Origin of the sequence: Sellimonas caecigallum (genome assembly GCF_019754295.1) — a bacterium.
In the GTDB taxonomy this organism is placed as follows: Bacteria; Bacillota; Clostridia; order Lachnospirales; family Lachnospiraceae; genus Sellimonas; species Sellimonas caecigallum.
Genome location: NZ_VIRV01000006.1, coordinates 1 through 57,671, shown reverse-complemented (window position 1 = coordinate 57,671; position 57,671 = coordinate 1). Strand labels below are relative to the sequence as shown.

The 57,671-nt window shown below is 47.6% G+C and carries 54 protein-coding genes and 1 pseudogene (1 of these 55 running past the window's edge); 54 read left to right on the top strand and 1 reads right to left on the bottom strand.

Going from position 1 to position 57,671, the window contains the following annotated elements:
• The 17 genes from spoIIP to FLB61_RS05750 form a co-directional block, all read left to right on the top strand.
• Positions 1-823: the 3' portion of a stage II sporulation protein P gene (spoIIP, locus tag FLB61_RS05830; protein ID WP_221919673.1), read on the top strand. It extends 347 nt beyond the left edge of the window; only the last 823 of its 1,170 coding nucleotides appear in the window; its start codon lies beyond the left edge, outside the window; the stop codon is at positions 821-823.
• A 91-nt stretch (positions 824-914) separates the two neighbouring features.
• Positions 915-2,837, top strand: a complete 1,923-nt coding sequence (locus tag FLB61_RS05825; RefSeq protein ID WP_221919642.1) for a DNA gyrase/topoisomerase IV subunit B — start codon at positions 915-917, stop codon at positions 2,835-2,837.
• Positions 2,838-2,868: 31 nt separating this feature from the next.
• Complete coding sequence (locus FLB61_RS05820) at positions 2,869-5,118, top strand: DNA gyrase/topoisomerase IV subunit A (RefSeq protein WP_087199036.1); 2,250 nt, start codon at positions 2,869-2,871, stop codon at positions 5,116-5,118.
• 247 nt (positions 5,119-5,365) lie between these two features.
• Positions 5,366-8,977 (top strand): extracellular solute-binding protein, encoded by a 3,612-nt coding sequence (locus FLB61_RS05815; RefSeq protein WP_221919641.1) that lies wholly within the window; start codon positions 5,366-5,368, stop codon positions 8,975-8,977.
• 1 nt (position 8,978) lies between these two features.
• Positions 8,979-9,755: a phosphonoacetaldehyde hydrolase gene (gene phnX, locus FLB61_RS05810; RefSeq protein ID WP_221919640.1), complete on the top strand. Its 777-nt coding sequence runs from the start codon at positions 8,979-8,981 to the stop codon at positions 9,753-9,755.
• A 136-nt stretch (positions 9,756-9,891) separates the two neighbouring features.
• On the top strand, positions 9,892-10,359 hold the full coding sequence (locus FLB61_RS05805; RefSeq protein ID WP_087199257.1) for a ribosome maturation factor RimP: 468 nt from the start codon (positions 9,892-9,894) through the stop codon (positions 10,357-10,359).
• A 20-nt stretch (positions 10,360-10,379) separates the two neighbouring features.
• The gene (nusA, locus tag FLB61_RS05800) at positions 10,380-11,504 is read left to right on the top strand and encodes a transcription termination factor NusA (RefSeq protein ID WP_087199043.1); all 1,125 of its coding nucleotides are present in this window, start codon (positions 10,380-10,382) and stop codon (positions 11,502-11,504) included.
• Positions 11,494-11,769, top strand: coding sequence for an RNase P modulator RnpM (gene rnpM, locus FLB61_RS05795; RefSeq protein ID WP_087199045.1), 276 nt, complete (start codon positions 11,494-11,496; stop codon positions 11,767-11,769). Before nusA ends, rnpM begins: the two co-directional genes overlap by 11 nt.
• A complete protein-coding gene (locus tag FLB61_RS05790) occupies positions 11,756-12,088 on the top strand; it encodes a L7Ae/L30e/S12e/Gadd45 family ribosomal protein (RefSeq protein WP_087199047.1) in 333 nt (110 codons plus the stop codon). The genes rnpM and FLB61_RS05790 overlap by 14 nt, the downstream gene beginning before the upstream one ends.
• A gap of 4 nt (positions 12,089-12,092) precedes the next feature.
• Positions 12,093-14,738: a translation initiation factor IF-2 gene (gene infB, locus FLB61_RS05785; RefSeq protein WP_221919639.1), complete on the top strand. Its 2,646-nt coding sequence runs from the start codon at positions 12,093-12,095 to the stop codon at positions 14,736-14,738.
• A 10-nt stretch (positions 14,739-14,748) separates the two neighbouring features.
• Positions 14,749-15,120, top strand: coding sequence for a 30S ribosome-binding factor RbfA (gene rbfA / locus FLB61_RS05780; protein WP_221919638.1), 372 nt, complete (start codon positions 14,749-14,751; stop codon positions 15,118-15,120).
• Between the two features lies 1 nt (position 15,121).
• Positions 15,122-16,084, top strand: a complete 963-nt coding sequence (locus FLB61_RS05775) for a DHH family phosphoesterase (RefSeq protein WP_330625513.1) — start codon at positions 15,122-15,124, stop codon at positions 16,082-16,084.
• Positions 16,081-16,995 (top strand): tRNA pseudouridine(55) synthase TruB, encoded by a 915-nt coding sequence (gene truB, locus FLB61_RS05770; protein WP_087211385.1) that lies wholly within the window; start codon positions 16,081-16,083, stop codon positions 16,993-16,995. Before FLB61_RS05775 ends, truB begins: the two co-directional genes overlap by 4 nt.
• Positions 16,996-17,025: 30 nt before the next feature.
• Complete coding sequence (gene ribF / locus FLB61_RS05765) at positions 17,026-17,976, top strand: riboflavin biosynthesis protein RibF (RefSeq protein ID WP_221919636.1); 951 nt, start codon at positions 17,026-17,028, stop codon at positions 17,974-17,976.
• 130 nt (positions 17,977-18,106) lie between these two features.
• Complete coding sequence (gene rpsO, locus FLB61_RS05760; protein WP_087199059.1) at positions 18,107-18,373, top strand: 30S ribosomal protein S15; 267 nt, start codon at positions 18,107-18,109, stop codon at positions 18,371-18,373.
• Between the two features lie 205 nt (positions 18,374-18,578).
• Positions 18,579-20,675, top strand: coding sequence for a polyribonucleotide nucleotidyltransferase (locus FLB61_RS05755; protein WP_087199060.1), 2,097 nt, complete (start codon positions 18,579-18,581; stop codon positions 20,673-20,675).
• Between the two features lie 119 nt (positions 20,676-20,794).
• A complete protein-coding gene (locus FLB61_RS05750; protein WP_087211408.1) occupies positions 20,795-21,448 on the top strand; it encodes a DUF1847 domain-containing protein in 654 nt (217 codons plus the stop codon).
• A gap of 64 nt (positions 21,449-21,512) precedes the next feature.
• Here FLB61_RS05750 and FLB61_RS05745 read toward each other — a convergent pair whose 3' ends face one another.
• Positions 21,513-22,004 carry a GNAT family N-acetyltransferase gene (locus FLB61_RS05745; RefSeq protein ID WP_221919635.1) on the bottom strand — a complete coding sequence of 164 codons (492 nt, stop codon included), beginning with the start codon at positions 22,002-22,004 and terminating at the stop codon, positions 21,513-21,515.
• 168 nt (positions 22,005-22,172) lie between these two features.
• Between FLB61_RS05745 and spoIIIAA the strand changes: the two genes are divergently transcribed.
• From spoIIIAA to FLB61_RS05560, 37 genes and pseudogenes are all read left to right on the top strand, one after another.
• Positions 22,173-23,081 (top strand): stage III sporulation protein AA, encoded by a 909-nt coding sequence (gene spoIIIAA / locus FLB61_RS05740; RefSeq protein ID WP_087211379.1) that lies wholly within the window; start codon positions 22,173-22,175, stop codon positions 23,079-23,081.
• A complete protein-coding gene (locus tag FLB61_RS05735; protein ID WP_221919634.1) occupies positions 23,072-23,605 on the top strand; it encodes a stage III sporulation protein AB in 534 nt (177 codons plus the stop codon). The genes spoIIIAA and FLB61_RS05735 overlap by 10 nt, the downstream gene beginning before the upstream one ends.
• 24 nt (positions 23,606-23,629) lie before the next feature.
• On the top strand, positions 23,630-23,824 hold the full coding sequence (spoIIIAC, locus tag FLB61_RS05730) for a stage III sporulation protein AC (protein ID WP_087199067.1): 195 nt from the start codon (positions 23,630-23,632) through the stop codon (positions 23,822-23,824).
• Positions 23,825-23,843: 19 nt separating this feature from the next.
• Positions 23,844-24,230, top strand: coding sequence for a SpoIIIAC/SpoIIIAD family protein (locus tag FLB61_RS05725; protein ID WP_087199070.1), 387 nt, complete (start codon positions 23,844-23,846; stop codon positions 24,228-24,230).
• Positions 24,230-25,390 carry a stage III sporulation protein AE gene (locus FLB61_RS05720; protein WP_221919633.1) on the top strand — a complete coding sequence of 387 codons (1,161 nt, stop codon included), beginning with the start codon at positions 24,230-24,232 and terminating at the stop codon, positions 25,388-25,390. The genes FLB61_RS05725 and FLB61_RS05720 overlap by 1 nt, the downstream gene beginning before the upstream one ends.
• A gap of 8 nt (positions 25,391-25,398) precedes the next feature.
• Positions 25,399-25,737, top strand: a complete 339-nt coding sequence (locus tag FLB61_RS05715; RefSeq protein ID WP_087199075.1) for a stage III sporulation protein AF — start codon at positions 25,399-25,401, stop codon at positions 25,735-25,737.
• Complete coding sequence (locus FLB61_RS05710) at positions 25,673-26,218, top strand: stage III sporulation protein AG (RefSeq protein ID WP_246599129.1); 546 nt, start codon at positions 25,673-25,675, stop codon at positions 26,216-26,218. Before FLB61_RS05715 ends, FLB61_RS05710 begins: the two co-directional genes overlap by 65 nt.
• 17 nt (positions 26,219-26,235) lie before the next feature.
• The gene (locus FLB61_RS05705; protein WP_221919632.1) at positions 26,236-26,919 is read left to right on the top strand and encodes a SpoIIIAH-like family protein; all 684 of its coding nucleotides are present in this window, start codon (positions 26,236-26,238) and stop codon (positions 26,917-26,919) included.
• 97 nt (positions 26,920-27,016) lie between these two features.
• Positions 27,017-28,609, top strand: a complete 1,593-nt coding sequence (locus FLB61_RS05700; RefSeq protein WP_087199083.1) for a peptide chain release factor 3 — start codon at positions 27,017-27,019, stop codon at positions 28,607-28,609.
• Positions 28,610-28,745: 136 nt separating this feature from the next.
• Positions 28,746-29,126 (top strand): Asp23/Gls24 family envelope stress response protein, encoded by a 381-nt coding sequence (locus tag FLB61_RS05695; protein ID WP_087199086.1) that lies wholly within the window; start codon positions 28,746-28,748, stop codon positions 29,124-29,126.
• A gap of 187 nt (positions 29,127-29,313) precedes the next feature.
• Positions 29,314-29,721, top strand: coding sequence for a transcription antitermination factor NusB (nusB, locus tag FLB61_RS05690; RefSeq protein ID WP_087199088.1), 408 nt, complete (start codon positions 29,314-29,316; stop codon positions 29,719-29,721).
• Between the two features lie 4 nt (positions 29,722-29,725).
• Complete coding sequence (gene xseA, locus FLB61_RS05685; RefSeq protein WP_087211366.1) at positions 29,726-30,940, top strand: exodeoxyribonuclease VII large subunit; 1,215 nt, start codon at positions 29,726-29,728, stop codon at positions 30,938-30,940.
• Positions 30,927-31,124: an exodeoxyribonuclease VII small subunit gene (gene xseB, locus FLB61_RS05680; RefSeq protein WP_087199092.1), complete on the top strand. Its 198-nt coding sequence runs from the start codon at positions 30,927-30,929 to the stop codon at positions 31,122-31,124. The genes xseA and xseB overlap by 14 nt, the downstream gene beginning before the upstream one ends.
• On the top strand, positions 31,111-32,001 hold the full coding sequence (locus FLB61_RS05675) for a polyprenyl synthetase family protein (RefSeq protein WP_221919631.1): 891 nt from the start codon (positions 31,111-31,113) through the stop codon (positions 31,999-32,001). Before xseB ends, FLB61_RS05675 begins: the two co-directional genes overlap by 14 nt.
• Before the next feature lie 12 nt (positions 32,002-32,013).
• Positions 32,014-33,903, top strand: coding sequence for a 1-deoxy-D-xylulose-5-phosphate synthase (gene dxs / locus FLB61_RS05670; protein ID WP_221919630.1), 1,890 nt, complete (start codon positions 32,014-32,016; stop codon positions 33,901-33,903).
• A gap of 9 nt (positions 33,904-33,912) precedes the next feature.
• Positions 33,913-34,725 carry a TlyA family RNA methyltransferase gene (locus tag FLB61_RS05665; RefSeq protein WP_221919629.1) on the top strand — a complete coding sequence of 271 codons (813 nt, stop codon included), beginning with the start codon at positions 33,913-33,915 and terminating at the stop codon, positions 34,723-34,725.
• A gap of 10 nt (positions 34,726-34,735) precedes the next feature.
• Entirely contained in the window at positions 34,736-35,545 is an 810-nt protein-coding gene (locus tag FLB61_RS05660; protein WP_221919628.1) for an NAD(+)/NADH kinase, read from the top strand.
• A gap of 4 nt (positions 35,546-35,549) precedes the next feature.
• Positions 35,550-35,999, top strand: a complete 450-nt coding sequence (argR, locus tag FLB61_RS05655; protein ID WP_087199104.1) for an arginine repressor — start codon at positions 35,550-35,552, stop codon at positions 35,997-35,999.
• 10 nt (positions 36,000-36,009) lie between these two features.
• Positions 36,010-37,695 carry a DNA repair protein RecN gene (gene recN, locus FLB61_RS05650; protein ID WP_221919627.1) on the top strand — a complete coding sequence of 562 codons (1,686 nt, stop codon included), beginning with the start codon at positions 36,010-36,012 and terminating at the stop codon, positions 37,693-37,695.
• 85 nt (positions 37,696-37,780) lie between these two features.
• Complete coding sequence (locus FLB61_RS05645; protein WP_287449103.1) at positions 37,781-38,842, top strand: SpoIVB peptidase S55 domain-containing protein; 1,062 nt, start codon at positions 37,781-37,783, stop codon at positions 38,840-38,842.
• 128 nt (positions 38,843-38,970) lie between these two features.
• Positions 38,971-39,759, top strand: a complete 789-nt coding sequence (gene spo0A / locus FLB61_RS05640) for a sporulation transcription factor Spo0A (protein WP_221919626.1) — start codon at positions 38,971-38,973, stop codon at positions 39,757-39,759.
• 66 nt (positions 39,760-39,825) lie between these two features.
• Complete coding sequence (glgA, locus tag FLB61_RS05635; protein ID WP_087211352.1) at positions 39,826-41,262, top strand: glycogen synthase GlgA; 1,437 nt, start codon at positions 39,826-39,828, stop codon at positions 41,260-41,262.
• Positions 41,263-41,296: 34 nt separating this feature from the next.
• On the top strand, positions 41,297-42,166 hold the full coding sequence (gene metF, locus FLB61_RS05630; RefSeq protein ID WP_221919625.1) for a methylenetetrahydrofolate reductase [NAD(P)H]: 870 nt from the start codon (positions 41,297-41,299) through the stop codon (positions 42,164-42,166).
• Positions 42,159-42,809 (top strand): vitamin B12 dependent-methionine synthase activation domain-containing protein, encoded by a 651-nt coding sequence (locus FLB61_RS05625; RefSeq protein WP_087211349.1) that lies wholly within the window; start codon positions 42,159-42,161, stop codon positions 42,807-42,809. Before metF ends, FLB61_RS05625 begins: the two co-directional genes overlap by 8 nt.
• 14 nt (positions 42,810-42,823) lie before the next feature.
• A complete protein-coding gene (locus FLB61_RS05620) occupies positions 42,824-45,220 on the top strand; it encodes a homocysteine S-methyltransferase family protein (protein WP_221919670.1) in 2,397 nt (798 codons plus the stop codon).
• 76 nt (positions 45,221-45,296) lie between these two features.
• Entirely contained in the window at positions 45,297-46,808 is a 1,512-nt protein-coding gene (locus FLB61_RS05615) for a 4Fe-4S dicluster domain-containing protein (protein WP_087199115.1), read from the top strand.
• Between the two features lie 27 nt (positions 46,809-46,835).
• Positions 46,836-49,481, top strand: a complete 2,646-nt coding sequence (gene alaS / locus FLB61_RS05610) for an alanine--tRNA ligase (protein ID WP_087211346.1) — start codon at positions 46,836-46,838, stop codon at positions 49,479-49,481.
• A gap of 167 nt (positions 49,482-49,648) precedes the next feature.
• Positions 49,649-49,825 carry a 30S ribosomal protein S21 gene (rpsU, locus tag FLB61_RS05605; RefSeq protein WP_004054229.1) on the top strand — a complete coding sequence of 59 codons (177 nt, stop codon included), beginning with the start codon at positions 49,649-49,651 and terminating at the stop codon, positions 49,823-49,825.
• Between the two features lie 124 nt (positions 49,826-49,949).
• Complete coding sequence (locus FLB61_RS05600) at positions 49,950-50,537, top strand: putative ABC transporter permease (RefSeq protein ID WP_221919624.1); 588 nt, start codon at positions 49,950-49,952, stop codon at positions 50,535-50,537.
• A gap of 42 nt (positions 50,538-50,579) precedes the next feature.
• Positions 50,580-51,150: pseudogene (locus FLB61_RS13445) on the top strand (response regulator transcription factor); the annotation flags it as partial.
• 33 nt (positions 51,151-51,183) lie between these two features.
• Positions 51,184-52,083 (top strand): sensor histidine kinase, encoded by a 900-nt coding sequence (locus FLB61_RS05590; RefSeq protein ID WP_087199127.1) that lies wholly within the window; start codon positions 51,184-51,186, stop codon positions 52,081-52,083.
• 112 nt (positions 52,084-52,195) lie between these two features.
• Positions 52,196-53,356 carry a D-alanyl-D-alanine carboxypeptidase family protein gene (locus FLB61_RS05585; RefSeq protein WP_330625509.1) on the top strand — a complete coding sequence of 387 codons (1,161 nt, stop codon included), beginning with the start codon at positions 52,196-52,198 and terminating at the stop codon, positions 53,354-53,356.
• A gap of 45 nt (positions 53,357-53,401) precedes the next feature.
• The gene (locus FLB61_RS05580; protein WP_087211335.1) at positions 53,402-54,217 is read left to right on the top strand and encodes an HAD-IIA family hydrolase; all 816 of its coding nucleotides are present in this window, start codon (positions 53,402-53,404) and stop codon (positions 54,215-54,217) included.
• Entirely contained in the window at positions 54,214-55,131 is a 918-nt protein-coding gene (locus tag FLB61_RS05575; protein ID WP_221919622.1) for a metallophosphoesterase, read from the top strand. The genes FLB61_RS05580 and FLB61_RS05575 overlap by 4 nt, the downstream gene beginning before the upstream one ends.
• Before the next feature lie 111 nt (positions 55,132-55,242).
• Entirely contained in the window at positions 55,243-56,028 is a 786-nt protein-coding gene (locus FLB61_RS05570) for a segregation and condensation protein A (RefSeq protein ID WP_221919621.1), read from the top strand.
• Positions 56,012-56,566 (top strand): SMC-Scp complex subunit ScpB, encoded by a 555-nt coding sequence (scpB, locus tag FLB61_RS05565; RefSeq protein ID WP_204244137.1) that lies wholly within the window; start codon positions 56,012-56,014, stop codon positions 56,564-56,566. Before FLB61_RS05570 ends, scpB begins: the two co-directional genes overlap by 17 nt.
• 86 nt (positions 56,567-56,652) lie before the next feature.
• On the top strand, positions 56,653-57,671 hold a 1,019-nt coding region (locus FLB61_RS05560; protein WP_221919620.1), incomplete at its 3' end, for a 3-deoxy-7-phosphoheptulonate synthase.

Sequence of the window (57,671 nt, the reverse complement as noted above, 5' to 3'; positions counted from 1 at the left end):
GATCGAGAAAAATCAGGAGACTACAGAGGAGCAGCCCAAGGAGACGAGTCAGCAAGCCAAAGTGGACAGGGAAAAGCTGAATGACTATGAATATCTGACGAGCCACTACTATACGATCGACAGTACAACGATGACAAGCCCCGAGGAGCTTAATGCGAAAAATCTTCTGGCAAAAGACATGAAGTTTCAAAAAGGGATGGATGGACCGAAAATTCTCATCTACCACACACATTCCCAGGAAACATTCGTGGACTCTGTAAAGGGGGATGACTCTACTTCCATCGTGGGGATAGGGGATTACCTGGCAAAGCTTCTGAATGAAAAGTATAAGATAGGGACGATACATGACAGAGGCGTCTACGACATCATCGACGGAAAGCTGGATCGAAGCCAGGCGTACGAATTGTCCGGAGCTGCGGCGGAGAAAATCCTCAAAGAAAATCCTACTATTGAAGTAGTCATCGATTTACATAGAGATGGGGTAAATGAAAATACGCATCTGGTAACAGAAGTAAATGGTAAACCGACGGCAAAGATTATGTATTTCAATGGCCTTTGCAGAACACGTGCCAACGGAAATATACAGTATTTTTCCAACCCGTATATCCAGGATAATCTGGCATTTTCTCTTCAGATGAAGCTGGATGCCGACGAGCATTATCCGGGCTTTACGCGAAATATCTATCTCAAAGGTTATCGGTACAACATGCAGCTTGTGCCGAAGATGCTTCTTGTGGAGGCTGGTGCCCAGACAAACACCGTGCAGGAGATGAAAAATGCCATGGAACCTCTGGCGGAATCTCTTGCCAGAGTACTCACATAAGGGGAAAAGAGGCACAAATCTTTTGCCTTGAATCGAATGTCTGTTTGTGATACACTGGTAAAAGTATGAAAAAATGGAAAGGGAGAATACAATGGCAAATCATGTGACATATGATGCAGACAGCATAACGATACTGGAAGGTCTGGAAGCAGTTCGGAAAAGACCGGGAATGTACATCGGAAGTGTCGGGACAAAAGGGCTCAACCATCTTGTGTACGAGATCGTTGACAATGCAGTGGATGAGCATCTTGCAGGTTACGGCGACCGGATCGAAGTGACGCTGGAAAAAGACGGGTCTGCCACTGTCTCTGACAATGGACGGGGAGTGCCGGTCGGTATGCATCAAAAAGGAGTATCCGCTGCCCGCATCGTGTACACGACGCTGCATGCGGGCGGGAAATTTGACGATGCTGCGTATAAGACAAGCGGAGGGCTTCATGGGGTTGGTTCCTCCGTCGTCAATGCGCTTTCCGAATATATGGATGTCAAGATCAGCCGTGACGGAGCGATCCACCATGACCGGTATGAAAGAGGAGTGCCGGTGGTTGAGCTTTCGGATGGACTTCTTCCTGTTGTCGGGAAGACAAAAAAGACCGGGACAACAGTAAATTTCCTGCCGGATGCGGAGATTTTTGAAAAGACAAGGTTTCGGGAAGAAGAAATCAAAAGCAGGCTTCACGAGACGGCGTACTTAAATCCTGCCCTCACGATCGTTTTCAGGGACAAACGGAAAGATCCCGAGGAATGTATCGCTTACCATGAGCCGGACGGGCTGATCGGTTTTATAAAAGATCTGAATAAAAAAAGTGAAGCAGTTCACGATCCCGTCTATTTTAAAGGAGAGGCAGAAGGGATTGAGGTGGAAGTTGTGTTCCAGTATGTCACGGAGTTTCATGAGAATATTCTGGGCTTCTGCAACAATATTTATAATGCCGAGGGAGGAACTCATCTTACCGGATTTAAATCCACTTTTACCACGATCATGAACCAGTATGCGCGAGAGATCGGAGTGTTGAAAGAGAAGGATGACAAGTTTACCGGAACAGATATCCGAAACGGGATGACGGCCATTGTCTCGGTAAAACATCCGGATCCACGGTTTGAAGGACAGACAAAAACAAAGCTTGACAACCAGGATGCGTCGAGAGCTGTTGGAAAAGTGACAGGCGAAGAGATCGTTCGGTATTTTGACAGGAATCTTGAAGTGCTGAAGAATGTTCTGGCCTGCGCGGAGAAAGCGGCTAAGATCCGGAAGACGGAAGAACGGGCAAAGACGAATCTTCTGACCCGTCAAAAGTATTCTTTCGACAGCAATGGGAAACTTGCAAACTGCGAGAGCAGAGACGCAAAAAAATGTGAGATATTCATTGTGGAAGGGGATTCTGCCGGCGGATCCGCAAAGACTGCCAGAGACCGCATGTACCAGGCCATCCTCCCGATCCGGGGAAAGATACTCAATGTGGAGAAGGCAAGTATCGACAAAGTCCTTGCCAATGCTGAGATCAAGACGATGATCAATGCCTTTGGCTGTGGGTTTTCCGAAGGGTACGGAAACGACTTTGACATTACAAAACTCCGGTATGACAAGATCATCATCATGGCTGATGCAGATGTAGACGGAGCGCATATTTCCACCCTTCTGCTGACTCTTTTTTACCGCTTTATGCCGGAACTGATCTACGAGGGCCATGTATATATTGCCATGCCGCCTCTTTACAAGGCTATGCCAAAGAAGGGGAAAGAAGAGTATCTGTATGACGACAAAGCGCTGGAGAGGTACCGGAAACGTCAGACCGGACCGTTTACTCTCCAGAGATACAAAGGGCTCGGGGAGATGGATGCCCAGCAGCTTTGGGAGACGACGCTGGATCCGAAGACAAGGATCTTAAAGCGGGTAGAGATCGAGGACGCAAGGATGGCGTCCAGCGTGACGGAGATGCTGATGGGAACAGAAGTACCCCCGAGACGGACTTTTATCTATGAAAACGCCCGCGAGGCGGAGCTGGATATATAACTGTTATAGAAAGAAGAAGTGAGGAAGATACATGAGCCAGAGTGAAAGAGAACAGATCATTCGGACGGAATATTCGGATGTCATGAAAAAATCGTATATCGACTACGCCATGAGCGTGATCATCTCAAGGGCGCTCCCGGATGTGAGGGACGGCCTGAAACCGGTACAGAGAAGAACGCTCTACGATATGTATGAACTTGGGATCCGTTACGACAGGCCATACCGGAAATGTGCCCGTATCGTCGGGGATACGATGGGTAAATATCATCCTCACGGGGACAGCTCCATCTACGATGCCCTTGTTGTCATGGCACAGGAATTTAAAAAAGGGATGGTACTTGTGGACGGACACGGAAATTTCGGATCCATCGAGGGCGACGGCGCAGCTGCCATGCGATATACGGAGGCAAGGCTTGCCAAGATTTCCCAGGAAGCGTTTCTTTCCGATCTGGACAAGGATATTGTAAATTTTGTGCCGAACTTTGACGAGACGGAGAAAGAGCCGGAAGTACTGCCAGTGCGTTTTCCGAATCTTCTCGTAAACGGTGCGGAGGGGATCGCAGTTGGAATGGCCACCAGTATTCCTACACACAACCTGGGTGAAGTGATCGATGCTGTCAAGGCCTATATGAAAAACAATGCCATCACGACAAAGCAGCTGATGAAATATATCAAAGGACCGGACTTCCCTACAGGGGGGATCGTTGTCAATCAGGACGACCTTCTTGGAATCTACGAGACCGGAACAGGAAAGATCAAGATCCGCGGGAAAGTAGAGACAGAGGAAGGAAAAGGAGGACGCAAGCGTCTTGTGATCTCCGAGATCCCATATACGATGATCGGAAGCGGAATCGGGAAATTTTTAAACGATGTGTGTGCCCTTGTGGAAACAAAGAAGACGTCGGACATTGTCGATATTTCCAACCAGTCCTCCAAAGAAGGCATCAGGATCGTCATCGATGTTAAGAAAGACGCGGATGTGGAAAATCTGAAAAATATGCTTTACAAAAAGACGAAGCTGGAGGACACATTTGGCGTCAATATGCTCGCAGTGGCAGACGGGCGTCCGGAGACGATGGGACTTCGCAGGATCATAGAGCATCATGTGGATTTCCAGTTTGAGATTGCCACACGGAAATATCAGACCCTGCTCAGGAAAGAGCAGGAGAAGCGGGAAGTTCAGGAAGGACTTATAAAAGCCTGTGATGTGATCGATCTGATCATCGAAATCTTAAGAGGAAGCCGCTCCGTAAAAGATGCCAAGGCTTGTCTTATGTACGGCATTACCGATTCAATCCATTTTAAGACCAAAGTGTCCGAAAAGATGGCAAAGCTCCTTTCCTTTACAGAGCGCCAGGCGACAGCAATCCTGGAGATGCGTCTTTATAAGCTGATCGGGCTGGAGATGGAAGCGCTTGTAAAAGAGCATGAGGAGACAGTGGAAAAGATTGCCAGATACGAGAAAATCCTGAATGATTACGATGAGATGTCGTCTGTCATCATCGAAGATCTGAATCGGCTGAAAAAAGAATATGCCGTAAAACGAAAGACTTCCCTGGAAAATGCTGAGGAGATCGTTTTAAAGGAAAAGAAGATCGAAGAGCAGGAAGTTGTTTTTTTGATGGACCGCTTTGGTTACGCGAAGACGGTAGACGCTTCGGTTTACGAAAGAAACAAGGAAGCAGCAGATGCGGAGAACAGGTATGTGATCCGCTGTATGAATACCGGAAAGATCTGCCTATTTACCGGACAGGGGCGGATGCACCAGATCAAGGTTATGGATCTCCCGCACGGACGATTTCGGGATAAAGGACAGCCGGTGGACAATGTGAGCAACTTTGACAGTACGAAGGAGGACATCGTCTTTCTCGTGCAGGAAGATCTGCTTGGAGAAGAAAAGCTCCTTTTTGTCACGAAGGACGGTATGATCAAACTGGTGGACGGAAAAGAATTTATTGTCTCTAAACGAACTACCGCAGCTACAAAGCTGCAGGATGAGGACGAGCTCCGGACAGTCTGTCCGGTGCAGGGAGCAGACTATGTAGTTCTCCAGACTGTAAACGGATATTTCCTCCGGTTCCCGGCAGGGGAAGTGTCTGAAAAGAAAAAAGGAGCCATCGGGGTCCGTGGAATTCGGCTGCAGAAAAAAGATGAGGTGGAGGCTGCCTTCGTATTTTCCGAAGGAGAGGATATAAGGGCAGTGTACAAAGAAAAAGAAGTGGTCCTGAACCGTCTGCGCATCGGAAAGAGAGACACTCAGGGAGTAAAGCAGCGAACATAAATGATACAAACATAATAGCGAATGTAAAAAGCAATGTCTGAACAGAAAGGGCATTGCTTTTATTTTTCCCGCCTTGTAAAGAAAACTTAACAATATGGATTGAAAGCGTTACGAAGGTTTTACACAAGATTTACCCGGCTGTGATAGAAGGAATATTTATTATAAAAGGACTTGAGAAAAACATCTTGGAAAAACAAGATCAACTAGCAGCGAAATAAAAGAACATATACGGAAAGGGGCATATCACATGCTGGAATTGAAACATATCAAAAAATCGTTTGACGGCGTACCGGTTTTAAGGGATATCAACCTGGAGATCGACAGCGGGGAAATCGTGTCTATCCTCGGACCGTCAGGATGCGGTAAGACAACACTTTTGAACATCATACTTGGGCTTACACAGGCAGATGCAGGAGAAATGCGGTTTGATGAAGAAGACATCTTACATGTACCAATGGAGGAACGGGGGTTTAATATCGTATTTCAGGATTATGCTCTGTTCCCGAATTTGAATGTGCAGCAGAATGTTACATATGGACTGCGCAACAAAAAGGACATTGCGACAGCCAAGGAAGTGTCCGGCCTGATCGAACTTCTCGGTCTGAAAGAGCATCTTGGGAAAAAGATTGAACAGCTCTCCGGCGGACAGAAACAGAGAGTTGCCCTTGCAAGGACCATGGTCATGAAGCCGAAGATCCTTCTTTTGGACGAGCCGCTGAGTGCTCTCGACGGTGTGATCAAGGAATCCATCAAAAGCAAGATCAAGGAAATCGCAAGAGAGTACCATCTCACGACGATCATCGTCACACACGATCCGGAAGAGGCGCTGACACTCTCCGACAAAGTCTGCATCATGAACCAGGGAACTATCGCTCAATACGGAAGACCGGAAGATATCATCAACGCGCCGGAAGAAGAATTTGTAAAAACATTTATCCTGAAGCAGCTTGAGATAAAGGGAATATATATTGTCGCCCTCATCGTCTTTCTGGCGTTTCTGTTCGTGCCGCTGGTCGTGCTGTTTCGTCAGGCCTTGGAAGGAGACGGAGGAGTGACGCTGGCGAATTTCGGCGAGATGCTTTCACAGAAGGGATTTGGAACGGCTGTGGCAAACAGTATGTCGGTTTCTGTCACAAGTGCAGTTGCAGCCACGCTTTTGGCATTCCTTTTGGCGTACACGATCCATTACACAAATGCACCGCGTCCGTACAAGAAATTCATCCGATTGGCCGCACAGCTCCCAATGCTCCTGCCGACCATCACATACGGGTTTGCGATCATCTATTCTTTTGGAAAACAGGGGCTTTTGACAAGACTTTTTGGAAGACAGTTGTTTGACATATACGGATTCAACGGACTTGTGATAGGATATGTCATCTACACACTCCCGGTATCTTTTATGCTTCTGTCCAACACAATGGAATACATTGACAAAAAGTTTATCGTAGTATCAAGAATCATGGGCGACAGCCCGGCAAAGACGTTCCTTCAGACGATCATAAGACCGCTTCTTGGAACATTTGCGGCATCTTTCGTACAGTGTTTTTTCCTTTGCTTTACGGATTACGGTATCCCGGAATCGGTAGGAGGAAAATTCGAAGTTGTGGCGACAGTGCTGTACAACGAAATGCTGGGAAGTATTCCGAACTTCAGCAACGGGGCGGTCGTGGCGATCATCATGCTGATCCCGTCGGTTGTCAGCATCGCTCTTTTGAAATTCCTGGAACGGTACAATATCCGGTACAACAAGATTTCTGTTGTGGAATTAAAAGAAAACAAAGTCAGGGACATCCTCTGTCCTGTGGCGACAGGAATTGTTTTCCTCTGCGTGTTTGCAGTGTTTGCGGTAATCTTCATTATGCCGTTCATCGAAGAATGGCCGTACCGGGCAGTGTTCACACTGGAGCATTTCCAGTCGGTATTCCAGGACAATACCTTGACGGCAGTATATAAAAACTCACTGTTTGTGGCGTTTATGACAGCGGTGGTAGGACTTCTTCTTACATATGGATGTGCCCTTGCATCTGCCAGAAGCAATCTGAAAGGGCGCACAAAACAGGTTATTGAAAGCACCGCTCTTGTGACAAACACAGTGCCGGGGATGGTCATCGGTATCGCGTACATGCTCGTATTTTCAGGGACTTCTCTTCAGAATACGTTCATTCTGATCATCATCTGTAATACGATCCACTACTTCTCGACACCGTATTTGATGATCAAAAATGCGCTGATGAAACTGAATACATCATGGGAAGCGACGGCAAAACTGCTTGGAGATTCCTGGAGCAAGACACTTATCCGCATCATCACGCCGAATATGACATCCACACTTCTTGAAGTGTTCGGATATTATTTCGTAAATGCGATGGTAACAGTCAGTGCGGTTATCTTTATCGCAGGGGCAAAAACCATGGTCATTACGACAAAGATCAAAGAGCTGCAGTACTTCATGAAATTCAATGAGATTTTCGTACTGTCTATCTTGATCCTCTTAACAAACCTCTGTATGAAAGGGGTGCTTTACCTCCTGACAAGCAGGAAGAAAGCAGATATCAAAGTGAAAAAGGAGAAAAAAATAATGAAAATGAAAAGTGTGACAGCAATGTTTATGGCATGTATGCTTGCCGGTTCCGTTTTTCTTGGAGGATGTGCAGGCGGAAATGCAGCAGCGGGGGACAGCGACGATAAAGTCATCATCTATTCCAATGCAGACGAAGAAGCAGTGGATGCGATGAAAAAAACGCTGGATGAAAATGGATATGAAAATGAGTATGTATTCCAGACATTCGGTACTTCTGAGCTTGGCGGGAAGCTGATCGCGGAAGGAAAAAACCTGGAAGCAGACATGGTAACGATGAGTTCCTTCTATCTGGACAGCGCACAGGAACAGAACGAAATGTTCAAAGACCTGACATTTGATTACTCTGTGCTGAGTGAGAACGACAGTTCTTCTTTCTATGCACCGATCACAAAGCAGGAAGGAGCTATCATTGTCAACACAGAACTTTTGAAAGAAAACGGACTTGACACTCCGACATGTATCAAAGATCTTGCGGATCCGCAGTACAAAGGTATGCTGTCTGTGACAGATGTAAAAGCGTCATCCACAGCATGGCTTTTGATCCAGGCCATCGTAAGTGAGTACGGCGAAGATGGAGCGAAAGAAGTTCTGAAAGGAATCTACGACAATGCAGGGGACAATATCGAAGACTCCGGATCTGCACCGCTTAAAAAAGTACGTGCAGGGGAAGTGGCAGTAGGATTTGGACTTCGCCATCAGGCTGTTGCGGACAAAGAGGAAGGACTTCCGATCGACTACGTAGATCCTACAGAAGGAAACTTCTCCCTGACAGAATCTGTGGCTGTACTTGACAAAGAAGACAGCAAAAAAGCAGACAAAGCAATGGAGATGGCACAGTGCATCATTGAAAACGGAAGAACAGAACTTCAGAAAACATACCCGCTTGCGATTTACGAGGGAGAAGAAAATGCATCCAACCAGTCCGCATATCCGAAGGTATATCCAGAAAAACTGACAGCCGACCTTCTCGAAAAGCGTCATGAACGTTATGCAAAGAACAACAAGATCCTGATCGAAAACCTGGCAGAGCTTGGAATCCGTCCATATGTAGGCGCCGACGTACAGGGACCGATCATCACGACATTCTATTATCCGGAACATCATCATTTTTCCTTCCAGGAGATGTATGATTACATCAAAGAACGCGGATATGCGATCTACCCGGGAAAAGTTACGGATGCAGATACTTTCCGTATCGGAAATATCGGGGAGATCTATCCGGAAGACATGGTAAAACTTACCGCCATCATTTCAGAATTTTTAAAGGAGACAAACTAAGATGAAATACGAAGCAGTTATCTTTGACTGGGCAGGCACGACGGTAGATTACGGTTGTTTCGCACCAGTACAGGCATTTATCGATGCATTTAAAGCGTTCGGTATCGAACCGACAGTAGAAGAAGTAAGAGGACCGATGGGGATGCTCAAGATCGACCATATCCGGACCATGTTGAAGGGAGAAAGGATCGCCGGACTGTGGAGAGAAAAGTATGGAAAAGACTGGACCGAGGAAGACGTCCATGCAGTCTATGAACTCAGCGAAAAGAAAATCTTCGAGATTCTGCCAAACTTTGCGGATCCGAAGCCGTACGTTGTGGAGACAGTAGAAAAACTCAGAGAAATGGGACTGAAGATCGGTTCTACCACCGGCTACACGGATGATATGATGACCATTGTTGTGCCAAAGGCGGCAGAGAATGGCTATGCGCCGGACTGCTGGTTCAGCCCGAACTCCACAGGAAATACCGGAAGGCCATATCCATATATGATTTTCCGCAACATGGAAGAGCTGAAACTTTCCGATGTACGTAAGGTCATCAAAGTCGGAGATACTGTTTCCGATATCAAAGAAGGAAAACAGGCAGGTATGGAATCTGTCGGAGTTCTGGAAGGAAGTTCTGTCCTTGGACTTTCACAAAAGGAATACGAAGCACTTTCTGACGCTGAAAAAGAAGAGAAACTCAAAGAGGCGGAGAAGACATTTATGGAAGCAGGCGCAGACTATGTGATCCGTGATATCCGTGGTTTGCTTGACATTCTTTGCAAAAATGCTTGATTTTGGCGTAAAAGAGTGTTATAGTACATATAGTTACATAAGAAATCGGCAGAAGAGTGGACGTTTCGTTCACTCTTCTTTAGTGCATGGGAAAGTTTTCAGACATGCCGGGAAAACAAGAGAAAGGATGTTGGGATTGTCAAAAAGAGAACACTATGAACAGAGAACAGAAGAGCTGCTGATACCTATCCTCGAGACTCATGGATTTGAACTGGTGGATGTGGAGTACGTCAAAGAGGGAAGTACATGGTATCTGAGAGCGTACATCGATAAACCGGGCGGGATCGCCATCAATGACTGCGAGGTGGTAAGCCGCTCGCTTTCAGATGTATTAGATGAAAAAGATTTTATAGAAGACAGCTATATTCTGGAGGTTAGTTCTCCGGGACTTGGAAGACCTCTGAAAAAGGAACGGGATTTTGAGAGAAGCCTTGGAAAAGAGGTGGATATCCGGACATACCGGATGATCGACCGCCAGAAGGATTTTACAGGAACGCTGGAGAGCTATGACAAAGATTCGGTTACGATCCGGTGCGAGGACGAATCCAGCATGACCTTTGATAAAAAAGACATTGCCCTGATAAGACTGGCATTTGATTTTTAAGTTTAGGAGGAAACGAAAAAATGAGTACAGAATTAATGGAAGCACTGACAATACTCGAGCAGGAAAAAGATATCAGCAAAGAGACAATGCTGGACGCCATTGAAAATTCTCTGATGAATGCCTGCAAGAACCATTTTAAGAAAGCGGACAACATCAAAGTCGTGATGAACCGGGAGACCTGCGATTTCGCCGTCTATGCGGAAAAGACTGTAGTGGAGGAAGTGGAAGATCCGGAAGAAGAGATCAGCCTTGTAAACGCGAAGATGATGGATTCCAAATATGCGCTTGGCGATATCGTGCAGGTGCCGATCGATTCCAAATCTTTTGGCCGGATCGCGACGCAAAATGCGAAAAATCTCATCCTCCAAAAGATAAGGGAAGAAGAACGTAAAGTCGTTTACGATCAGTATTTTGAAAAAGAGAAGGATATTGTGACAGGTATCGTACAGCGGTATGTCGGCAAAAATATCAGCATCGATCTCGGGAAGGCCGATGCGATGCTCACAGAAAACGAGCAGGTAAAAGGCGAAGTGTTCCGGCCGACAGAGAGGATCAAACTGTATGTAGTGGAAGTAAAAAATACGACAAAAGGGCCAAAGATCCTTGTTTCCCGTACCCATCCGGAACTTGTAAAACGACTCTTTGAAGCAGAAGTGACGGAAGTAAAAGACGGAACAGTAGAGATCAAGAGCATCGCAAGGGAGGCAGGTTCCCGTACAAAGATCGCTGTCTGGTCCAATGATCCGGACGTAGATCCGGTGGGCGCGTGCGTCGGAATGAACGGACAGAGGGTCAACGCCGTAGTAAACGAACTGCGCGGAGAAAAGATCGACATCATCAACTGGAGCGACAACCCGGCGATCCTTATCGAAAATGCGCTGAGTCCGGCCAAAGTTATTTCAGTTGCTGCAGATCCGGATGAGAAGACAGCAAGCGTCATCGTGCCGGACTACCAGCTTTCCCTAGCCATCGGAAAAGAAGGGCAGAACGCGAGACTTGCGGCAAGACTGACAGGATATAAGATCGATATCAAGAGCGAGACACAGGCCATCGAATCCGGGGAACTTCCGGAAAACTACATGGATCTCCCGATGGAAGAGGGCGTGTACGAAGAAGATATTTACGAGGATGAGTATGATGAATAAAAAGATCCCAATGCGCAAATGTGTCGGATGCGGGGAGATGAAAAATAAAAAAGAACTTCTGCGTGTCATCCACACGAAAGAAGGGGAATTTCTCATCGATACGACAGGGAGAAAGAACGGAAGAGGAGCCTATCTGTGCTTCTCAAAAGAATGTTTTCACAAGGCAGTCAAGAGCAAAGGACTTGAGCGCTCCTTTAAACAGGCGATACCAAAGGAGGTATACGAGGAGCTGGAAAAGGAGATGGAACAGATTGAAACAAGATAAGATCCTGTCTCTGTTAAGTCTTGCCACAAAAGCCGGAAGGACAAAGAGCGGCGGGTTTCAGACAGAGCAGGCAGTAAAAACAGGGACAGCGTTCCTGGTCATTGTGACAGAAGATGCATCGGAGAATACAAAGAAAAAATTCCGGAATATGTGCAGCTTCTACGAAGTGCCAATCTATTTTTATGGAGATAAAGATACCTTGGGGCATGCAATGGGAAAAGAATTCCGCACCTGCACGGCGGTTATCGACGCCGGGTTTGCGGACGGACTGAGAAAACAGCTTGAAACGAAAGAAAAAGAAATTGCATATAGGAGGTAGATTGATGTCAAAAGTGCGAGTACATGAATTAGCAAAAGAAATAGATAAAACGAGCAAGGAAATAATGGATTACCTGAAAGCGGGCGGGGCTGATATCAAAAGTCATATGAGTTTTCTGACCGAAGGACAGGTAGAAGATGTAAAGAAAAAATTTGCATCCGGAAGCCGTCAGGCAGAAGCACCAAAGAAGAAAACCATTGTGCAGGTGTTCCGACCACAGAACACACAGGGGGGACAGAGACGCCAGGGTGGCAGAAATGCCCAGAGAACCAATGGAGTTGCACAGGCAGGGAAGACAGGAATGGAGAAAGAGACAGGAAAGAAAGAGATGAATGCTCAGGAGAGAGGACGTGACGGAAGCCGTCAGGGAAGAGATTTCCGCAATGACCGAAACCGTTCCGACAGAAGAGAACAAAGAGGAGAAGGACGTGACGGAGGCCGTGGAGGAAGAGATTTCCGCGGGGAAGGAAACCGTCCGGACAGAAGAGAACAAAGAGGAGAAGGACGTGACGGAGGCCGTGGAGGAAGAGATTTCCGCGGAGAAGGAAACCGTCCGGACAGAAGAGAGCAAAGAGGAGAAGGACGTGACGGAAGCCGCCAGGGAAGAGATTTCCGCGGGGAAGGAAACCGTTCTGAAAGAAGAGGGGACAGACGCGACGGAGGCCGCCAGGGAAGAGGAGACCGCGACGGAAGAAACAACGGACCGTCCATTCCGGCACCGATGGTGGTAGAACAGAAGCCGCAGAGAAAGGCATCAAAAGACAATTACAAAAAGAAAGAATATGACCGTGACGAAGAGCGGGAAGGAAAGATGAGCCAGAAGCCGGGCAGAGGCAAGAAAAACAACATGCCGGTAATGGAAAAACCGCAGCCGAAACAGGAAAAACAGGAAGAACAGATCAAGCAGATCACGATCCCTAAGATGCTGACGATCAAAGAACTGGCGGACGCCATGAAGATCCAGCCATCAGCTATCGTGAAGAAACTGTTCCTTCAGGGCAAGATCGTGACAGTAAACCAGGAGATCGATTTCGCCACAGCAGAAGAGATCGCAATGGAATTTGACGTGCTGTGCGAACAGGAAGAAGAAATCGATGTGATCGAAGAGCTCTTAAAAGAGGAAGAAGAGGACGAAAAGAAGATGAAGAAACGTCCGCCGGTAGTCTGTGTCATGGGACACGTAGACCACGGAAAAACTTCCCTTTTGGATGCGATTCGTGACACGAATGTGACGGACAGGGAAGCTGGAGGAATTACCCAGCATATCGGTGCGTCAGTTGTCAATATTAATGGAGAAAGCATCACATTCCTTGATACGCCTGGTCACGAAGCATTCACAGCCATGCGTCTGAGAGGAGCATGCTCCACAGATATCGCAGTTCTTGTCGTGGCTGCCGACGATGGTGTCATGCCGCAGACAGTGGAAGCCATCAATCACGCGAAGGCAGCGGGTGTAGAGATCGTCGTTGCCATCAACAAGATCGACAAGCCAAGCGCCAATATAGAACGTGTAAAACAGGAACTCACAGAATATGAGCTGATTCCGGAAGACTGGGGCGGAAGCACTATCTTTGTTCCGGTATCTGCCCACACAAAAGAAGGAATTTCAGAACTTCTGGAAATGATCCTTCTCACAGCAGAAATGATGGAGCTCAGAGCAAATCCAAACAGGAGAGCGAGAGGTCTTGTCATCGAAGCGCAGCTTGACAAAGGAAAAGGACCGGTGGCTACTGTTCTCGTACAGAAAGGAACGCTCCGGATCGGAGATTCCATTGCTGCAGGATCTGCATACGGAAAAGTCCGTGCCATGATGGATGACAAGGGAAGACGTGTCAAAGAAGCAGGACCGTCCACGCCGGTAGAGATCCTCGGATTCAGCGATGTACCGAATGCAGGCGAAGTCTTTGTGGGATGCAAAAATGAAAAAGAAGCGAGAAACTTTGCAGAGACATTCATCTCTCAGAACCGTGTGAAGATGCTGGAAGAGACAAAGTCCAGAATGTCTCTGGACGATCTGTTCAGCCAGATCCAGGAAGGAAACTTAAAGGAACTCAACATTGTGGTAAAAGCCGATGTTCAGGGATCCGTGGAGGCGATGAAGCAGAGTCTTCTGAAACTTTCCAACGAGGAAGTGGTTGTGAAGATCATTCACGGCGGAGTAGGAGCCATCAACGAATCAGACGTGATGCTTGCATCCGCATCCAACGCCATCATCATCGGATTCAACGTCCGCCCGGATGCGGCGGCAAAAGAGTCCGCAGAACGGGAAAATGTGGATGTACGTCTCTACCGTGTCATCTACAATGCGATCGAGGATGTAGAAGCGGCCATGAAGGGTATGCTGGATCCGGTATTCGAAGAGAAGGTACTCGGACACGCAGAAGTTCGCCAGACATTCAAGGCGTCAGGAGTCGGAACCATTGCAGGATCTTATGTGCTTGACGGCGTGTTTGAGAGAGACTGTTCTGCACGTATTGTCCGCGACGGCATCGTGATCTTTGAAGGAAAACTGGCGTCTCTGAAACGTTTTAAAGATGACGTCAAGGAAGTAAAAGCAGGATACGAATGTGGTTTCGTATTTGAGAAATTCAATGATATCAAGGAAGGCGACCAGGTAGAAGCCTTCAAGATGGTAGAAAAACCAAGATAGGAAGAGGAATATGAGAAAAAACAGTATTAAAAATACAAGGATCAATTCCGAAGTCCAGCATGAACTTTCCAACATTCTGCGCAGGGGTCTTAAGGATCCCCGGATTGCGGAATTTACATCCGTCGTTGCGGTGGAAGTGGCGCCGGATCTGAAGACATGTAAGGCGTATATCAGCGTTCTCGGGGACGAGGAGGCACAAAAAGATACGCTGAAAGGACTGAAAAATGCGGAAGGCTACATCCGCAGGGAGCTGGCCAGGACACTGAATCTGCGAAATACGCCGGAGATCCGTTTTATCCTGGATCAGTCCATCGAGTACGGTGTAGCCATGTCAAAAATGATCGATGATGTAACAAGAGGTCAGAATCAAGAGGATGAATAAAATGCTGAATTTGGATGAAATACTGGCAGGTGCAAAGACCGTCGGTATCGCAGGACATGTGCGGCCGGACGGTGACTGCTGCGGATCCTGCCTTGCACTTTGTCAATATATCTGCAGCTATTATCCGCAGATCAAAGCGGATGTGTATCTGGAAGAGATACCAAATTCGTTCCGGTTCCTGAAAGGAGCTGACTGTATCCGGCACGAGGCTTCCGAAGATCAGACATACGATGTGTTTTTTGCGCTGGACTGCGGAGATGCAAAACGGCTTGGGTTTGCTGAATGCCTGTTTGAACATGCAGGACAGACAGTATGTATTGATCACCATGTGAGCAATCAGATGTTTGCTGATCACAATGATATCGAGCCGGACGCAAGTTCCACATCGGAACTTGTCTACAACCTGATGGAAAAGGAACGCATCACGAAAGAGATCGCAGAAGCACTCTATCTCGGAATCGTCCATGATACCGGAGTGTTCCAGTATTCCTGCACAAAGCCTTCCACCATGGAAGCGGCGGCAGAACTTCTGAGAAAAGGAATCCATGCATCCGAGATCGTGGAAAAAACGTTTTATGAAAAAACATACGAGCAGAATCAGGTACTCGGAAAAGCTCTCCTTGAGAGTATCCGTCTTATGGACGGCCAGGTTATCTTTTCTTATATTACGAAGGCCAGCATGGAATTTTTTGGGGTAAAGGCAAAAGATCTGGAAGGGATCGTAAGCCAGCTTCGGCTCACGAAAGGCGTGGAAGTGGCAGTCTTTCTCTATGAGCTCCAGAAAGGCGAATTTAAAGTCAGCCTTCGTTCCAAACAGAAGGTAGACGTGAGCAAAGTGGCACAGTATTTTGGAGGCGGCGGCCATGTCAGGGCAGCAGGTCTGACGATGCGTGGGACAGCACATGATGTGATCAACAATGTCATGCGTCTGATCGCTCCGCAGCTGGAGGATGAGACAGCATGATCGACGGTATCATCAATGTAAGAAAAGAAAAAGGATTTACTTCCCACGATGTGGTAGCGAAACTTCGCGGGATCACACGCCAGAAAAAGATCGGCCATACAGGGACGCTTGATCCGGATGCCACAGGTGTCCTTCCGGTGTGTTTTGGAAAAGCTACGAAGCTGTGCGACATGCTCACGGAGAAAGAAAAAGCGTACGAGGCAGTGCTGCTTTTGGGAAAGACGACAGATACCCAGGACATCTCGGGAGAAGTGAAAAAAGAGTGCTCTGTGGAGGGAATCACGCAAGATCAGGTCCGGGAGACAATTCTCTCCTTTGTCGGGGAGTACGACCAGATCCCTCCGATGTACTCTGCGCTCAAAGTCAATGGGAAAAAACTCTACGAACTGGCGAGGGAGGGCGTGGAGATTGAGAGAAAACCGAGAAAAATCCAGATCCACCGTATTGAGATCCGTGAAATCAACCTTCCGGAAGTACGGTTTGAAGTCTGGTGCTCCAAGGGGACATATATACGGACCCTCTGTAATGATATCGGAGAGAAGCTCGGATGCGGGGGATGTATGTCCTCACTCATCCGGACAAAATCCGGAATTTTTACCCTGGAAGAGAGCAAAAGCCTTGATGAGATCGAGACATGCGTACGGGAAGGAAGGATTGAAGAAATTCTAGTACCGATAGACGCGATGTTCCCGGATGTGCCAAAGGTATTTGTAAAAGAAGGGGAGGAAAAAAGCGTATACAACGGAAACGCATTGACGAAAAGACAGCTGGAAGAAAACACAATGCCTCAGAGCCAGGAGCGGATCCGTGTATACCAAAAAGACGGCCTGTTTCTTGCGCTGTACCGCTATGACAGCAAAGAAAACAGATACAAGGTAGAAAAAATGTTTTACAGTCCCAGACAGCAATAGGACAGCGGGGCATGGAAATGAGGAAAGAACATGCAATATATTACAGGATTGGAACAGTACAAAGAAAAAGCCGGATCCGCCGTCACACTCGGGAAGTTTGACGGGCTTCACCGCGGACACAGAAAACTTGTGGAACGGGTTATGGAACATGTGGAAGAGGAGACGGATCTAAAAAGTGTTGTTTGTTTTTTCGATATGACGGAATTTAAAGCGAGAATGCATCTGGATGGGAAAAAGCTGATGACGAATGCGGAAAGGGCGTTTCGCCTGGAAAACAGAGTGGACTATCTGGTAGAATGTCCCTTCCTTTCCGTCAAGGAGATGGAGGCAGAGCAATTTATTGAGCAGATTTTATGCGGGGTCTTCCATGCAAAATATATCGTGGTTGGAGAGAATTTCCGTTTTGGACATGAGCGGCGCGGCGATACGGAGATGCTGAAGAAGTATGCAAAAAGGTACGGCTATACGATCGAAGTGATGGAAAATGAGATGTACGGTTCCCGCGTTGTGAGCAGTACATATGTGAGGGAAGTGATGAAGACAGGGGACATGTATCTTGTCAACCGTCTTTTGAGTTACCCGTATACGATTGCCGGCACTGTTGTAAAAGGGGATCAGCAAGGCAGGGAGATGGGCAGCCCGACGATGGATATCATCCCGTGTGAAGAAAAGATCCTGCCGCCAAAAGGCACATATATCTGTAAGATCCGAAGCGGCGGCGACTGGTATCAGGGCGTGTGCAATATCGGGACCAAACCGACGGTTGCTCAGAATGAGGAGCGCACGCTTTCCGCCCATCTTTTCTGCTATGAAGAGAAAGAAGAAGTATATGGGCGGGAGATCATCGTTCAGCTTTACCAATATCTGCGCCCGGAGAGAAAATTTGCGGATGTCCATGCATTGAAAAACCAGATACAGGACGATATCCGGGAGGGAAAACGATATTTTTTCCAGGTTGCCAACAGGGGAAGAAACCGGTAAGAAAAGAATTGACAATAGCAGGGTACTTTGCTATAATGGCTAAGTGTGAGTAAGCCGATATCCAGTGGATGGAAGACTCCGACCACCGCCTGATATCCGGCGTTTGAAATAAAAGAAGGAGGATACAAACATGATTTGTAAAGACAAGAAAGCAGCGATCATCGCTGAATACGGAAGATGCGAAGGAGATACAGGATCTCCGGAAGTACAGGTAGCACTGTTGACAGCAAGAATCAATGAATTAACAGAACATTTCAAAGCTAATCCAAAGGATCATCACTCCAGAAGAGGTCTTTTGAAAATGGTAGGTCAGAGACGTGGTCTTCTTGCATATTTAAAGAAAAAAGATATCGAAAGATACCGTTCTTTGATTGAAAGATTAGGACTTAGAAAATAGTCACTGTGAGAAAGAGGACGGAAAAAACTCCGTCCTCATTTTTTTCTGCGGTTCATGGGTAACCGGGAAAAAACGGTATAAAAAGGGGAAGAAACACCGAGACCACTGAAAAGCAAATCAGGAAGGCGCTGACTGGTTTTTCAGTAGTTTCGGGATTCTCCGTATATGCCGGACAGAACAAAAAGAAAGGAAAAGGAGAATCAGAATGTACAAGACATTTGAAATGGAACTCGCCGGACGTACTCTCAGAGTCGATATCGGACGAGTGGCAAAACAGGCAAATGGTGCAGCGTTTATGCACTATGGCGAGACGACCGTATTATCCACAGCTACGGCTTCTGAAAAGCCGAGAGAAGGGATTGATTTCTTCCCGCTCAACGTGGAATACAATGAAAAACTTTACGCAGTAGGAAAGATTCCTGGCGGGTTCAATAAGAGAGAAGGAAAAGCGTCTGAAAATGCGATCCTGACAGACCGCGTGATCGACAGACCGATGCGTCCGCTTTTCCCGAAAGATTACAGAAATGATGTGACACTGGAAAACCTCGTGCTCTCTGTAGACCAGGACTGCAGCCCGGAACTTACGGCAATGCTTGGTTCCGCCATCGCTGTGGCGATCTCAGATATCCCGTTTGATGGTCCGACTGCATCCACTCAGGTAGGGCTTGTGGACGGAGAACTCGTGTTCAACCCGACTGCAGCACAGAAAGCAGCTTCTGATATGCAGCTCACTGTCGCTTCCACAAGAGAAAAAGTTATCATGATCGAAGCGGGAGCAAACGAAGTTCCGGAAGATAAGATGCTGGAAGCGATCTTTGCCGCTCACGAAGTGAACCAGAAGATCATAGCTTTTATCGATACTATCGTGGCAGAATGCGGAAAACCGAAGCATGAATACGAAAGCTTTGCAGTGCCGGAAGAACTGTTCCAGGCCATCAAAGAGATCGTTCCTCCGGAAGAGATGGAAGAAGCTGTATTTACAGATGATAAACAGACAAGAGAAGAAAATATCCGCAAGATCCAGGACAGACTGGAAGAAGTATTTGCAGAAAACGAAGAGTGGCTGCCGCGTATCGGGGAAGCACTCTATCAGTATCAGAAAAAGACTGTGCGCAAAATGATCCTGAAAGATCACAAACGTCCAGATGGAAGAGCTATCGATCAGATCCGCCCGCTGGCAGCAGAAGTAGATCTGATTCCTAGAGTGCATGGTTCTGCTATGTTCACAAGAGGACAGACTCAGATTTGCAACATTACCACACTGGCTCCGCTTTCTGAGGCACAGAAGGTGGACGGGCTGGATGAAGCAGAAACGTCCAAACGTTATATGCATCACTACAATTTCCCGTCCTACTCTGTAGGAGAGACAAAACCGTCCAGAGGACCAGGACGCCGTGAGATCGGACATGGAGCGCTTGCAGAGCGTGCGCTTGTGCCGGTACTGCCGACAGAGGAAGAATTCCCGTATGCGATCCGTACGGTTTCCGAGACATTTGAGTCCAACGGATCTACTTCTCAGGCCAGCGTCTGCGCATCCAGTATGTCACTTATGGCGGCTGGTGTTCCGATCAAGAGTGCTGTTGCCGGAATTTCCTGCGGTCTTGTGACAGGAGATACAGATGATGACTATATCGTGCTCACAGACATCCAGGGACTGGAAGACTTCTTTGGGGATATGGACTTCAAGGTAGCAGGAACACACAAAGGTATCACTGCGATCCAGATGGATATCAAGATTCACGGACTGACAAAACCGATCATCGAGGAAGCCATCGCCCGCACACGTAAGGCGAGACTTTACATCATCGATGAAGTTATGAACAAAGCCATCTCCGAGCCGAGACCGGAAGTGGGCAAATATGCGCCGAAGATCATTCAGATGAACATTGATCCGCAGAAGATCGGCGATGTGGTAGGCCAGAGAGGAAAGACGATCAACGCTATCATCGAGAAGACAGGCGTGAAGATCGATATTACCGATGATGGAAGCGTATCCATCTGCGGAACAGATAAAGAGATGATGGATGAAGCAAAACGCCTCATCACGATCATCGTCACGGACTTCGAAGCAGGACAGGTACTGGAAGGAACAGTCGTGAGCATTAAAGATTTTGGCGCGTTCCTCGAGTTTGCACCTGGAAAAGAAGGAATGGTTCACATTTCAAAAATCTGCAAACGCCGCATCGAACACGTTGAAGAGGTTCTGACGCTGGGAGACAGAGTAAAGGCAGTGTGCCTTGGGAAAGACAAGATGGGAAGAATCAGTTTCAGCATCAAAGACGTGGCAGAAGAGAATAAATAATCATAAAGATACGGCGCGGAATATCTCCGCGCCGTTTTTTGAACCGTTTTGCCTGTAAATCGGGAGTACCATGATTCTTTATATAAAGTAAAATGAAAAAAGGAGAGGAGAAAAGAGAGATGGGAGAACAGATCAGAAGATCCTGTGTTGATTGTGCAGTGACCGAATGTGAGAGAAAAACGGCGAAATATCCGTCGTTTTGCATGACATCTTCCCTGGATGAGGAAGTCTTAAAAGAGGCCATGGCATGCTATGAAGAGCCGGAGAATAAAAAGGCGGCCATCGCGGCGGCACAGGTGGAATACGAAGGGTACCTGAAGAAGACCCGTGTGGAAGAGATCGTGGAATTTGCACGGAAAATGAAGGTAAAAAAGATAGGGATCGCTACCTGTGTGGGACTGATTCGGGAGAGCAGGACACTGGCAAAAATTTTGAGAAGCCATGGATTTGAAGTGGTAGGCGTGGCCTGCAAAACCGGAGCCGTGGATAAAGTCTCTGTCGGCATACCGAAAGAATGTGAAGCCATCGGCTGCCACATGTGCAATCCGATCCTTCAGGCCAAAGTACTGAATCACGAAAAGACGGATCTGAACGTTGTCGTGGGACTCTGTGTGGGACACGACAGTTTGTTTTACAAATACTCTGAAGCGCTTACGACAACGGCAGTCACAAAAGACCGCGTGACTGGACATAACCCGGCGGCAGTTCTCTACACGGCGGAGTCTTATTACAAAAGACTCTGGCAGGATACAGAACAGAAAGAAACAGAATAAGACAGCAGCTGCCAGGGAACATGGTTTTGCCAGCCCTGGCAGCCGCTGTCTTTATGCATATCTGCTACAATATCCGGTAGTATGGGCAGATGTCTTCGTAATGCCCGTCTTTCATTCGAAATCCTCCAGGAATGACGCCAAGAGGTACGAAGCCGACGCGCTCGTACAGATGACGGGCATGGATATTGGATGAAACGACGGCATTAAACTGCATGACCCGAAAGCCGCGCCGCTTCCCCTGTTCCAGAGAGTGGAGGACCAGCTTCTCCCCGATATGGAGTCCGCGGAACCTGGAATCGACAGCATAACTTGCATTGCACAAATGTCCGCACCTGCCTATGTTATTAGGATGCAGAATGTACATACCGCAGATTTCTCCCGTATCCACATCCTCCGCTACGCCGCAGTCGGTCTGTTCAAGGAAGAAGGCCGGTCCGGTCTCCTCTGTCAGAAAGTCCTCCTGTGGAAAGGCAACGCCGTCTTCCACCACTTCATTCCAGATCCGGATCATTTCCAGTATGTCTTTTTCATGATACGTACGTACTTTAATTGTCATAATATGTTCCTTTCTCGCTATAAGAGTCTGAAATTTTGCATTTTCTGTATTCATTATAATCCAGCACCGCAGAATCCGGCAAGTAGTATCATTCGGTTTTCAACATGAAAAGGACAGGAATATTTCCTCATGGTTCACATACAATGATGTAAAAGGTGGTGGACAAACATGACAAAAAAAGAAGAGATCTACGGCATCCTGCCATGCGGTATCCGGGATGCTCTTGAAAAAGAAAATCTTGATTTCGGCGCTGTGACGGAAATCTGTATCCGTGCAGGAAAACCGATCTATGTGAACGCAGGAGGGCGGGAGATTCGGACAGGCTATCTGCCCGGGAAGGAGGAGCTAAAAGATATATTGAATTATATGAGTCGTTATTCTCCCTATGCTTTTGAAGAAGAAATGCGAAAAGGCTTTCTGACCATCGAAGGAGGACACAGAGTAGGAATTGCGGGTAAGGCGATCACAGAGAAAGACAAAGTAAAAAATATCCGGTACATATCCTCCGTTCACATAAGAGTTGCACATGAAGTAAAAGGCTGTGCAGACACAGTGCTTCCGCGGATCGCAAGGCAGAAGGAACTTTGCCACACACTGATCATCTCCCCGCCCGGCTGCGGAAAAACGACGCTTTTGCGGGATGTGATCAGACAGATATCAGATGGGAATCATGTGATCCGGGGATGTACAGTAGGGGTTGTGGATGAACGGTCTGAAATCGCGGGATGTTATATGGGTATCCCGCAGAACGATATCGGCCTTCGGACCGATGTGCTGGACGCCTGCCCGAAAGCAGAAGGGATGATCATGATGATCCGGTCCATGGCTCCTCGGGTAGTGGCTGCAGATGAGATCGGAACGACAGAGGATGTAAGGGCTATCGAATATGCAATGCACTGCGGATGCCGGATACTGGCCACGGCTCATGGAAGTTCTTTTGAGGAGGTAAGGTGCAAACCGGAGATCGGAAGACTTCTCCGGGACGAACGGTTTGAACGCTACGTTGTACTCAAAAAAGAAGAGACGCCAGGGCAGATAGCCGGTGTGTATGACAGGCAGGGCAAACCATGTATGTAAAAATCGTCGGGGCTTCACTGATCCTTGTATCGTCCGCAGCAATGGGGATGAATTACGGGAGAAATCTGAGAATTCATCTGGAAGAACTCAGATATTTAAGACAGATTTTTCTGATGCTTGCAGGGCAGTTAAAATACACAAAAGAACCTCTTCCGGATGTGTTCTTGGAGACTGCGGTAAGAGTAAAACAGCCGTATGCAGGATTTTTCCGTGAAGTATACAAGGCATTCGACCGTCAGAGGACGGTAAATTTTCCGGCGTGGTTTCAGGAGGAGGCAAAAAAGTGCCTTGAAAGCTACCGAAAAGAAAAGCGGCTCACAGAAGAAGAGTGGGACCTTTTTCTTTCCCTTGGAGAGCAGACCGGATATATGGATGTGGAGATGCAGATTGGGATGCTGCTATCCGGAGTCGAAGACTGGGACAGAAAGATCCGAAAAACAGAAGAAGAGATCGGGCCCAAACAGCGGATCGGGAATTGCCTGGGTGTACTCCTGGGCGTGTTTCTGACCGTTTTATTTTTCTGACAGAAGAAAGGGAAGGAAGTGCGTATGAGTGTCAGTTTGATTTTTAAGATTGCGGCTGTGGGTATATTGGTATCCGTCCTGAGCCAGGTGCTCAAACACAGTGGACGGGAAGAGCAGGCGTTTTTGACAAGCCTTGCAGGGCTGATCCTTGTTTTGATCTGGATTGTACCGTATATATATGATCTTTTTGAAACGATGCGGAATCTGTTTTCCCTGTGACGGCAGAAAGGAGGAGCCTATGACGATGATGCAGGCAGCGGCAGCAGCGGTATGTGCCGCACTGCTGGCGATGCAGTTTAAAGGACAAAAGGGCGAATATGGGATCTATATCAGTATTGCGGCCGGGATGGTCATCTGCTTTGGTATCCTTTCGAAACTTTCCTCCATCCTGGATACGATCCGTGAGATCGGTTCGATGATCCGGATCGAGGGTTCCTATCTGGCCATTTTGCTCAAGATGCTGGGGATCACGTACGCGGCGGAGTTTGCCTCCAATATCTGCCGGGACTGCGGAAACCAGACGCTGGCGGTTCAGATCGAGCTGTTTGGGAAACTTGCCGTGCTTGTCCTGAGCATGCCTATCCTTCTCGCGCTGCTAAAGACGGTCCAGGCATTTCTGACATAATGAGAAAAAAGAGATGGTTTCTTCTTGCAGTTATCTGCTTTTTTGTATGGGCGGGGGCAATCCACACGGAGGCGGCGCCGCAAGAAGAAACGACGACAAAGCAAGAAGAGGCGGCAAGTGAGGAGATTCTAAAAGAATTTGACTTTGACGAAGTGGACAGGATGCTTTCGGATATTTTTCCTGAGGAGTCGGTTTCTTTCGAGGATCTTGTAAAGACGCTGACAGACGGAGATTTTTCCGGGTTTGTCCATCTGATCTTTTCAGGGATCCGTACAGGTACATTTTCCGTTCTGAGGGACAACCGGGAGGCCATCGTACATATCCTCGTGATCGCGATGATCGCGGCTGTATTTGTAAATTTTTCTCATATCTTTACAAACCGACAGGTGGCAGAGACCGGATTTTTGATATTGTATCTTCTGCTCATCACGATTCTTTTGAAATCCTTTGGGATCATGATCGACTCCATCGACGGGAGCCTCAAAGTCCTGAAAGATTTCATGAAAGTGCTGTGTCCGCTCTATTTTCTGGCCACGGCATTTTCTACCGGAAGTACGACGTCAGTACTATTTTACAATCTGATGCTCATTCTCATCTATCTGGTTGAGACGGTAATTCTTCATATCATCCTGCCGATGATCCATGTGTATATGATGATCCGGATTTTGGACCATCTTTCTCCGGAACCATATCTGACAAGGTTCGGGGAGCTGCTGGATATGATCGTACGGTGGATACTCAAGACGATGCTGATCTGTGTCGCCGGAATCAATGTCATGCAGGGCCTCATCAGTCCAGCTATGGATGCGGTGCGCAGCAGCGGGATACAAAAAGGGCTTGAGGCGATACCGGGGGTGGGGGGAGCGCTTGGAGGGATGACAGACGTGATTTTGTCTTCCGTCGTACTGATCCGGAACGGGATAGGGGCGGTGGGAGCAGTCGTATGCGTCGTCATCTGTGCGGTGCCGATCCTCCAGATCGGAATGATGACGCTGATTTATAAACTGATCGCTGCAGTGGCGGAACCAGTGTCTGATAAAAGGATCGTCTCCTGCATCGCCAGTACAGGAGACGGGGCAGTGCTGCTTTTGAAGACCGTCTACACAAGCGCGGTACTGTTTCTCTTGACCATCGTCGTAGTAGCGGCATTTGGGGTATAGGAGGGGCCATGCTGACATATATATATGATTGGATAAGGAATCTTGCGTTTTATCTCATATTGATAACCGTGATTCTGCAGATGATTCCGGATTCCGTTTACAAAAAATACATCCGTTTTTTTACCGGGCTTGTGCTGATCCTGATGCTGGCAGAGCCGGTCATGCAGGGATTTCACCTCAAAAGTGAATTTGAGCAGATATTCCGCAGCGTGACATACCGGCAGGAAGCACGGGAGATCGAACAAGCAGCCGAATATTTCCGGGAAGCAGAGGAGGGATATCTTGAATGGCAAAATGACGTGGATCACGAAATTTCTGAAAAATCCGAAAATTCCAGCCAAGAATAGATGGCTTATCCTGTTCCTTTTCGGGCTTCTGATTCTTGTGATCGCGATGCCGGTGTCCGATCCCAAGAGTACGAAGACAGAATCCGGGGAAAGCAGAAGCACAGAAAGGACGACACAGGATGCTTACGCGGCCACGGTAGAGAGAAAGCTGACATCCATGCTCTCAGATATCGAGGGGGCTGGAAAAGTGAAAGTCATGATAACGTTGTCCTCTTCGTCAGAAAAAGTCGTGGAGAAAGATGTGGAGACCGACAAAGAGGAAGGGAGAACGACCATGAGAGAGGAAACTGTCTATTCGGATGATTCCGGTCAGGGACAGGTGCCCTACGTGACAAAAGAGCTGAGCCCGGATATTGAGGGCGTCGTAGTTATTGCAGAAGGGGGAGAAAAACCGGTGGTGGTACAGAATATCACGGAGGCCGTGCAGGCATTATTCGGTGTGGAGTCACATAAGATTAAGGTAGTAAAGATGAAACAGTAAAAGCAGGAGGGATGACTGTGAAAAGATTATTCAAGAAAAACCAGATCGTAGTGACTGCCCTTGCGCTGATGATCGCGGCGGCTGGGTATTTAAACTACTCGGGGAAATTGTTCCCGGACAAGGAGAAGGAGGAAACACAGCAGGCAAACGCGGAACTTCTTGATATTTCGGATGAAGACGCCTCTCAGACTTCCGGGGATATCGAAAGCCTGGATCAGGACGCAGAGACGACGGACGGGGAAGTGGAAGGCAATCCTGGGGAGGCTGTGCTGACAAGCGGGGAAGTGAAAAATACGGTGGCACAGGCAAAGGTTTCCAGAGAGCAGGTGCGTGCAAAGAACAAGGAGACACTTCAAAGCATCATTGACAGCACGAGCGTTTCCGATGCCCAGAAAGAAGATGCCATTCAGCAGATGCTGGATCTCACAAAGATCGCAGAGCAGGAGTCGGCTGCAGAGACACTCCTGGCATCCAAAGGCTTCAGCGAGACGGTAGTCACAGTCAGTGACGGAAAAGTGGATGTCGTCGTGGGAAATGTGGAAATGACAGATGCCAACAGGGCGCAGATCGAGGATATCGTGACGAGAAAAACAGGAGTTTCTCCGGAAAACATCATTATCTCTCCGATACATAAGGATGCCACCAAAGACAGCACGGGCGACAGCAAAGAAGAGAGTCAGGAAAGCACAAAAGAAGAGTAAAATCATTGCAGAAGTGCCGGAGGATATGTTAAAATAAAATACTGTGCCGGAACGCAAGCTTTGTTCACGGCGAATATGAAAAATACAGGAGAATATCATGTCAAATATTACAGATGAAATCAGAAAGCGGAGGACATTCGCGATCATTTCCCACCCGGACGCCGGGAAGACAACGTTGACAGAGAAATTTTTATTATATGGAGGAGCCATCAACCAGGCTGGTTCCGTCAAAGGAAAAGCTACGGCAAAACATGCCGTGTCAGACTGGATGGAGATCGAGAAGGAGAGAGGGATCTCCGTCACTTCGTCCGTGCTTCAGTTTAATTACGGAGGGTACTGTATCAATATCCTGGACACACCGGGCCATCAGGATTTCTCCGAGGACACATACCGTACATTGATGGCTGCCGACTCTGCAGTGATGGTCATCGACGCATCAAAAGGGGTGGAGGCGCAGACAAGAAAGCTTTTCAAAGTCTGTGTCATGCGCCGCATCCCGATATTTACTTTCATCAACAAGATGGACCGGGAGGCCATGGACACCTTTGAACTTCTGGACGATATAGAGAAGGAGCTTGGGATCGCCACCTGCCCGGTCAACTGGCCGATCGGGTCCGGGAAAGCGTTCCGCGGTGTGTATGACCGAAATGAAAAGGAAATCGAGCTTTTCTTCGACACAAAGAAGGGGACAACGACAGGGGAAGTAAAGAAGATTGCCCTTGACGATCCGCAGGCAGATTCCTATATGGACGCAGATCAGAAAGAACAGCTCTTAGGGGAGATCGAACTTCTCGATGGAGCCAGCGCTGAGTTTGACCAGGAGCTTGTAAGCAAAGGGGAGTTGTCGCCGGTATTTTTCGGTTCCGCTCTGACAAATTTCGGTGTAGAGACATTTCTTCAGCATTTCCTGAAGATGACGACTTCTCCACTTCCGAGAAAGTCTGATAAAGGCGAGATCGATCCGATGAAGGAGAAGGATTTCTCCGCATTTGTATTCAAGATTCAGGCAAATATGAACAAGGCACACCGGGACAGGATTGCTTTCATGCGCATTTGTTCCGGAGAGTTTGATGCGGGGATGGATGCGTTTCATATCCAGGGACAGAAGAAAGTCCGCCTCTCACAGCCTCAGCAGATGATGGCAAGTGAGCGCAAGATGATCGAGAAAGCGTACGGAGGAGATATCATCGGGATCTTTGATCCGGGCATCTTTTCCATTGGAGACACGATTACCACATCGCCGGAGAAGTTTGCCTATGAAGGCATTCCGACATTTGCGCCGGAACACTTTGCCAGAGTGCGCCAGGTAGACACTATGAAGCGGAAGCAGTTTATCAAAGGGATCAACCAGATTGCCCAGGAAGGAGCAATCCAGATTTTCCAGGAATTCAACACCGGGATGGAGGAGATCATCGTGGGAGTCGTGGGAGTTCTGCAGTTTGATGTCCTGAAATATAGGCTCAAAAATGAGTACAACGTGGACATCATCCTGGAAAATCTTCCGTATGAGCATATCCGATGGATTGAAAACGAAGAGATCGATATGGATCGGCTGAGCGGAACTTCGGATATGAAGAAAATCAAAGACCTCAAAGGAAGACCGCTTCTTCTGTTTGTCCACGAATGGAGTATCCGTATGACATTGGAGCGAAACGAAGGACTGAAACTTTCTGAGTTCGGGCGCTCTTAAGAAAAGATTCAAAAAGATTTCAGGAAGAGTTCTGAAAGATTCTGCCCCTTACCCTTGTAACACGTATGTTCTTTTGGTATAATAAATGCAGTATTTACCGATGCTACGGATAACCCGGGATAAGGAGGTTTGAGATATGGGAAAAGAAGAAAGAGGAGCTTACACGATTCAGGATGAAGAACTGGGACAGGTTCAGATTGCTGACGAAGTGGTGGCGATCATAGCAGGGCTTGCAGCGATGGAAGTAGACGGTGTCTCTTCTATGGCAGGCACATCCACGCGGGATCTGCTCAGCAAGCTTGGCAAGAAGAATCTGGCAAAAGGTGTGAGAGTAGACGTCCTGGACGGAGTCGTTACCGTTTCCCTTGCTTTGAATTTGCGGTTTGGCAAAAACATCATGGAAGTATCATCCAAAGTACAGGAAAAGGTAAAGACAGCTATTGAGAATATGACAGGCCTTACCGTGGCGGATGTCAATGTGAAGGTCGCAGGTGTCGATGACGCCGAATCAGAATAATCCCCGTACATTGAAAGTATAAATATACAAGAATAAGCATGATTATGCGCAAATCAGTTGCGTATCACATCGCGCGTATTGTATAATGAGGGGAGTCGGTAAGACTCCCCTTTTGTGTTATACAGCAGGAAAATCTTTTGGATTGCCTGTGTGAAATAGAAAAGAGACAGTTGAAAGAGGAGAAGATATGGGAAGATCAGAAATCAGAGAACACATTTTCAGGGTACTGTTCAGAAAAGAGTTTTTTGACACGTCAGAAATGAGCGGACAAAGGGAGCTATACATGGAGATGCTCAAGGCAGAAAGGGATGTCCGGGAAGAGGACGAGGCATATATTCTGGAAAAGAGCAGAAAAATAGAAGAGAAGATCCAGGAGATCGACGAGATGATCAACGGTCTGACAACCGGATGGAAGACAAGCCGAATGAACAAAGCAGATCTTACGATACTTCGGCTTGCCGTCTATGAGATAAAATGGGATGATGACATTCCGGTCAAAGTGGCGATCAACGAGGCCGTTGAACTTGCAAAAAAATACAGCAGTGAGGAAGGACCTGCATTTATCAATGGAGTGCTGGCAAAAATAGCAGGGTAAAAAGATGAAAAATGTATACACCGTAGGGCAGGTCAACCGCTATATCAAAAACATGTTTGACCAGGACTTTATGCTGAACCGGATTTATGTAAAAGGCGAAGTGTCAAACTGCAAATACCATCCCAAGGGACATATTTATTTTTCCCTGAAAGATGAGTCGGGAACGATCTCCTGCATATTGTTTGCTGGATCAAGAGGAGGGATCGCCTTTCGGATGCAGGACGGACAGCAGGTGGTCGTGTCCGGAACGGTTACCACATATGAAAGAGACGGAAAATACCAGCTCTATGCAAAAGAGATCATCCTGGACGGGGCAGGGCTTTTGGCACAGCGGTTCCAGGAACTCAAAGAAGAGCTTGAGGAGATGGGGATGTTCGATGCCGGGTACAAACGTCCTGTTCCGATGTATGCACAGAGGATCGGAATCGTTACCGCTCCGACAGGAGCAGCCATCCGTGATATCATCCATATCGCAAAGCGGAGAAATCCTTATGTACAGCTCATTATTTCGCCGGCTCTGGTACAGGGGGAAGGGGCGAAAGAGAGCATTGTCAAGGCCATCAAAAGGCTCGAAATGCAGGATGTGGATGTGATCATCGTGGGCAGAGGCGGAGGTTCCATGGAAGATCTGTGGGCTTTTAATGAAGAAGAGGTGGCGAGGGCCATCTTTGAATGCCCGATACCGGTAATCTCTGCGGTAGGTCATGAGACGGATACCACTATCGCCGACTATGTGGCGGATCTGAGGGCTCCGACCCCATCTGCGGCGGCAGAGCTTTCTGTCTACCCGTATCACGATATACAAAAGAAAATAGATGAGACACGGACTTCCTGCAGACATCTTATGGTTCAGAGGATCCAGATGGAGAGGCTTCGGCTGAGGCAGCGGGAAGAAGTTTTCCGAAGGCTGCATCCGGGTACGATCCTTGCATCCCAGAGACAAAGAGCAGCCAATCTGGAAGAAGCGATACGCAGAAGTATGAAAGAAGCTCTAAAACACGCCAGAGAAGAGCTTCGTGTACGTATACAAACGATCGAGGCCATGTCCCCGATGAAGAAACTCAATCAAGGATACGCATTTGCCACAGACGAAAAAGGACGATCAGTCCGGAGCATAAAGCAGATCAAAAAAGGAGACCGCATAACGCTCTATGTGACAGATGGAGTCATTCACACGACTGTGGAAGGGACAGAGGAGACGAACGATGGAATTAAATGAAATTTTTGAAAAGCTGGATGAACTCCAGAAGAGACTGCAGGCGGAGGATCTTTCTCTGGATGATGCCTTCCAGTATTATAAAGAAGCCATGGAGCTTTTAAGAGAATGTGACCGCAGAATCGATAAAGTGGAAAAGAAAGTGCTGTTATTAGAACAGAATGGAGAAACACATGAGTTTGAATGAAATAAAAGAGGAAAAGGTAAAGGAACTTCAGGAAGTGATCCGGGAATATTTGCCGGAGCAAAAGGGGCCTCAGAAAGTCATTATGGAGGCCATGGAATACAGCCTGATGGCAGGAGGCAAACGGCTTCGTCCGATGCTGATGCTGGAGACATACCGGATGTTTGGCGGGAATTCCGAGATCATCCGGCCGTTTCTTGCTGCCCAGGAGATGATCCACACGTACTCTCTCGTCCATGACGATCTTCCTGCCATGGACAACGACGAATACCGAAGGGGCAGAAAAACAACCCATATTGTCTACGGGGAAGATATGGGCATACTGGCCGGCGATGCGCTTCTGAATTATGCGTTTGAGACAGCGTCCAAGGCATTTGAGATGGAGCCTCAGAAGGCACAGCTCATTGGGCGGGCCATCCGGATCATGGCAGAGAAAGCAGGCATCCGCGGTATGCTTGGCGGACAGGTGGTGGACGTGGCATCCACCGGAAAAAAGATTGACAAAGAGACGCTGGACTTTATCTATCGGCTGAAGACCGGCGCCCTGATAGAAAGCTCCATGATGATCGGAGCTGTGCTGGCTGGAGCCTGCGAAGAAGAGATCCGGACAGTGGAAAAGATCGCAGCCAATATCGGAATGGCTTTTCAGATCCAGGACGATATTCTGGATGTGACAAGTACAACAGTGGAACTTGGGAAACCGGTTCACAGTGACGAAAAGAATGAAAAAACAACCTATGTGACACTGCTTGGTCTGGAGGGTGCATCCCGTGAAGTGGAACGGATCTCGGAGGAAGCAATCCAGCTTCTTTCCGCACTTCCGGCCGAGAATCCGTATCTGAATTGGCTTGTAAAAGAGTTGGTGCACAGAAGGAAATAGTGAGGGATATCCATGATACTGGAGAAGATACAGAGGGAAAACGATATTCAAAAACTGAATAAAGAAGAGCTTGCCATTCTTGCCTCGGAGATCCGGGAGTTTCTGATCGAGAAGATCAGCCATACCGGAGGGCATCTGGCGTCAAATCTTGGGGTGGTAGAGCTTACAATGGCTATGCACCTTTGTTTCCATCTTCCGGAAGATAAGATGATCTGGGACGTAGGGCATCAGTCCTACACACATAAAATCTTAACCGGAAGAAGAGAGGGATTTGATGATCTGCGGAAATATGGCGGCATGAGCGGGTTCCCGAAACGCAATGAGAGCAAGTGCGACGCTTTCAATACCGGACACAGCTCCACCTCCATCTCCGCAGGACTCGGATATGTGAAAGCCAGGGAGATCCGAAAAGAGAATTACCGGGTCATTTCCGTCATCGGAGACGGTGCCCTGACAGGAGGGATGGCTTTTGAAGCACTCAACAATGCGGCCCACCTTGGAAAGAACTTTATCATTGTCTTAAACGACAACCGGATGTCCATATCGGAGAATGTCGGAGGGATGTCCAGATATCTGGACGGCATCCGCACGGCGGACGTTTACAACCGTCTGAAAAGAAATCTTGAGAAAGCTCTCCGGAAGATTCCAGGAGGCGGAGAACAGATCGTAAGTCATCTGAGAAAGACAAAAAGCAGCATCAAGCAGCTCTTTGTGCCGGGGATGTTTTTTGAAGATATGGGGCTTACGTACTTGGGACCCGTCGACGGACATAATTTAAAAGAACTGGTCCGCGCCTTTAAAGAGGCAAAGCGGGTAAAAGGAGCAGTCCTTCTCCATGTAGTGACAAAGAAAGGAAAAGGGTATCTTCCGGCAGAGAGGGAACCTTCCAGATTCCACGGCACAGGGCCTTTTGATATCAGGACTGGATCGCCTCTGGAAAAAAAGGAGAAAGATACGTACACCGATGTGTTCGGAAAAATCATGTGCGATATGGGAAAGAAGGAGCCGTCCCTTGTGGCCATCACGGCAGCAATGGAGGACGGGACTGGACTGGGAGAATTTCACAGACGATTCCCGGATCGCTTCTTTGATGTCGGGATTGCGGAAGGACATGCCGTCACTTTTGCGGCAGGGCTTGCGGCAGGCGGCCTAAAACCTGTATTTGCTGTGTACTCTTCCTTTCTTCAGAGGGGATATGACCAGATCATCCACGATGTGGCTCTTCAGAATCTGCCGGTGGTTTTTGCGGTGGACAGAGCCGGACTCGTGGGAAGCGACGGTGAGACACACCAGGGGATCTTCGACCTTTCCTATCTGTCTATGATCCCGAATATGACTGTCCTTTCCCCGAAAAACAAGTGGGAGCTGGCGGATATGCTGAGATTTGCCATCGCATACCAGGACGGCCCTGTGGCAGTTCGTTATCCAAGAGGTGCGGCGTACGACGGATATAAGGAGTTCCGCTCTCCTGTCCTTTACGGAAAATCGGAGGCGGTTTTCGAAGAGGAAGACATCGCTATCCTGAGCGTCGGACATATGTTTGAGACGGCTGCAAAAGTGAGGAAAAAATTAAAGGAGGCAGGCTTAAATGCCAGCCTGATCAATGCAAGATTTGTAAAGCCGATGGATGAGGAGATGCTCGTCACACTTGCGAAGGATCACCGGCTTTTCGTTACCATAGAAGAAAATGTCAAAACCGGCGGATTTGGGGAACGGGTAATGGATTTCGCGGAACGGATGGAACTTCCGGTCCGGGTGCTTGCTGTCACGCTTCCGGACGATTACATTGAGCATGGAAGCGTTTCCGTTCTCAGAAAAGAAGTGATGCTGGACGACGAATCCGTCTATAAACAGATACTGACTGTGTACGCAGGAATGCAGCACACAGAAGAAAAAAGATAAGGAGACGCCATGAAAGAACGGTTAGATGTATTACTTGTAAAAAGGAATCTCGCCGAATCCCGGGAAAAGGCAAAGGCCATCATCATGTCCGGAAATGTGTTTGTGGAAGGACAGAGGGAAGACAAAGCCGGAAGCACGTTCCCGGAAGAAGCAACGATAGAGATCAAAGGCCACACACTTCCGTATGTGAGCAGGGGCGGGCTGAAGCTGGAGAAGGCGATGCAGGTCTTCGACGTATCCATGAAAGACAAAGTCTGTACGGATGTGGGGTCATCCACAGGGGGATTTACCGACTGTATGCTGCAAAATGGTGCGAAAAAAGTCTTCGCCATTGATGTCGGAAGAGGGCAGCTTGCGTGGAAACTTCGCCAGGATGAGCGCGTCGTCTGCATGGAAAAGACGAATATCCGCTATGTGACACCGGAAGATCTGGGGGAACCTGTGGATTTCTCTTCTATCGACGTATCTTTTATCTCCCTTACGAAAGTGCTGCTGCCGATCCGGAACTACCTGGTAGATGACGGAGAGATTGCAGCGCTCATCAAACCCCAGTTTGAGGCGGGGAGAGAAAAGGTGGGAAAGAAAGGGGTCGTGCGGGAACCTGCCACCCACGTGGAAGTCATTGAACATGTGACGCAATATGCGGCTTCCATTGGCTTTACCGTCAAAAATCTGACATATTCCCCGATCAAAGGACCGGAAGGAAATATCGAGTATTTGGTACACTTGAAAAAGATACCGGATGGAACTGCGGCAGACATACCGTCAAAAGAAGAAATCAAATCGGTGGTGGCTGAGGCATTCCAGTCGCTGGCAAAATAAGGACAGGCATATGGATAGATTTTATATCATAACCAACGAATCAAAAGACGAAAGACATGAAATATCAAAGCAGATCGAAGACTATCTGACAAGACACGGGAAAATATGCATCACGGATCCGGAGGAGGCAAAAAGGACAAAACTGGACTGCGCCATAGCCATCGGAGGCGATGGGACGATGATTCTCACTGCCAGAGAGCTTCTCGGGCGGGATGTTCCTCTTTTGGGAGTCAATATGGGGACGCTCGGCTATCTCACAGAAGCCGAAATACAGAATCTGCTGCCGGCGCTTGATCAGCTGATGGGCGACAGGTACACGATCGAGGAGCGGATGATGCTTTCCGGGAATATCAAAGGAATGAAGGAGGACATCGCCCTGAACGATATCGTTGTGACAAGGAGCGAATCCCTTCATATCGTGCGCCTTATGCTGTATGTAAACGGAGAGTATCTGACATCCTACCAGGCGGACGGCCTGATCATTTCCACTCCGACTGGTTCTACTGCATACAATCTTTCAGCGGGAGGACCCATCGTGGAACCTACAGCGTCCATGATCCTTATCACTCCGATCTGTCCTCACTCCCTGAATAAGAGCAGCATTGTCCTTGCTGCCACGGACGAGATCCAGATTGAGATTGGATCGAGAAGGAACAAAGAAAGGGAAGAAGCGGTCGTGACTTTTGACGGTACAGACATTATGAGGCTTGCCACAGGGGACCGCGTGAAAGTAAAAAAAGCAAACGAAATAACGAAACTTGTGAAACTCAGCAATATTAGTTTTTTGGAAACACTGCGTGAAAAAATGAAAGGAAATTAGGCAAATGAAGGTAAACAGACACGCGAAGATCGTAGAGTTGATCCGGAAATACGATATCGAGACACAGGAAGAGCTGGCAGAATATCTGAATGAAGCCGGATTCAAAGTAACTCAGGCAACGGTGTCGAGGGATATCCGGGATCTGAAACTGACAAAAGTGCCGTCGGAGAACGGAAAACAGAAATATGCTGTGCTCCGCCACGACGGAAGAGAAATGAGCGAAAAATATATCCGTGTCCTGCGGGACGGGTATGCATCGATGGATATGGCACAGAACATCCTGATCATCAAGACAGTGCCAGGGATGGCGATGGCCGTAGCGGCCGCTGTGGATGCCATGCAGTGGCACGAGATTGCCGGTTCCATTGCCGGAGACGATACGGTTATGTGTGCGGTCAGAAGCAAAGAGGAGACGGTAAAAGTCATGAACAAAATCCGGGCAATCCTGATATAAAGGAGGAAGCATGTTACAAAGTCTGCATGTAAAAAACCTCGCCCTCATCGACGAGGCAGAAGTGGAATTAAAAGACGGGCTCAATATCTTAACCGGCGAGACCGGGGCGGGGAAGTCCATCCTCCTTGGATCAGTGCAGCTTGCCCTGGGCGGGAAATACACGGCGGATCTTCTTCGGGAAGGCGCCGATTACGGACTTGTGGAGCTGGAATTTTTTGTAAAAAATCCGCAGATCATCGAAAAACTGCGGAAGATGGATATCGAGCCGGAAGACGGCATGATCGTGCTGAGCCGCAAACTCATGGACCAGAGAAGTGTGAGCCGGATCAACGGCGAAATGGTGCCCCTTGGGAGACTCAAAGCTGCGGCGGAAATACTCATTGATATTCACGGACAGCATGAACACCAGTCTTTGTTGTATAAAAAGAAACATATGGAGATCCTGGATGCCTACGCAAAAGAAGAAACCTTGCCGGTAAAAGAAAAAGTGAAAGAGGCATACCGCGCGGCCAGAGAAGCAAAACAGAAGCTTGACGAAGCGATAAACGGAGAGGCAGAGCGGAAAAAGGAAGCGGATTTTCTTGCTTTTGAGGTGGAGGAGATCCGGGATGCAGGGCTCATCCCGGGAGAAGACGAAGAGCTGGAAGAACGCTACCAAAAAATGCGCAAAAGCAGAAAGATCATGGAGAGCCTGATGGAGACGTATCATTATACCGGTGGATACGAAGCAAGTTCCATAAGTGAGCTTTTAAGCCAAGCGATCCACGCTATGTACGAGGCGGCAGAGTACGATGGAGAGACGAAAGAACTTTATGGGCTGCTTGTGGAGATCGAGAGTCTCCTGAATGATTTCAACCGGGAGATTTCCAACTGTCAGGAAAAACTCCGGTTTTCTGAGGAAGAATTTTACGAGATGGAAAACCGGCTGAATACCATCAATCGATTGAAATCCAAGTATGGCAACACCATCGGGGAAATACTCGATTACGCGGCGCAGAAAGAAGAACGGCTTCTCATTTTGTCCGATTACGACGCCTATTTGGCAAGACTTGAAAAAGAATTTTCCGAGGCTCAAAAAACGCTTCGAAAGTATGCTGATCGTCTCACGGACATCCGGAAACGCTATGCTGAGGGACTTGCCGGGACACTGCGCGAAGGAATCCGGGATCTGAATTTTCTTAATGTGGACTTCACAGTGGAAGTGCGTCCCCTTTCTGACTTTACAGAGAACGGGGCGGACGAAGTGGAATTCATGATCTCACTGAATCCTGGGGAAAAGAAAAAGCCGCTTGGCGCCGTGGCTTCGGGCGGAGAATTGTCAAGGATCATGCTGGCGGTAAAAGCGGCGCTGGCTGACAAAGATGAGGTGGAAACACTGATATTTGATGAAATCGATACCGGGATCAGCGGACGTACTGCACAGAAAGTGTCTGAAAAAATGGCTCTTCTTGGAAAACGCCATCAGGTCATCTGCATTACTCATCTGGCTCAGATCGCAGCTATGGCAGACTCCCATTATCTGATCGAGAAAACGGTGGAAAACCAGAAGACGACGACCCAGATCCGGAGGATTTCGGACAAGGAGGCGATTGCGGAACTGGCACGTATTCTGGGCGGAGCAAAGATTACCGATGCGGTGTACGAGACGGCGCAGGAGATGAAAGAGCTGGCAGTAAAAATGAAAAAAAGCGAATAAAAAATCAAAATAGAAAGATAATAATGGGGACGTGTTCCGATGGTTAGGAACACGTCCCCATTTCACGTAAAACAGGGGTGATATTGTGCAGAAAAGATGGTACCGCAGAAGTGTTTTGATTTTACTGATCGCTTTTATGCTGACTGGAGGAGGATATTGTTTTCTGGAATGGAAGCAGAGTCTGTTTGAGAGGGAAGCCAGCACTTCCGAAGTGTCGGACGATCTTTTGATCCCGGGAGGGATGCCGATCGGAATCTATATGGAAACAGACGGAGTGATGGTGCTTGGCACGGAGGCTGTGGAAGAAAAGGGCGGCACTACACAGGAACCGGCGAAAAATATCGTGAAGGCTGGAGACTATATTGTCGGGATCAACGATGAGGCCGTGACAGACAAAAAAGACCTTCAGAGAGCTGTTAAGTCCCAGGAAGCACAGGAGGTTGTGCTGCACCTTCGGCGGAACGAAGAATACGTGGACGTAAAGACAAAACTGGTTGATGCCAGGGATGGGAAAAAGCTTGGTATCTGGGTAAAAGATGACGAGCAGGGGCTTGGAACTGTCACGTTTCTGGACAGCAAAAGCAGGTTCGGGGCTCTGGGACACGGAATCCGGGATACAGATACGAGTGAACTTCTGGAGATTCGGGAAGGACGCCTTTACACAACCAGCATCCAGGAGATCAAAAAGGGAAAATCCGGGGAGCCTGGAGGTATGGAAGGGATTATTGTCTACAACAATTACAATATCTTAGGAACAATCGAGCAGAACACGGAATCAGGGATTTTCGGGACGATAGACCGGATCGATGCCCTTTTTTCCGAGCAGGAAGCCATACCGGCGGCAGCGCCTTCGGACGTTCATACGGGAGAGGCCGTGATCCGCTGCGCTGTAAGCGGGAAAGTGGAGGAGTACAAAATTCGTATTACAAAAGTCGACCTGAATGCGCACGAAAAGAATAAAACCCTCGTCATCGAAGTGACAGATGAAAGACTTTTGGAATTAACCGGAGGAATCGTGCAGGGGATGAGCGGAAGTCCCATTATTCAGGACGGAAAACTTGTCGGTGCCGTGACACACGTCTTCGTCCAGAATGCGGCCAAAGGTTATGGGATCTTCATCCAGGATATGTTGAAATATGTCGGATAAAGCAAAAAATGTTTCACTCTGTCGAATTGTTACGACAGCAATTTCTTGATTCTGCAAACCGCCAATTTTATAATATGGAACGTAGCGCTTTTCAGAAAAGAATGGGAGAAATTGGAGGTAAATAAAAGATGGAGCAGGTAAATGTTGCGATTGCGGACGACAATGAACGAATGCTGGAACTGCTTGGCAGCATCATTACGGAAGACAAAAGTCTGAATCTTGTCGGAAAGGCGAATAACGGGGAGGAAGTTTATCAGATTATAAAAACGAAAGAACCGGATGTCGTGCTTCTGGATCTCATCATGCCGAAAATGGACGGACTTAGTGTCATGGATATGGTAAACAAAGACGGGACTATCAGAAAGCGTCCTGAATTCATCATCGTGACAGCAGTGGGACAGGAAAAAATCACGGAAGATGCATTCCGGAAAGGTGCGGCATATTACATCATGAAACCTTTCCGGAACGAAGTACTTTTAAACAAGATCAGAAGCACACAGGAGAAAAAGCACGGGGAAATCCTGATACAAGGAACGGGACTCATGGAACGGTCAAAAGAGCCGGAACCGCTTGAGACAAGGGTTACCGACATGATCCACGAGATCGGGATACCTGCTCATATCAAAGGATATCATTACTTGAGGGACGCCATCATCATGGCGGTAGAAGATATGGATGTTTTAAACGCCATCACAAAGATTCTTTACCCAACGGTGGCGAAAAAACATCAGACAACAGCAAGCCGTGTGGAACGGGCTATCCGCCACGCCATCGAGGTGGCGTGGAGCAGAGGGAAGCTTGACATTCTCGATGAACTGTTCGGCTATACGGTTAGCAACGGAAAGGGAAAGCCGACCAACTCGGAATTTATCGCTCTTGTCGCAGACACCATCAGATTAGAGTATAAACATCGATAAAATCTTTGCAAATATGCAAAAATGCGGTATAATAAGACAAGAGCGTAAAAAATAGGAGGAAGGCTTATGAAAAGAATATTATTTGTGGCATCTGAGTCTGTTCCATTTATCAAAACAGGAGGACTGGCCGATGTTGTAGGTTCTTTACCGAAATATTTTGACAAAGAAGAGTACGATGTAAGAGTGATGCTTCCGAAATATATGTGTATGAAAGAAGAGTGGAAGGAAAAACTTTCTTATAAGACGCATTTTTACATGGATCTGAACTGGCGTGAACAATATGTGGGAATTTTGGAGCTTGTTCATGAGGGAATTACATTTTATTTCGTTGATAATGAATATTATTTCAACGGAGGGACACCGTACGGAGATGTAAAATGGGATATCGAAAAATTTGCTTTTTTTTCCAAAGCAGCGCTGAGCGCACTTCCGCTCATCGATTTCCGGCCGGATATCATCCACTGTCATGACTGGCAGACAGGACTTGTACCGGTTTATCTTGATAATTTCCGTTACGGAAATGAATTTTTCCGCGGCATCAAGACGGTAATGACGATCCATAACCTGAAATTCCAGGGGGTATGGGACACAAAAACGGTCAAAGACATCACAGGACTTCCTCAATACTATTTTGCACCGGACAAACTGGAAGCGTACAGGGATGCAAACCTTTTAAAAGGCGGTATCGTCTACGCAGACAGAGTAACAACAGTAAGCAATTCCTACGCTGAAGAGATCAAGACTCCGTTTTACGGAGAACGGCTGGACGGTCTGATGAATGCCAGATCCAACTGCCTGTCCGGTATCGTGAACGGAATCGATTACAAGGAATGGGATCCGGCCACAGACAGTCTGATTTCCTATAACTATGATATCAGCAATTTCAGAAAGGAAAAAGTAAAGAACAAACTGGCGCTTCAGGAAGCGCTCGGACTCACACAGGACAAGAAAGCTATGATGATCGGTATCGTATCCCGGCTCACAGATCAGAAGGGATTCGACCTGATCGCCTATGTGATGGACGAAATGTGCCAGGATGCGGTACAGATCGTTGTCCTTGGCACCGGCGAGGAACGTTATGAAAATATGTTCCGCCACTTTGCATGGAAGTATCAAGGCAAGGTTTCCGCGAATATCTATTATTCCGAACCGATGTCCCACAAAATCTATGCATCCTGCGACGCTTTTCTCATGCCGTCGTTGTTTGAGCCATGCGGTCTCAGCCAGCTGATGAGTCTGCGCTACGGAACCGTTCCGATCGTGAGGGAGACAGGCGGCCTGAAAGACACGGTGGAACCGTACAATGAATTCGAGAAGAAAGGTACCGGATTTAGCTTTGCAAACTACAATGCACATGAGATGCTGGCTGCGGTCCGTTACGCAGAAAGGATCTACTATGACAAACGACGTGACTGGAACAAGATCGTAGAACACGGCATGAGCCAGGATTTCTCATGGAAGAATTCAGCCGAACAATACAAAAACCTTTATGAAGAGTTATAGCGCTTTTGCGTATGTGACAGCACAGGAGACAGACATGAAAATAAAAGAAAAATTATATTCCGACGGTGTTCATATTTCTTTTGAAGTATTTCCGCCGAAAACAGATGACAAATATGAAAGTGTGAAAAAGGCAGTGGACGAGATCGCCAAGGTGCGGCCGTCGTTTATCAGCGTTACATATGGAGCAGGGGGCGGTACAAGCAAAAATACCGTTGGGATTGCATCACATATTCAAAACGACCTCGGGGTGCCAAGCATTGCCCATCTGACATGCGTATCGTCCACAAAAAGTGAAGTAAAAGAAGTGGTAAGAAAACTCAAAGATGAAGGGATCCAGAATATCCTTGCGCTCAGGGGAGACATCCCGGATGGAATGGAGTACCCGGCAGAGGACAAATTCCGCCACGCGGAAGGGCTGATCCGTCTGCTTAAGGAGGAAGGGGATTTCTGCATCGGAGGAGCCTGCTACCCGGAAGGACACGTGGAAAGCCCGAATCAGAAAGAGGATATCCGTTATCTGAAGGAAAAAGTGGACTGCGGCCTCGATTTCCTTACGACACAGATGTTTTTTGATAACCACATCCTCTATAATTTCCTTTACAAGATCAGGGAAGCCGGGATCACGGTTCCTGTTCTTCCAGGGATCATGCCGGTCACAAACAAAAACCAGATCAAGAGGATCTGTTCCCTTTCCGGGACATATCTGCCGGAACGGTTTAAGGCTATCGTGGATCGGTTCGGGGATCATCCGGCAGCCATGCAGCAGGCTGGGGTAGCGTATGCGACAGATCAGATTATTGACCTGATTGCCAACGGCATCGACAACATCCATGTCTATTCCATGAATAAGCCGGAAATTGCCCGGGCGATCATGGCAAATCTTTCGGAGATTGTAAATGGATAGGAAGATCAAAGAGGCGATTCGTTATCTTGGATACGGGAGTCATGCGATAGATGAAAAGACACTTGCGATGATCGAAAGTTCTTTTGAGGAACTGGAGAAAATCGTGAGAATGCGGTTCATCTATCGCATTTTTGAATTGTCCCACGAAGAAGGGAATCGCCTCAGAATCGGACAATGGGAGATAGAAAGTAAGAGTCTGTCAAAAAATATGAAAGGGTGCGGACAGGTGGTGGTCTTTGCTGCAACCCTTGGTACGGAGGCGGACAGGCTGATGAGAAGATATGCTTTGACGGATATGGCAAAGACAGTCGTCATCCAGGCGTGTGCAGCAGCTCTTTTGGAAGAATACTGCGATGCCTGCCAGGATGAGATTTCGGAACAGATGTGGCAAGAGGGATATTATCTCCGTCCGAGGTTCAGCCCCGGGTACGGGGATTTTGATATCCGGCACCAGGAACGGCTGCTTGGCCTTCTGGATGCAGGAAAATCTATCGGGCTTACGATGACAGAAAGCTGCATGCTCGTCCCGACAAAATCCGTGACGGCTCTTATCGGAGCCAGCACGACAAAGACTGCATGCCACAGACAGGGCTGCGAAGTATGCGAAAAGACAGACTGTATATACAGAAGAGACAGCAGATGAAAAGGAGTGACCAGATGATCAGAGAACGGATCTACAAAGAATTGCTATTTTTGGACGGCGGCATGGGGACGCTTTTGCAGGAAAAGGGATTAAATCCTGGAGAACTGCCGGAAACATGGAATCTGAAAAACAAGGAGGCAGTCATCTCGATCCATCGCCAGTACTATGAGGCTGGAAGCGATATCGTCCTTACCAACACATTCGGGGCCAATGCACTTAAATTCCGAGACAGTGAGTATCGATTGCAGGATATCATACAGGCAGCGGTGGAAAATGCGAAAGAAGCGAGAACACTTGCAGGAGTCGATGATGGACGCCATTATATCGGGCTCGACATGGGACCCACCGGAAAGCTTTTAAAACCTATGGGATACCTTGGTTTTGAGGAGGCGTACGAAGCATTTGCAGAAGTTGTGCGATGCGGGGTAAAGGCCGGTGCGGATCTGATACATATTGAGACGATGAGCGATACGTACGAGACGAAAGCGGCTGTTTTGGCTGCGAAGGAGGAAAGTGATCTTCCTGTCTTTGCCACACTGATCTTTGATGAAAAAGGAAAATTGCTGACAGGAGGGGATGTTCCGTCAGTGGTAGCGCTCCTGGAAGGACTCGGCGTGGATGCGCTTGGAATCAACTGTGGACTTGGACCAAAACAGATGATGCCGATCCTTTGCGAGATGCGAAGATGGGCTTCGGTTCCTATTATCGTAAAGCCAAATGCAGGCCTTCCAAAACAAAGAGACGGACACACGTACTATGATGTGACGCCGGAAGAGTTTGCCGACTGTATGGAGGAAATGGTAGAAGAAGGCGCGTGCATCATCGGAGGATGCTGCGGGACAACCCCGGAACACATCCGGATGATGACAAACGTATGCCGGGAAAAAGCGATCCACGTACCGGAAAAGAAGACAGATACCATTGTATCTTCTTACGGACAGGCGGCTGTACTTGGAGATATGCCTCTGATCATCGGAGAGAGGATCAATCCTACCGGGAAGAAACGTTTTAAACAGGCACTCAAAGAGAAAGATATCGATTATATCCTGAAAGAGGGGATCCGCCAGCAGGAGCAGGGAGCCCATATTCTGGATGTAAATGTAGGACTGCCGGACATTGATGAGCCAGCTATGATGGAGGAAGTCATCACAGAACTTCAGGGTATCACAAGCCTTCCACTTCAGATCGACACGGTAGATGCAAAGGCCATGGAACGGGCCATGCGGATCTATAACGGCAAGCCGATGGTCAATTCCGTAAGCGGGAAACAGGAATCCATGGATATGGTATTCCCTCTTGTGAAGAAATACGGAGGTGTTGTCATCGGTCTTGCCCTTGATGAGGGAGGAATCCCTGAGACGGCGGAAGGCCGGGTAGAGATTGCCGGCAAGATCATAAAAGAGGCAGAAAAATACGGGATCGAAAGAAAAGATATCATCATAGACGTCCTGACAATGACGATCAGCTCGGAGCCGGAAGGAGCCAGGATCGTTCTGGAGGCTTTGGAGAAAGTAAGAAGACGTTACGGAGTGAAGACAGTCCTTGGAGTTTCCAATATCTCTTTTGGCCTTCCATACCGCCCGGCGGTCAACTCCACATTCTACGCTCTGGCTATGCAAAAAGGGCTGACAGCCGGAATCATTAACCCAGGATCGGAAGAGATGATGAAAGTCTATCGGTCTTATCTGGCGCTGATGAACTTTGATAAAAACTGCGAAGCTTACATCCGTGCATATGCAGATCAGGAGGAAAAAGGGAAGGAAAAGACAGGGGCAAAAGAGGAGATGACCCTTGGTTACGCCATCCAGAAGGGACTGAAAGAAGAGGCGGGCCATCTGGCCAAAGCCTGCCTTGGAGAAGCGGAACCGCTGGACATTATCAATCAGCATCTCATCCCTGCCCTTGATTACGTCGGAAAAGGATTCGAGAAAGGAACGATCTTCCTTCCGCAGCTTCTCATGAGCGCAGATGCGGCAAAAGAAGCGTTTGCAGTCATCAAAGAAGCGCTGGAGGAAAGCGGCAGACAGGAAGAAAAAAAGGAAAAAGTCATACTTGCTACCGTAAAAGGAGACATCCATGATATCGGGAAAAACATTGTGAAAGTTCTCCTGGAAAATTACGGATTTGACGTTATCGATCTTGGAAAAGACGTGGATCCAAAGCGGATCGTGGAGACAGCGATCAAAGAACAAGTCTGCCTTGTTGGATTAAGCGCCCTTATGACAACCACTGTCGTCAGTATGGAAGAGACGATCCGTCTTTTGAGGGAAGAAAAACCGGACTGCAAAGTCATGGTAGGAGGCGCAGTTTTGAATGAGGAGTACGCGGATATGATCGGAGCTGACTTCTATGGAAAGGACGCGATGCAGTCCGTCTACTACGCACAGCGCGTGCTGAAGGAACAAGGGTAGTCCCTTGACACTTTCGGCTTCATCCATTATAGTAGTAAAAGAACTTTTAAGAGAATGAGATTAGGAGGGATCTGCCATGATGAGAGGACTTGATACTCCGGTAAGAAAGCGAAGAAGAAAAGTGTTCGAGGAGGTCGCTAGGATCGCATTTGAATCCACGCCGGAAACACTGAACGCAGAGTTGGAAGCTGTGCCTTACCGGCTTGTCAATGAAAATACGGAAAACTACAGGGAAGGGGTGTACCGTTTCCGTTCTATCGTAAGTGAACAGATGCGGCTCGCCATGGGTATGTCTCTTCGACCGGAAGATAAGCCTGTTCATCTGACTGCAGGCGTTGAGGCAAGTAATATTTCGGACAAATATTACGAGCCGCCGCTTATGCAGGTCATCCCGTCGGCATGCTCGGCCTGTGAAGAAAATAAATACGAAGTAAGCAATATGTGTAAAGGATGCTTCGCGCATCCATGCATGGAAGTTTGCCCAAAAGGGGCTATTTCTATGGTAAACGGACATTCTTTTATCGATCAGGAAAAATGTATCAAATGCGGAAAATGTAAATCTGTATGCCCGTATGACGCCATTGCCAAGAAAGAACGTCCATGTCAGGCAGCCTGCGGCGTCAAGGCCATCGAATCCGACAAATTCGGACGTGCCCGCATCAACCCGGACAAATGTGTATCCTGCGGTATGTGCATGGTAAGCTGCCCGTTCGGGGCGATCTCCGACAAATCTCAGATTTTCCAGCTGATACAGGCATTGAAGGAGGGAAAGGAGATCATCGCTGAGGTGGCGCCGGCATTTGTAGGACAGTTCGGGCCTGGAATCACGCCGCGAAATATTAAGGCCGCCCTCCATGAGCTTGGATTTTCCGCGGTGTACGAAGTGGCACTTGGGGCCGACATCGGCGCTATCGCCGAAGCACATCACTATGTGGAAAAGGTTGTGACAGGGGAACTGCCGTTCCTTCTTACATCCTGCTGTCCGTCCTGGTCCATGCTGGCGAAAAAGTATTTTCCGGATCTGATCGATGAGGTATCCCAGGAGCTTACTCCGATGGTGGCGACAGCCCGCACGATTAAGCAGGAACATCCGGAAGCACGAGTTGTCTTCATTGGGCCATGTGCGTCCAAGAAGCTGGAGGCGTCCAGAAGGACTGTACGAAGTGATGTGGACTTTGTCATCACGTTTGAAGAGCTTCAGGCCATTTTTGACGCAAAAGGGATCGATCTCACTACATATGAGGCGGAATCCTCTTTCCATAATGCAACAGGGGCAGGAAGAGGATATGCGGCGGCCGGAGGAGTGGCCAAAGCCATCGAGAAATGTATCAACGAATACTACCCGGATGTGGAAGTCAACATCGAACACGCGGAAGGGCTTGCAGAATGTAAAAAGATACTGGCTCTTGCCAAAGCGGGAAAAATGAACGGATGTCTCATCGAAGGGATGGGATGCCCGGGAGGATGCATCGCCGGTGCAGGGACGAATATCCAGGTTGCAAAGGCAAAGAAAGCACTGGATGATTTTGTAAATCATTCCACAAAACAGCTTCCGCCAAAAGAGCTGGAAGAAATAGAATTAAATTAAATATACGATCAGGAGGCAGATAAAGTCATGCAGACTTATGGAGTGAACGAATTGAGAAAGATGTTCCTGGATTTTTTTGAAAGCAAAGGACATCTCGTAAAAAAGAGTTTTTCGCTTGTACCGCACAACGATAAGAGTCTTCTTCTTATCAACTCTGGTATGGCACCGTTAAAACCGTATTTTACCGGACAGGAGATCCCGCCGAGACGCAGGATGGCTACATGTCAGAAATGCATCCGTACCGGGGACATCGAAAATGTAGGGAAGACTGCGCGTCACGGTACGTTTTTCGAGATGCTCGGAAACTTTTCCTTTGGGGATTACTTTAAGAAAGAAGCCATCCGCTGGTCCTGGGAATTCCTCACAGAAGTCGTAGGGCTGGATCCGGAACGTCTCTATCCGTCTGTATATGTTGACGACCAGGAGGCGTTTGACATCTGGAACAAGGAGATGGGGATTCCGGCAGAGAGGATCTACAAATTCGGAAAAGAAGACAACTTCTGGGAACATGGATCCGGACCTTGCGGACCTTGTTCTGAGATTTACTATGACCGTGGAGAAAAATATGGATGCGGACGCCCGGACTGTACGGTAGGATGCGAGTGCGACCGCTATATGGAAATCTGGAATAATGTCTTTACACAGTTTGACAATGACGGACACGGAAATTACAGTGAGCTGGAGCAGAAAAATATCGATACCGGAATGGGACTGGAACGACTGGCCTCTGTTGTGCAGGATGTGGACTCTATTTTTGATGTAGATACCATAAAGGCACTCCGGGACCACGTATGCCGCATTGCAGGCGTGGAATACGGAAAAGATGAGAATCAGGATGTTTCCATCCGTGTTATCACAGACCATATCCGTTCCGTGACATTCATGATCTCAGACGGAATTATGCCGTCCAACGAAGGAAGAGGCTACGTGCTTCGCCGTCTTCTCAGACGTGCTTGTCGTCATGGAAGACTTCTGAACATCGGAAGAAAATTCTTAAATGAACTTTGTGAGACTGTTATCGAAGGATCCAAAGACGGATATCCGGAACTGGAAGAGAAGAAAGATTTCATCCTCAATGTCATCAGCAAAGAGGAAGATCAGTTTAACAAAACGATCGATCAGGGGCTTGGCATTCTCGCGGATATGGAAAAAGACATGGCAAAAAATGGCGAAAAGACGCTTTCCGGCGAAAATGCATTCAAACTCTACGATACGTACGGATTCCCTCTGGATCTGACAAAAGAGATCCTGGAAGAGAAGGGACTTGGCATTGATGAGGAAGGATTCCAGGCGGCTATGAAAGTCCAAAGAGAGACTGCCCGCGCAGCACGGGGAGTCACAAACTACATGGGCGCCGACGTGACAGTCTATGAGTCCATCGACCCGTCTGTTACAAGTACATTCGTAGGTTATGACACTTTGACGCACGCTTCCAAAGTCACGGTTCTCACGACAGAGACAGAGATCACAGATGCGCTCACAGAAGGTGTGGAAGGCACGATCTTTGTGGAAGAGACACCGTTTTATGCTACAAGCGGGGGACAGAACGCGGATAAAGGTACGATCGTTTCTGAAGACGGAAGCTTTGCCTTTGAAGTAAAAGATGTCAAAAAACTGCTTGGCGGAAAGATCGCACATATCGGCTGCGTGACAAAAGGAATGGTAAAGACAGGAGATACCGTAAAGCTTCAGGTGGAAGAAGAAAATCGTCTCCTTTCCGGAAGAAACCACAGTGCCACACACTTGCTTCAGAAAGCGCTCCGCACGGTTCTCGGGACACACGTAGAGCAGGCAGGATCCTATGTGGATGCCTCCAGACTTCGTTTTGACTTTACTCATTTTTCCGCACTCTCACAGGAGGAATTAAAAGAGGTAGAAGAGATCGTCAACAAGGCAATCGCAGATGCCCTCCCTGTCAAAGTAGAAAATCTCCCGATCGAGGAAGCGAAAAAGACGGGCGCACAGGCTCTGTTTGGCGAAAAATACGGCGATATCGTGCGTGTGGTCAGCATGGGGGATTTCTCCATTGAATTCTGCGGCGGTACTCACGTAGACAATACATCTTCCATCGGCTGTTTCAAGATCATCTCTGAGACAGGAGTGGCAGCTGGAGTGAGAAGGATCGAAGCCTTGACAAGCAAAGGACTGTTGACTTACTATGCAGACCTGGAAAATGTACTCCATGAGGCTGCAAAAGCGCTGAAGACGACTCCGGATCATCTGGAAGAAAAGATCGCGCATCTTCAGATGGAAAACAAAGAACTCCGAAGCGAAGTTGAAAGCTTGAAGAGCAAACTTGCCAAAGACGCCATGGGAGATGTCATGGATCAGATGAAAGAAATCGGCGGTATGAAAGCAGTTATGCTCAAAGTAGAAGGCGTCGACATGAATGGTCTGAGAGAACTGGGAGACCAGCTCAAAGAAAAGATGGGCGAAGGCGTGGCAGTTATTGCATCCGTGGCAGACGGAAAAGTAAGTCTCATGGCGACCGCAACGGACGGAGCAGTGAAAAAAGGCGCGCACTCCGGAAACCTTATTAAAGCCATCGCAGGCCTTGTAGGAGGCGGCGGAGGCGGACGCCCGAATATGGCTCAGGCTGGAGGCAAGAATCCGGCAGGAGTGGACGATGCTCTGAAGAAAGCAGAAGAAGTACTGGGAGAACAGCTTTCCTGATCAGATCAAGAGGCTTTGCCTGCTTTTCATCGATACTTGTGAAAGAAAACGCAAAAAACTTCTTGACGTTTAAGCAAAGTGTGCTATAATACTTGTAGTGCAATAAAATACCCGAACAGTCGTATGATGCACAATACAGGACTGGAGGGGAGGTTAGGTGTGAGACAATGTCAAATGTAATCGTAAAAGAAAACGAAACACTAGACAGCGCTTTACGCAGATTCAAACGCAACTGCGCAAAAGCTGGAATCCAGCAGGAGATTCGTAAAAGAGAACATTACGAAAAACCAAGCGTTAGACGTAAGAAAAAATCTGAGGCTGCTAGAAAACGTAAATATAACTAATTATGTGCAGATAAATAGGGTGTTGTACAACACCCTATTTTTGTTTGTAAAATATGAATTGAAAAATACTTTTTGTGTTCCCGCCAAAAGGGGACACATTTTCATAATAAAGGGAGGAAAAGTTATGTGGTATAAAGGAGTGATCTTTGGAGAAAGTTCTTATGAGATCGTCCTGTGGTTTATGGTGTACAGCATTATGGGATGGATCGTGGAGTCCATTTATATGTCGATCTGCAACCGGAAACTGACAAACCGGGGATTTGCGAAAGGACCGTGCTGCCCAATCTACGGGTTGGGGGCTCTATCTGTCTTTTTCATGCTGCGGCCTTTTGCAGACTGCCCGGTACTCCTGTTTTTTGTGGGATCCATCGTGGCTACCACGCTTGAGTATTTTACAGCCATCGTGATGATCCGTATCTTCGGCGAAGTCTGGTGGGACTACAACGAAAAACCGTTCAATTACCGTGGTATCATATGCCTGGAAAGCTCGATAGCCTGGGGATTCTATACTGTGTTCCTTTTCTTGTTCCTGCAGAATTTTGTCATATTCCTCGTAAGCAGCATTCCGACGTCCATGGGGAAAATCATCGGAAGTCTGTTTCTGATTCTTTATGGTCTGGACTTTTCCACATCCCTTTACCGCGCAAAGAAGCAGGAGAAGCGAAAAGCAGAAGAAGAGAAAGAGGAGGAGACGGCATGGCAGCGATATTGATCATAGAAGACGATGAATCTGGTACTGGAAAAAGGAGGGTTTGATCTCGTGCTTTTGGATCTCATGCTTCCAGGGATGCCGGGAGAAAAAGTGCTTCTTGAGATCCGGCAAAAAGGACAGGTCCCGGTCATCGTCCTGACGGCAAAAGAAGAGCTGGACAGCAAGGTCGATATGCTCCTTGCTGGCGCGGATGACTATATTTTAAAGCCTTTTGAGATCCGGGAAGTGCTTGCAAGGATCCAGGTGCAGCTCAGAAAAAGCGGGAATGTCGGGCAGAAAACAGTGCTGGAACACAAAGGCCTAAGACTTGACAAAGAGGAACATCAGATATCCGTAAATGGGACCATCCTTACCGGGATCACAAGGCAGGAATTTCAGATTCTGGAGCTTTTTCTTACATGGCCCAAGAAAGTTATTTGGCAAAGAAGAAATCTTCGAGGCGGCCTGGCAGGAACCTTTTATGGGAGAGACGAAGGCGATCGATGTCCACATAAGCAATATACGAAAAAAGCTCCGGACAGATCGGAAGTATCGGAATTCATCTGACAGGGCAGGAGGCTTTGCGCGGCATATGGTCAGCAGCCATTTACGGTATTGTTTTTGTCATACTTAGTATGTTTGTATTTCAAAAGAGGGATATACGATAATGGGAGCAATTATTGTGCTGCTTACGGCAGCAGTCATCATCTTAGTATGTATATTGATTATTTACAAGCGGCAGATCAGAGATATCTGCCGCCAACTTTCGTTTTTGAAAGAACATGAGAGCAATCTTATGATCACAAAGCAGATAAACGGAGGAGATATCCGTGAACTTGCCGACTGCCTCAATGAGATGATCGAACGCCAAAGGAAGGAACGCAGAAAATATCTGAAAAAAGAGCAGGAGATTTCCGATATCTACACAAATCTGTCCCATGATATCCGCACTCCCCTTACTTCCCTAAATGGATATTTTGAGCTTTTGAGAGACAGTGAGAAACTGGAGGACAGGCAACGTTATCTTTCTGTTATCGAAGAGAGGATCGACAGTTTAAAAGAGATGTTGGAGGAGCTCTTTACTTACACAAGACTGAAAAATGAGACGTACAATCTTGAACTCAAAGAACTTTATTTTGAGCGTATTCTCAAAGAGACGATTTTTTCCTATTACGATGAATGGGAAAAGAGAGGCATAGAGCCGGATATCCAGATAGAGGAAACATCCATGAAGATGCTGGGAAATGAGCAGGGGCTTAAACGGGTCGTCCGCAATATTATCAAAAACGGGCTGGATCACGGGCAAAGCCAGATCTGCATTGCACTTCGCAGGGACGGCCAGGAAGCAGTCTGCCTGTTTCGAAACAAGACGGAAAGACCAGGAGATATCAATCCTGACCGCGTGTTCGAACGGTTTTATAAAGCAGATCAAGCCAGAAGCAAAAGTTCTGCCGGGCTTGGCCTTTCCATTGCCAAAGAATTTACAACTCGGATGAACGGACAGATCAAGGCTTTTCTTGATGATGGCTGGTTTGCCATAGAGATTCGCTTTCCTCTCCTCGGATAAAAGTGTATGCTCGTGTCGTCTCATCTGGGTAATCTTCTTTTGCCTGGAAAAAGGAATATTTTCCCAAGTGTCCTGTAAAATGATAATAAAGGAAATAGACAGGGGAAACTACGTGAAAAAACTGATCGCAGCCGTGCTGGCAGCCGCTTTGCTGTTCTCATGCAGGGTAGTGCCGGTAAAGGCAGAAGAAGGGCCGGCCATCGAAGCGCCGTCGGCGATTCTCATGGAAGCGTCCACAGGGAAAGTTATTTATGAAAAAGATGCGGACAGTAAACGCCCGCCGGCAAGCGTCACAAAAGTGATGACACTTTTGCTGATCTACGATGCACTGGAGGCAGGGACGATAAAAAAGGAGGACGTGGTAGCGACCTCAGAGTATGCCGCATCTATGGGAGGATCCCAGGTATTTCTGGAAGTAGGAGAAGAACAGACTGTCGACACACTCCTGAAATGTATTGTCGTATCCAGCGCCAACGATGCCTGTGTGGCCATGGCAGAACGGATCGCAGGATCAGAGGAGGCGTTTGTAAATGACATGAATGAACGAGCAAAAGGACTTGGGATGAAAAATACATCTTTCAAAAACTGTAACGGTCTGGATACAGACGGCCATGTCACGACAGCCCGGGATATCGCGCTGATGTCGAGGGAACTGATCACGAAGTATCCGGATATTTACAACTACACGAAAATCTGGATGGATACGATCGTACATAAAACGAAAAAAGGAGAGGAAGAATTTGGGCTTTCCAACACAAACAAGCTGATCAGGCAGTACACTTATGCCACTGGACTTAAGACTGGATCTACAGGGAAAGCCAAATTTTGTCTGAGCGCCACAGCAAGAAAAGATGATATCGACTTGATTGCCGTCATCATGGCAGCTCCGGACTCCAAGACTCGGATGGCAGACGCTCAGAAACTTTTGAATTATGGGTTCTCCAAATGCCAAAAGTACGAGGATGCAGATTACTCGAAGCTCCAGGAAAAGATTCCGGTAGAGAAGGGAGAAAAGAAAGAGGCTGTCGGTATCCAGAAAGAAGGATTCTCCTATGTGGACACCGAAGGAAACGACCTTTCCCAGGTAAAAAAGGAAATCAACATGGACAAAAAGAAAACTGCGCCGGTCAAAAAAGGGGAGAAGATAGGGACAGTCGTGTACAAGATTGGAGAGAAAACGATCGGAGAGGTGCCCGTCGTGGCAAAAGAAACGGTGCCCGCATTGACACTCAAAGGAGCCATAGAAGAGGTTTTAGGCAGCTTTTCGTTGTAAAATCTTAAGAAAAATTATATAATGTCGTGGAAGGGAGCCAAAAGAATGCTAGGAGAAAAAAAATATTTTTTGTTTGATATTGACGGCACGTTGGCCGTGGACACGACATTATATGACGGCACAAAAGAATTTTTGGAATGGATAGAAGAGACGGGCGGAAGATGTTTTTATATTACAAATAACTCCACAAAAAGCAGAAAAGACTATGTGGAGAAGTTTAAAAACTGGGGGATCCGGACGGAGGAAAGCCAGTTTATGACGGCATCCTACGCCGCCTGTCTTTATCTGAAGAAATATTATGAGGGAAAAAAGATTTTTGTACTTGGTACACCTTCCTTTATTAAAGAATTAAAAGAGGCAGGTATTCTAGTAACAGAAAAGGCGGAGGATCATGTGGACTGCGTCCTGGTCGGATTTGACAGCACATTAAACTATGATAAAATGACAGACGCATGCAGGCTTTTATTTCAAAAAGAGGTAGATTTCCTTGGGACGAATCCCGATCTCAGATGCCCGGCCTCTTTCGGATTCATACCAGACTGCGGAGCAATCTGCAGAATGTTGGAAGTGACTGCGGGAAGGAAACCGTATTTCATCGGGAAGCCGAATCGCCTGATCGCAGATTTGTGTATGCAGCAGTGCAAAGGAAGCCCGGAAGAATATCTTGTGGTAGGGGATCGCCTGTATACGGATATTGCCTGCGGTATCGAGGCTGGCATTGAGACTGCCGTCGTTTATACGGGCGAGGCAGATCCGGAGGAAGTGCGGACAAGCATCTGGAAACCGGACTATGCATTTGATACGATCCGCCAGCTGTATGATGCAGTCCGAAAGGCGCGTGGGGAAGGAGCCGGAAGATGACGGTTTATTTGGCCGCGGCAGGGATTTTCGTATGTATTGTTTTTCTTCGGATTCTGTATGAGACACATACATTTCGTGTCACAAGATATGAGGTACGTTCGGATAAATTTCCTGAAATGATGAAAGACTGGAAAATCGTTTTCCTGAGTGACCTGCACAACCAGGAATACGGGGAAAAGAATCAGAAACTTATAGACGCGATTCGAAAAGAAAGGCCTGATCTGATCCTCGTCGGCGGCGATATGCTGATTCGGGGTAAAGAGGCAGAAATTTTTCCTGCAGTGCGGTTTATGGAAGCGATGACGAAGATCTGCCCAGTGTACTGTGCAAACGGGAATCACGAACAGCAAATGAAAGAAGGAATGGAACGATACGGGGATACCTATGCGAACTACCGTGCACATCTGGTTTCCCACGGAGTGCATATGCTGGAAAATGAGACAGCCCTCCTTACCATCGGAGGTATGGAGTCGGAGATTTCCGGGATAGAGATTCCCGTTCGATACTACGGAAAAGGTCTTCCGTGGAAAGGAAAAAAGAAATTTGAAGGGGCAGATGTGGAGGAACTTCAAAAAAAGATGGAAAGCTCCAGGGATCGTCTTGGAAAAGAAGAGCCATACCGTATTTTTCTTGTACATCAGCCTCTCTACGCAGAGGAGTACGAAAAGTGGGGGGCGGATTTGATCCTATGCGGACATCTTCACGGCGGAATTGTGCGACTTCCGTTCCTTGGCGGTGTCATCTCCCCTCAGCTTACATTGTTTCCCAAATATTCAGGAGGCCATTACAAGAAAAAGGAAAGCGATATCATTGTCAGCAAAGGGCTGGGGACACACTCTTTTACTGTTCGCCTGTTTAACCGGGCTGAGGTAGTAGTAATAACCGGAAAGAAGAAAAATCAGCGTCCAGAATAACTATGACAACGTTGTGCGGAGAGCAGAAATCATGTATAATGAAAAACAGCGGCATTGTGTGCGAAACATCATGATGCAGCAGAAAACCAGAAACAGACAGGAGGCAAGAAAATGGGAATACCGGTCAAGCTCCCGGTGTTTGAGGGGCCATTGGATCTGCTTTTGCATCTGATAGACAAAAATAAGATCGATATCTATGATATCCCGATCGTGGAGATCACGAACCAATATATGGAATATATCAAGGCAATGGAAAGAGAAGACTTGAATACCATGAGCGAATTCCTCCTGATGGCAGCAACCCTTCTTGATATCAAATGCAGAATGCTTCTGCCAAAAGAAGTAAACGAAGAAGGGGAAGAGGAAGATCCAAGGCAGGAGCTGGTAGAGCAGCTTCTCCAGTACAAACTGTATAAATATATGGCGCTTGAACTAAAAGACAGAGAGCTTTTGAGCGACAGAAGTATGTTTAAGAAACCGGATATTCCAAAAGAAGTGTCAGAGTACACTCCTCCTGTGGATTTGGATGAACTGATCGGAGATCTGACGCTGACAAAGCTCAATCAGATCTTTCAGGAAGTGATCCGCAGGCAGACAGAAAAGATAGATCCGGTAAGGAGCAAATTTGGGAAGATAGAAAAAGAGGAAGTGACACTTCCGGAGAAGATGGACTACATTTCCGCTTACACAAAACTTCACAGACGGTTTTCATTTCGAGATCTCCTGATGAGACAGTCATCCAAAGTACAGGTTATAGTGACATTTCTGGCTGTGCTGGAGATGATGAAATCCGGACGTGTGCGTGCCGAGCAGGAGGAGACGTTCGGGGAAATCATGATCACATCCACAGCGGAGGAGGAAAAGAGTGAACAAAAAGAAAATGGCGGGGATCATTGAGGCGATCCTCTTTACTATGGGAGATTCGGTAGATATTTCCAGGCTGGCAAAGGCGTTGGAGACAGAAGAAACCGCCGTGCGGGAGACGGTGGGAGAAATGCAGAAGGAGTACGAAAAAGAGGACAGAGGAGTTCGGATCATTGAGCTTGACGGAGCATATCAGATGTGTACAAAGACAGATACATATGAGTATCTCATCCGAATTGCAAAACAGCCAAAGAAACAGGTTCTTTCGGATGTACTCCTTGAGACATTGTCCATCATCGCATACAGACAACCTGTGACAAAGCTGGAGATTGAAAAGATTCGGGGAGTGAAATCAGACCATGCGGTCAATAAACTTGTGGAATACAATCTCGTCTGTGAAGTTGGAAGACTGGATGCACCGGGAAGACCGCTCCTTTTTGGAACAACAGAAGAATTCCTCAGGAGATTCAGCGTCCAGTCGCTGGATGATCTCCCCTCCGTAGATCCGGAACAGCTGGAACATTTTAAGGAAGAGGCGGAAGACGAGGCAAAGATCAAACTTCATGTCTAGAAGATCAAAACAAGATTGTCAGAAAAAGGAAAACCGAAAAAACAAGAATGCAGCAGCATAGAAAAGAAGACAGAAAGGATAAAGTTATGGCAATGATGATACAGGCAAAACTTCCGGAACCGGAAGAGCTGAAGAAAGAATATCCGCTCAGCGAGGAGATGAAGAAAAGAAAAGAAGAAAGAGATGGAGAGATCCGCAACGTATTTACCGGATACTCAGACAAATTTCTCGTGATCGTGGGTCCATGCTCCGCGGATAACGAAGACGCGGTATGTGAATATGTGGAAAAGCTGGCAGTCCTCAACGAGGAAGTAAAAGACAGATTAATTCTGATTCCGAGGATCTATACAAACAAACCACGAACAACAGGAGAAGGATATAAAGGGATGCTCCACCAGCCGGAACCAGATAAAGCGCCAAACCTTCTGGAAGGACTGATCGCCATCCGAAAGCTACACATCCACGCTATCGAAGTAAGCGGACTGACATGTGCAGATGAAATGCTCTACCCGGAAAACAGAAGTTATCTGGATGACATTCTCTCCTACGAAGCCATCGGTGCCCGCTCTGTAGAAAATCAGCAGCACCGCCTGACAGCAAGCGCCATGGATATTCCAGTAGGAATGAAAAATCCAACAAGCGGAGACCTGGCTGTCATGCTGAATTCCGTAAAAGCGGCACAGGCAGCACACCAGTTCATCTACCGGACACTGGACGTGACAACGACAGGAAATCCCCTGGCACACGCAATCCTCCGGGGAGGAGTCGATAAATACGGCACCTGCATACCAAACTACCACTACGAAGATCTATATCGGTTAAGCGCCATGTACCAGACATCCGGTCTCAAAAATCCGGCAGTCATCGTAGATGCAAACCACTCCAACTCCAACAAACAGTACAAAGAACAAATCCGGATCACAAGCGAAGTACTCCACAGCAGAAAATATAATCCGGAGCTGAAAAAACTGATCAAAGGAGTTATGATCGAAAGCTATCTGGTAGAAGGAAATCAACAAATTACAGAAAACCGCGTGTATGGAAAATCAATAACAGACCCATGCCTTGGATGGGAAGATACAGAAAAACTCATACGCAGGATTGC

Excerpts from the sequence above, each read along its gene's own strand:
- glgA (WP_087211352.1), top strand. The coding sequence starts at position 39,826 with ATGAAAAGAATATTATTTGTGGCATCTGAGTCTGTTCCATTTATCAAA.
- ribF (WP_221919636.1), top strand. The coding sequence starts at position 17,026 with ATGCAATATATTACAGGATTGGAACAGTACAAAGAAAAAGCCGGATCC.
- infB (WP_221919639.1), top strand. The coding sequence starts at position 12,093 with ATGTCAAAAGTGCGAGTACATGAATTAGCAAAAGAAATAGATAAAACG.
- nusA (WP_087199043.1), top strand. The coding sequence starts at position 10,380 with ATGAGTACAGAATTAATGGAAGCACTGACAATACTCGAGCAGGAAAAA.
- FLB61_RS05700 (WP_087199083.1), top strand. The coding sequence starts at position 27,017 with ATGTCAAATATTACAGATGAAATCAGAAAGCGGAGGACATTCGCGATC.
- recN (WP_221919627.1), top strand. The coding sequence starts at position 36,010 with ATGTTACAAAGTCTGCATGTAAAAAACCTCGCCCTCATCGACGAGGCA.
- xseB (WP_087199092.1), top strand. The coding sequence starts at position 30,927 with ATGGAATTAAATGAAATTTTTGAAAAGCTGGATGAACTCCAGAAGAGA.
- FLB61_RS05735 (WP_221919634.1), top strand. The coding sequence starts at position 23,072 with ATGTATGTAAAAATCGTCGGGGCTTCACTGATCCTTGTATCGTCCGCA.
- FLB61_RS05660 (WP_221919628.1), top strand. The coding sequence starts at position 34,736 with ATGGATAGATTTTATATCATAACCAACGAATCAAAAGACGAAAGACAT.
- spoIIIAA (WP_087211379.1), top strand. The coding sequence starts at position 22,173 with ATGACAAAAAAAGAAGAGATCTACGGCATCCTGCCATGCGGTATCCGG.
- xseA (WP_087211366.1), top strand. The coding sequence starts at position 29,726 with ATGAAAAATGTATACACCGTAGGGCAGGTCAACCGCTATATCAAAAAC.
- FLB61_RS05580 (WP_087211335.1), top strand. The coding sequence starts at position 53,402 with ATGCTAGGAGAAAAAAAATATTTTTTGTTTGATATTGACGGCACGTTG.
- FLB61_RS05590 (WP_087199127.1), top strand. The coding sequence starts at position 51,184 with ATGGGAGCAATTATTGTGCTGCTTACGGCAGCAGTCATCATCTTAGTA.
- truB (WP_087211385.1), top strand. The coding sequence starts at position 16,081 with ATGATCGACGGTATCATCAATGTAAGAAAAGAAAAAGGATTTACTTCC.
- rbfA (WP_221919638.1), top strand. The coding sequence starts at position 14,749 with ATGAGAAAAAACAGTATTAAAAATACAAGGATCAATTCCGAAGTCCAG.
- FLB61_RS05820 (WP_087199036.1), top strand. The coding sequence starts at position 2,869 with ATGAGCCAGAGTGAAAGAGAACAGATCATTCGGACGGAATATTCGGAT.
- FLB61_RS05715 (WP_087199075.1), top strand. The coding sequence starts at position 25,399 with ATGCTGACATATATATATGATTGGATAAGGAATCTTGCGTTTTATCTC.
- FLB61_RS05675 (WP_221919631.1), top strand. The coding sequence starts at position 31,111 with ATGAGTTTGAATGAAATAAAAGAGGAAAAGGTAAAGGAACTTCAGGAA.
- rnpM (WP_087199045.1), top strand. The coding sequence starts at position 11,494 with ATGATGAATAAAAAGATCCCAATGCGCAAATGTGTCGGATGCGGGGAG.
- spo0A (WP_221919626.1), top strand. The coding sequence starts at position 38,971 with ATGGAGCAGGTAAATGTTGCGATTGCGGACGACAATGAACGAATGCTG.
- FLB61_RS05570 (WP_221919621.1), top strand. The coding sequence starts at position 55,243 with ATGGGAATACCGGTCAAGCTCCCGGTGTTTGAGGGGCCATTGGATCTG.
- FLB61_RS05720 (WP_221919633.1), top strand. The coding sequence starts at position 24,230 with ATGAGAAAAAAGAGATGGTTTCTTCTTGCAGTTATCTGCTTTTTTGTA.
- FLB61_RS05750 (WP_087211408.1), top strand. The coding sequence starts at position 20,795 with ATGGGAGAACAGATCAGAAGATCCTGTGTTGATTGTGCAGTGACCGAA.
- spoIIIAC (WP_087199067.1), top strand. The coding sequence starts at position 23,630 with ATGAGTGTCAGTTTGATTTTTAAGATTGCGGCTGTGGGTATATTGGTA.
- dxs (WP_221919630.1), top strand. The coding sequence starts at position 32,014 with ATGATACTGGAGAAGATACAGAGGGAAAACGATATTCAAAAACTGAAT.
- scpB (WP_204244137.1), top strand. The coding sequence starts at position 56,012 with ATGGCGGGGATCATTGAGGCGATCCTCTTTACTATGGGAGATTCGGTA.
- FLB61_RS05825 (WP_221919642.1), top strand. The coding sequence starts at position 915 with ATGGCAAATCATGTGACATATGATGCAGACAGCATAACGATACTGGAA.
- rpsU (WP_004054229.1), top strand. The coding sequence starts at position 49,649 with ATGTCAAATGTAATCGTAAAAGAAAACGAAACACTAGACAGCGCTTTA.
- FLB61_RS05575 (WP_221919622.1), top strand. The coding sequence starts at position 54,214 with ATGACGGTTTATTTGGCCGCGGCAGGGATTTTCGTATGTATTGTTTTT.
- alaS (WP_087211346.1), top strand. The coding sequence starts at position 46,836 with ATGCAGACTTATGGAGTGAACGAATTGAGAAAGATGTTCCTGGATTTT.
- FLB61_RS05775 (WP_330625513.1), top strand. The coding sequence starts at position 15,122 with ATGCTGAATTTGGATGAAATACTGGCAGGTGCAAAGACCGTCGGTATC.
- FLB61_RS05815 (WP_221919641.1), top strand. The coding sequence starts at position 5,366 with ATGCTGGAATTGAAACATATCAAAAAATCGTTTGACGGCGTACCGGTT.
- FLB61_RS05755 (WP_087199060.1), top strand. The coding sequence starts at position 18,579 with ATGTACAAGACATTTGAAATGGAACTCGCCGGACGTACTCTCAGAGTC.
- FLB61_RS05625 (WP_087211349.1), top strand. The coding sequence starts at position 42,159 with ATGGATAGGAAGATCAAAGAGGCGATTCGTTATCTTGGATACGGGAGT.
- phnX (WP_221919640.1), top strand. The coding sequence starts at position 8,979 with ATGAAATACGAAGCAGTTATCTTTGACTGGGCAGGCACGACGGTAGAT.
- FLB61_RS05745 (WP_221919635.1), bottom strand. The coding sequence starts at position 22,004 with ATGACAATTAAAGTACGTACGTATCATGAAAAAGACATACTGGAAATG.
- FLB61_RS05725 (WP_087199070.1), top strand. The coding sequence starts at position 23,844 with ATGACGATGATGCAGGCAGCGGCAGCAGCGGTATGTGCCGCACTGCTG.
- rpsO (WP_087199059.1), top strand. The coding sequence starts at position 18,107 with ATGATTTGTAAAGACAAGAAAGCAGCGATCATCGCTGAATACGGAAGA.
- FLB61_RS05600 (WP_221919624.1), top strand. The coding sequence starts at position 49,950 with ATGTGGTATAAAGGAGTGATCTTTGGAGAAAGTTCTTATGAGATCGTC.
- FLB61_RS05665 (WP_221919629.1), top strand. The coding sequence starts at position 33,913 with ATGAAAGAACGGTTAGATGTATTACTTGTAAAAAGGAATCTCGCCGAA.
- FLB61_RS05615 (WP_087199115.1), top strand. The coding sequence starts at position 45,297 with ATGATGAGAGGACTTGATACTCCGGTAAGAAAGCGAAGAAGAAAAGTG.
- FLB61_RS05620 (WP_221919670.1), top strand. The coding sequence starts at position 42,824 with ATGATCAGAGAACGGATCTACAAAGAATTGCTATTTTTGGACGGCGGC.
- nusB (WP_087199088.1), top strand. The coding sequence starts at position 29,314 with ATGGGAAGATCAGAAATCAGAGAACACATTTTCAGGGTACTGTTCAGA.
- FLB61_RS05695 (WP_087199086.1), top strand. The coding sequence starts at position 28,746 with ATGGGAAAAGAAGAAAGAGGAGCTTACACGATTCAGGATGAAGAACTG.
- metF (WP_221919625.1), top strand. The coding sequence starts at position 41,297 with ATGAAAATAAAAGAAAAATTATATTCCGACGGTGTTCATATTTCTTTT.
- argR (WP_087199104.1), top strand. The coding sequence starts at position 35,550 with ATGAAGGTAAACAGACACGCGAAGATCGTAGAGTTGATCCGGAAATAC.